The organism is Microbacterium gawkjiense (assembly GCF_031932225.1).
Classification (GTDB): domain Bacteria; phylum Actinomycetota; class Actinomycetes; order Actinomycetales; family Microbacteriaceae; genus Microbacterium; species Microbacterium gawkjiense.
In genome coordinates, this window is the sequence record NZ_JAUZVV010000001.1 from 1013149 (window position 1) to 1069558 (window position 56410).

54 protein-coding genes and 1 pseudogene (2 of these 55 running past the window's edge) are annotated in these 56410 nt (G+C 70.4%); 30 read left to right on the forward strand and 25 right to left on the reverse strand.

What is annotated here, in order from left to right:
* The 6 genes from gyrA to dnaA form a co-directional block, all read right to left on the reverse strand.
* A protein-coding gene (gene gyrA, locus Q9S71_RS04910; RefSeq protein ID WP_253035462.1) for a DNA gyrase subunit A crosses the window boundary here: on the reverse strand, nucleotides 1–1938 show its 5' portion. Its footprint begins 621 nt before the window's first position; the window shows 1938 of its 2559 coding nt (coding positions 1–1938); the start codon lies at nucleotides 1936–1938; its stop codon lies off the left edge, out of view.
* Between the two features lie 51 nt (nucleotides 1939–1989).
* Nucleotides 1990–4032 (reverse strand): DNA topoisomerase (ATP-hydrolyzing) subunit B, encoded by a 2043-nt coding sequence (gene gyrB / locus Q9S71_RS04915; RefSeq protein WP_064002919.1) that lies wholly within the window; start codon nucleotides 4030–4032, stop codon nucleotides 1990–1992.
* Nucleotides 4033–4155: 123 nt separating this feature from the next.
* Nucleotides 4156–4650, reverse strand: a complete 495-nt coding sequence (locus Q9S71_RS04920) for a DciA family protein (protein WP_374209373.1) — start codon at nucleotides 4648–4650, stop codon at nucleotides 4156–4158.
* Nucleotides 4637–5803 (reverse strand): DNA replication/repair protein RecF, encoded by a 1167-nt coding sequence (recF, locus tag Q9S71_RS04925; protein WP_217528894.1) that lies wholly within the window; start codon nucleotides 5801–5803, stop codon nucleotides 4637–4639. The genes Q9S71_RS04920 and recF overlap by 14 nt, the downstream gene beginning before the upstream one ends.
* Before the next feature lie 55 nt (nucleotides 5804–5858).
* Nucleotides 5859–7001, reverse strand: a complete 1143-nt coding sequence (dnaN, locus tag Q9S71_RS04930) for a DNA polymerase III subunit beta (protein WP_217528892.1) — start codon at nucleotides 6999–7001, stop codon at nucleotides 5859–5861.
* A 431-nt stretch (nucleotides 7002–7432) separates the two neighbouring features.
* Complete coding sequence (gene dnaA / locus Q9S71_RS04935) at nucleotides 7433–8857, reverse strand: chromosomal replication initiator protein DnaA (protein ID WP_311860904.1); 1425 nt, start codon at nucleotides 8855–8857, stop codon at nucleotides 7433–7435.
* Nucleotides 8858–9160: 303 nt separating this feature from the next.
* Here dnaA and rpmH point away from each other — a divergent pair, with 303 nt between their 5' ends.
* The 10 genes from rpmH (at nucleotide 9161) to Q9S71_RS04985 (ending at nucleotide 15783) form a co-directional block, all read left to right on the forward strand.
* Complete coding sequence (gene rpmH, locus Q9S71_RS04940; protein WP_064002918.1) at nucleotides 9161–9298, forward strand: 50S ribosomal protein L34; 138 nt, start codon at nucleotides 9161–9163, stop codon at nucleotides 9296–9298.
* Nucleotides 9299–9307: 9 nt separating this feature from the next.
* Complete coding sequence (gene rnpA / locus Q9S71_RS04945; protein ID WP_217528887.1) at nucleotides 9308–9646, forward strand: ribonuclease P protein component; 339 nt, start codon at nucleotides 9308–9310, stop codon at nucleotides 9644–9646.
* On the forward strand, nucleotides 9643–9999 hold the full coding sequence (gene yidD, locus Q9S71_RS04950) for a membrane protein insertion efficiency factor YidD (protein ID WP_082886155.1): 357 nt from the start codon (nucleotides 9643–9645) through the stop codon (nucleotides 9997–9999). Before rnpA ends, yidD begins: the two co-directional genes overlap by 4 nt.
* A gap of 6 nt (nucleotides 10000–10005) precedes the next feature.
* Nucleotides 10006–11100, forward strand: coding sequence for a membrane protein insertase YidC (yidC, locus tag Q9S71_RS04955; RefSeq protein ID WP_253035472.1), 1095 nt, complete (start codon nucleotides 10006–10008; stop codon nucleotides 11098–11100).
* Nucleotides 11101–11120: 20 nt separating this feature from the next.
* Nucleotides 11121–11624, forward strand: a complete 504-nt coding sequence (locus Q9S71_RS04960) for a Jag family protein (RefSeq protein ID WP_064002805.1) — start codon at nucleotides 11121–11123, stop codon at nucleotides 11622–11624.
* Nucleotides 11617–12261, forward strand: coding sequence for a 16S rRNA (guanine(527)-N(7))-methyltransferase RsmG (gene rsmG, locus Q9S71_RS04965; protein ID WP_311860908.1), 645 nt, complete (start codon nucleotides 11617–11619; stop codon nucleotides 12259–12261). Before Q9S71_RS04960 ends, rsmG begins: the two co-directional genes overlap by 8 nt.
* A 179-nt stretch (nucleotides 12262–12440) precedes the next feature.
* Entirely contained in the window at nucleotides 12441–13370 is a 930-nt protein-coding gene (locus tag Q9S71_RS04970) for a ParA family protein (RefSeq protein WP_311860909.1), read from the forward strand.
* On the forward strand, nucleotides 13370–14356 hold the full coding sequence (locus Q9S71_RS04975) for a ParB/RepB/Spo0J family partition protein (protein ID WP_253035468.1): 987 nt from the start codon (nucleotides 13370–13372) through the stop codon (nucleotides 14354–14356). Before Q9S71_RS04970 ends, Q9S71_RS04975 begins: the two co-directional genes overlap by 1 nt.
* A gap of 39 nt (nucleotides 14357–14395) precedes the next feature.
* A complete protein-coding gene (locus Q9S71_RS04980; protein WP_311860910.1) occupies nucleotides 14396–14731 on the forward strand; it encodes a tryptophan synthase subunit alpha in 336 nt (111 codons plus the stop codon).
* A gap of 23 nt (nucleotides 14732–14754) precedes the next feature.
* On the forward strand, nucleotides 14755–15783 hold the full coding sequence (locus Q9S71_RS04985) for a hypothetical protein (RefSeq protein WP_311860911.1): 1029 nt from the start codon (nucleotides 14755–14757) through the stop codon (nucleotides 15781–15783).
* 10 nt (nucleotides 15784–15793) lie between these two features.
* Here the strand turns inward: Q9S71_RS04985 and trxA are convergent, their stop codons facing one another.
* From trxA to Q9S71_RS05005, 4 genes are all read right to left on the reverse strand, one after another.
* Complete coding sequence (gene trxA / locus Q9S71_RS04990) at nucleotides 15794–16117, reverse strand: thioredoxin (RefSeq protein ID WP_064002800.1); 324 nt, start codon at nucleotides 16115–16117, stop codon at nucleotides 15794–15796.
* A 74-nt stretch (nucleotides 16118–16191) separates the two neighbouring features.
* Nucleotides 16192–17184 carry a thioredoxin-disulfide reductase gene (trxB, locus tag Q9S71_RS04995; protein WP_311860912.1) on the reverse strand — a complete coding sequence of 331 codons (993 nt, stop codon included), beginning with the start codon at nucleotides 17182–17184 and terminating at the stop codon, nucleotides 16192–16194.
* Nucleotides 17185–17269: 85 nt separating this feature from the next.
* Nucleotides 17270–18889 (reverse strand): murein biosynthesis integral membrane protein MurJ, encoded by a 1620-nt coding sequence (gene murJ, locus Q9S71_RS05000; protein WP_311860913.1) that lies wholly within the window; start codon nucleotides 18887–18889, stop codon nucleotides 17270–17272.
* Entirely contained in the window at nucleotides 18889–20958 is a 2070-nt protein-coding gene (locus Q9S71_RS05005; RefSeq protein WP_311860914.1) for a DUF6049 family protein, read from the reverse strand. Before Q9S71_RS05005 ends, murJ begins: the two co-directional genes overlap by 1 nt.
* A 107-nt stretch (nucleotides 20959–21065) precedes the next feature.
* On the opposite strand from Q9S71_RS05005, the gene Q9S71_RS05010 reads away from it, so the two are divergent.
* Together Q9S71_RS05010 and Q9S71_RS05015 are read left to right on the forward strand one after the other, a co-directional pair.
* On the forward strand, nucleotides 21066–22589 hold the full coding sequence (locus Q9S71_RS05010) for a DUF7059 domain-containing protein (RefSeq protein ID WP_311860915.1): 1524 nt from the start codon (nucleotides 21066–21068) through the stop codon (nucleotides 22587–22589).
* Between the two features lie 51 nt (nucleotides 22590–22640).
* Nucleotides 22641–24068 (forward strand): CCA tRNA nucleotidyltransferase, encoded by a 1428-nt coding sequence (locus Q9S71_RS05015; RefSeq protein ID WP_311860916.1) that lies wholly within the window; start codon nucleotides 22641–22643, stop codon nucleotides 24066–24068.
* A 15-nt stretch (nucleotides 24069–24083) separates the two neighbouring features.
* Here Q9S71_RS05015 and Q9S71_RS05020 read toward each other — a convergent pair whose 3' ends face one another.
* Entirely contained in the window at nucleotides 24084–24479 is a 396-nt protein-coding gene (locus Q9S71_RS05020; protein WP_311860919.1) for a DUF6992 family protein, read from the reverse strand.
* Nucleotides 24480–24575: 96 nt separating this feature from the next.
* Nucleotides 24576–25223, reverse strand: coding sequence for an FMN-dependent NADH-azoreductase (locus Q9S71_RS05025; RefSeq protein ID WP_311860920.1), 648 nt, complete (start codon nucleotides 25221–25223; stop codon nucleotides 24576–24578).
* Nucleotides 25224–25295: 72 nt separating this feature from the next.
* Here Q9S71_RS05025 and Q9S71_RS05030 point away from each other — a divergent pair, with 72 nt between their 5' ends.
* From Q9S71_RS05030 to Q9S71_RS05070, 9 genes are all read left to right on the forward strand, one after another.
* A complete protein-coding gene (locus tag Q9S71_RS05030; RefSeq protein WP_311860922.1) occupies nucleotides 25296–25625 on the forward strand; it encodes a winged helix-turn-helix transcriptional regulator in 330 nt (109 codons plus the stop codon).
* A 178-nt stretch (nucleotides 25626–25803) separates the two neighbouring features.
* On the forward strand, nucleotides 25804–27117 hold the full coding sequence (locus Q9S71_RS05035) for a GAF domain-containing protein (RefSeq protein ID WP_311860924.1): 1314 nt from the start codon (nucleotides 25804–25806) through the stop codon (nucleotides 27115–27117).
* Between the two features lie 170 nt (nucleotides 27118–27287).
* Nucleotides 27288–28838 (forward strand): acetaldehyde dehydrogenase ExaC, encoded by a 1551-nt coding sequence (exaC, locus tag Q9S71_RS05040; protein ID WP_064002790.1) that lies wholly within the window; start codon nucleotides 27288–27290, stop codon nucleotides 28836–28838.
* Nucleotides 28839–28848: 10 nt separating this feature from the next.
* Nucleotides 28849–29235: a DUF779 domain-containing protein gene (locus Q9S71_RS05045; RefSeq protein ID WP_064002789.1), complete on the forward strand. Its 387-nt coding sequence runs from the start codon at nucleotides 28849–28851 to the stop codon at nucleotides 29233–29235.
* A gap of 66 nt (nucleotides 29236–29301) precedes the next feature.
* Nucleotides 29302–30279, forward strand: a complete 978-nt coding sequence (locus Q9S71_RS05050; protein ID WP_311860925.1) for a glycosyltransferase family 2 protein — start codon at nucleotides 29302–29304, stop codon at nucleotides 30277–30279.
* On the forward strand, nucleotides 30276–31628 hold the full coding sequence (locus Q9S71_RS05055) for a polysialyltransferase family glycosyltransferase (protein ID WP_311860926.1): 1353 nt from the start codon (nucleotides 30276–30278) through the stop codon (nucleotides 31626–31628). Before Q9S71_RS05050 ends, Q9S71_RS05055 begins: the two co-directional genes overlap by 4 nt.
* Before the next feature lies 1 nt (nucleotide 31629).
* On the forward strand, nucleotides 31630–32793 hold the full coding sequence (locus Q9S71_RS05060) for an acylneuraminate cytidylyltransferase (RefSeq protein WP_311860927.1): 1164 nt from the start codon (nucleotides 31630–31632) through the stop codon (nucleotides 32791–32793).
* 104 nt (nucleotides 32794–32897) lie between these two features.
* On the forward strand, nucleotides 32898–33770 hold the full coding sequence (locus Q9S71_RS05065) for an N-acetylneuraminate synthase family protein (protein WP_217528854.1): 873 nt from the start codon (nucleotides 32898–32900) through the stop codon (nucleotides 33768–33770).
* Nucleotides 33767–35107: a DUF6716 putative glycosyltransferase gene (locus Q9S71_RS05070; protein WP_311860929.1), complete on the forward strand. Its 1341-nt coding sequence runs from the start codon at nucleotides 33767–33769 to the stop codon at nucleotides 35105–35107. Before Q9S71_RS05065 ends, Q9S71_RS05070 begins: the two co-directional genes overlap by 4 nt.
* Nucleotides 35108–35406: 299 nt before the next feature.
* On the opposite strand, the gene Q9S71_RS05075 is transcribed toward Q9S71_RS05070, so the two are convergent.
* Nucleotides 35407–36315 carry a LysR family transcriptional regulator gene (locus Q9S71_RS05075; protein WP_311860930.1) on the reverse strand — a complete coding sequence of 303 codons (909 nt, stop codon included), beginning with the start codon at nucleotides 36313–36315 and terminating at the stop codon, nucleotides 35407–35409.
* A gap of 144 nt (nucleotides 36316–36459) precedes the next feature.
* Here Q9S71_RS05075 and Q9S71_RS05080 point away from each other — a divergent pair, with 144 nt between their 5' ends.
* Together Q9S71_RS05080 and Q9S71_RS05085 are read left to right on the forward strand one after the other, a co-directional pair.
* Nucleotides 36460–37842 (forward strand): MFS transporter, encoded by a 1383-nt coding sequence (locus Q9S71_RS05080; RefSeq protein WP_311860931.1) that lies wholly within the window; start codon nucleotides 36460–36462, stop codon nucleotides 37840–37842.
* Nucleotides 37839–38585, forward strand: coding sequence for a 3-hydroxybutyrate dehydrogenase (locus Q9S71_RS05085; RefSeq protein WP_311860932.1), 747 nt, complete (start codon nucleotides 37839–37841; stop codon nucleotides 38583–38585). The genes Q9S71_RS05080 and Q9S71_RS05085 overlap by 4 nt, the downstream gene beginning before the upstream one ends.
* 88 nt (nucleotides 38586–38673) lie before the next feature.
* On the opposite strand, the gene Q9S71_RS05090 is transcribed toward Q9S71_RS05085, so the two are convergent.
* The 3 genes from Q9S71_RS05090 to Q9S71_RS05100 all read right to left on the reverse strand — a co-directional run bounded on the left by Q9S71_RS05090 (nucleotide 38674) and on the right by Q9S71_RS05100 (nucleotide 41316).
* Nucleotides 38674–39792 carry a hypothetical protein gene (locus Q9S71_RS05090; RefSeq protein WP_311860933.1) on the reverse strand — a complete coding sequence of 373 codons (1119 nt, stop codon included), beginning with the start codon at nucleotides 39790–39792 and terminating at the stop codon, nucleotides 38674–38676.
* Nucleotides 39789–40769 carry a hypothetical protein gene (locus tag Q9S71_RS05095; protein ID WP_311860934.1) on the reverse strand — a complete coding sequence of 327 codons (981 nt, stop codon included), beginning with the start codon at nucleotides 40767–40769 and terminating at the stop codon, nucleotides 39789–39791. Before Q9S71_RS05095 ends, Q9S71_RS05090 begins: the two co-directional genes overlap by 4 nt.
* A 91-nt stretch (nucleotides 40770–40860) precedes the next feature.
* Entirely contained in the window at nucleotides 40861–41316 is a 456-nt protein-coding gene (locus tag Q9S71_RS05100) for a VOC family protein (RefSeq protein ID WP_311860935.1), read from the reverse strand.
* Nucleotides 41317–41406: 90 nt separating this feature from the next.
* Between Q9S71_RS05100 and Q9S71_RS05105 the strand changes: the two genes are divergently transcribed.
* The 5 genes from Q9S71_RS05105 (at nucleotide 41407) to rplI (ending at nucleotide 44131) form a co-directional block, all read left to right on the forward strand.
* A complete protein-coding gene (locus tag Q9S71_RS05105) occupies nucleotides 41407–42354 on the forward strand; it encodes a helix-turn-helix transcriptional regulator (protein WP_311860936.1) in 948 nt (315 codons plus the stop codon).
* A gap of 112 nt (nucleotides 42355–42466) precedes the next feature.
* The gene (gene rpsF, locus Q9S71_RS05110) at nucleotides 42467–42832 is read left to right on the forward strand and encodes a 30S ribosomal protein S6 (protein ID WP_269454691.1); all 366 of its coding nucleotides are present in this window, start codon (nucleotides 42467–42469) and stop codon (nucleotides 42830–42832) included.
* Between the two features lie 5 nt (nucleotides 42833–42837).
* Nucleotides 42838–43359, forward strand: a complete 522-nt coding sequence (locus Q9S71_RS05115) for a single-stranded DNA-binding protein (protein ID WP_064002776.1) — start codon at nucleotides 42838–42840, stop codon at nucleotides 43357–43359.
* Nucleotides 43360–43412: 53 nt separating this feature from the next.
* Nucleotides 43413–43667 carry a 30S ribosomal protein S18 gene (gene rpsR / locus Q9S71_RS05120; RefSeq protein WP_005054609.1) on the forward strand — a complete coding sequence of 85 codons (255 nt, stop codon included), beginning with the start codon at nucleotides 43413–43415 and terminating at the stop codon, nucleotides 43665–43667.
* Between the two features lie 11 nt (nucleotides 43668–43678).
* Nucleotides 43679–44131 carry a 50S ribosomal protein L9 gene (rplI, locus tag Q9S71_RS05125; RefSeq protein ID WP_064002775.1) on the forward strand — a complete coding sequence of 151 codons (453 nt, stop codon included), beginning with the start codon at nucleotides 43679–43681 and terminating at the stop codon, nucleotides 44129–44131.
* 230 nt (nucleotides 44132–44361) lie between these two features.
* Here rplI and Q9S71_RS05130 read toward each other — a convergent pair whose 3' ends face one another.
* Entirely contained in the window at nucleotides 44362–46218 is a 1857-nt protein-coding gene (locus Q9S71_RS05130) for an LPXTG cell wall anchor domain-containing protein (protein WP_311860939.1), read from the reverse strand.
* Nucleotides 46219–46315: 97 nt separating this feature from the next.
* Nucleotides 46316–47470, reverse strand: a complete 1155-nt coding sequence (locus Q9S71_RS05135) for a hypothetical protein (protein WP_311860941.1) — start codon at nucleotides 47468–47470, stop codon at nucleotides 46316–46318.
* Nucleotides 47471–47910: 440 nt separating this feature from the next.
* Between Q9S71_RS05135 and dnaB the strand changes: the two genes are divergently transcribed.
* Nucleotides 47911–49281 carry a replicative DNA helicase gene (gene dnaB, locus Q9S71_RS05140; RefSeq protein ID WP_064002773.1) on the forward strand — a complete coding sequence of 457 codons (1371 nt, stop codon included), beginning with the start codon at nucleotides 47911–47913 and terminating at the stop codon, nucleotides 49279–49281.
* A gap of 29 nt (nucleotides 49282–49310) precedes the next feature.
* Here the strand turns inward: dnaB and Q9S71_RS05145 are convergent, their stop codons facing one another.
* The 7 genes and pseudogenes from Q9S71_RS05145 to Q9S71_RS05175 form a co-directional block, all read right to left on the reverse strand.
* Nucleotides 49311–49790 carry a GNAT family N-acetyltransferase gene (locus Q9S71_RS05145; protein WP_311860944.1) on the reverse strand — a complete coding sequence of 160 codons (480 nt, stop codon included), beginning with the start codon at nucleotides 49788–49790 and terminating at the stop codon, nucleotides 49311–49313.
* Nucleotides 49791–49957: 167 nt separating this feature from the next.
* Nucleotides 49958–51394, reverse strand: a pseudogene (locus Q9S71_RS05150) (phytoene desaturase family protein); the annotation flags it as partial.
* Nucleotides 51343–52299, reverse strand: a complete 957-nt coding sequence (locus Q9S71_RS05155) for a UbiA family prenyltransferase (protein ID WP_340681286.1) — start codon at nucleotides 52297–52299, stop codon at nucleotides 51343–51345. The gene Q9S71_RS05155 and the pseudogene Q9S71_RS05150, both read right to left, overlap by 52 nt.
* Nucleotides 52300–52404: 105 nt before the next feature.
* Complete coding sequence (locus Q9S71_RS05160) at nucleotides 52405–52902, reverse strand: gluconokinase (RefSeq protein ID WP_311860947.1); 498 nt, start codon at nucleotides 52900–52902, stop codon at nucleotides 52405–52407.
* Nucleotides 52899–53921 carry an L-idonate 5-dehydrogenase gene (locus tag Q9S71_RS05165; protein ID WP_311860949.1) on the reverse strand — a complete coding sequence of 341 codons (1023 nt, stop codon included), beginning with the start codon at nucleotides 53919–53921 and terminating at the stop codon, nucleotides 52899–52901. The genes Q9S71_RS05160 and Q9S71_RS05165 overlap by 4 nt, the downstream gene beginning before the upstream one ends.
* A 15-nt stretch (nucleotides 53922–53936) precedes the next feature.
* Complete coding sequence (locus Q9S71_RS05170; RefSeq protein WP_311860951.1) at nucleotides 53937–54704, reverse strand: SDR family oxidoreductase; 768 nt, start codon at nucleotides 54702–54704, stop codon at nucleotides 53937–53939.
* Nucleotides 54697–56079, reverse strand: a complete 1383-nt coding sequence (locus Q9S71_RS05175) for a GntP family permease (protein ID WP_311860952.1) — start codon at nucleotides 56077–56079, stop codon at nucleotides 54697–54699. The genes Q9S71_RS05170 and Q9S71_RS05175 overlap by 8 nt, the downstream gene beginning before the upstream one ends.
* A gap of 168 nt (nucleotides 56080–56247) precedes the next feature.
* Between Q9S71_RS05175 and Q9S71_RS05180 the strand changes: the two genes are divergently transcribed.
* Nucleotides 56248–56410, forward strand: partial view of a FadR/GntR family transcriptional regulator gene (locus Q9S71_RS05180; RefSeq protein WP_311860953.1) — the start only. 542 nt of this gene lie beyond the right edge of the window; 163 of the gene's 705 nt are visible here — the first part of the coding sequence; it begins with the start codon at nucleotides 56248–56250; its stop codon lies beyond the right edge, outside the window.

Below are 56410 nucleotides of genomic sequence, written 5' to 3' on the forward strand. Positions count from 1 at the left end.
GTTCGTGTCGTACTCGGTGAGCGCCGTCTTCTTGATCTTGCCGTCGCGCGTCGCGAGGACGAGGTACTCGGCCGCGGCGTAGTCGCGGATGTCGAGGATCTGCGCGACGTCCTCGCCGGGCTGCAGGGCGAGCAGGTTCGCGACGTGCTGCCCCTTCGCATCCCGTCCGCCCTCGGGGAGCTCGTAGCCCTTCGCGCGGTAGACGCGCCCCTTGGTCGTGAAGAACAGGAGCCAGTGGTGCGTCGTCGAGACGAAGAAGTGCTCGACCACGTCGTCGGCGCGCAGCTGCGCACCCTTCACACCCTTGCCGCCGCGGTGCTGCGAGCGGTAGTTGTCGCTGCGTGTGCGCTTGACGTAGCCGTTGCGCGTGACGGTGACGACGATCTCCTCTTCGGGGATCAGGTCCTCCATCGACATGTCGCCGTCGTAGCCGTGCAGGATGTGCGTGCGACGCTCGTCGCCGAACTTCGCGACGATCTCCCCGAGCTCCTCGGCGATGATCCCGCTCTGGCGGTCGCGCGAGACGAGGATGTCGTTCAGGTCCGCGATCTTGAGCTCGAGCTCGGTCGCCTCGTCGACGATCTTCTGGCGCTCGAGGGCGGCCAGGCGGCGCAGCTGCATCGTCAGGATCGCGTCGGCCTGCGCGTCGTCGACGTCGAGGAGCGACTTCAGCCCTTCGCGCGCCTCGTCGACCGTGGGGGAGCGGCGGATGAGGGCGATGACCTCGTCGAGCGCGTCGAGCGCCTTGAGGTAGCCGCGCAGGATGTGCATGCGCTTCTCGGCCTCGCGCAGCCGGTAGCGGGTGCGGCGGACGATGACCTCGAACTGGTGCGCGAGCCAGTAGCTGATGAAGCCGTCGATCGGCAGCGTGCGCGGCACACCGTCGACGATGGCGAGCATGTTCGCGCCGAAGTTCTCCTGCAGCTGCGTGTGCTTGTACAGGTTGTTGAGGACGACCTTCGCGACGGCGTCGCGCTTCAGGACCACGACGAGTCGCTGACCGGTGCGGTCGCTCGTCTCGTCGCGGATGTCGGCGATGCCGCTGAGCTTGCCCTCGCGCACGAGCGAGGTGATCTTGGCGGCGACGTTGTCGGGGTTGACCTGGTACGGGAGTTCCGTGATGACCAGGCAGGTGCGGTTCTGGATCTCCTCGACGTTCACGACGGCGCGCATCGTGATCGAGCCGCGACCCGTGCGGTACGCCTCACGGATGCCCTTCGTGCCGAGGATCTGCGCGCCGGTGGGGAAGTCGGGTCCCGGGATGCGCTCGATCAGCGCATCGAGGAGCTCCTCGCGGGAGGCATCCGGGTTCTGCAGGGCCCACATGACACCGTCGGCCACCTCGCGGAGGTTGTGCGGCGGGATATTGGTGGCCATGCCGACGGCGATACCGACCGAGCCGTTGACCAGGAGGTTCGGGAAGCGCGAGGGCAGGACGACGGGCTCGCGGGTGCGGCCGTCGTAGTTGTCCTCGAAGTCGACGGTGTCCTCGTCGATGTCGCGCACCATCTCGAGGGCGAGCTGGGCCATCTTGGTCTCGGTGTACCGGGGGGCCGCGGCGCCCATGTTGCCGGGGGAGCCGAAGTTGCCCTGACCGTCGGCCAGCGGGTAGCGCAGCGACCACGGCTGCACGAGACGGACGAGTGCGTCGTAGATCGCGCTGTCACCGTGCGGGTGGTACTGACCCATGACCTCGCCGACGACGCGGGCGCACTTCGAGTAGCTCTTGTCGGGACGGTACCCGCCGTCGTACATGCCGTAGATGACGCGGCGGTGCACGGGCTTGAGGCCGTCTTCGACGCGCGGCAGCGCGCGACCCACGATCACGCTCATCGCGTAGTCGAGGTAGCTCCGCTGCATCTCGACCTGGAGGTCGACCTGGTCGATGTTGCCGTGCTGGTAGCCGGCGTTCGGGTCGGGACGCTCTTCGTCAGCCATGTTCTCTCAGTCTTCGTTCGTCGTCGGAGTGCCGGGGCGGATGCGGTGGACTCAGATGTCCAGGAACCGCACGTCCTTGGCGTTGCGCTGGATGAACCCGCGCCGCGCCTCGACGTCTTCGCCCATCAGCACGGAGAAGATCTCATCGGCCGCGGCCGCGTCGTCGATGGTCACCTGACGCAGCGTGCGCGTCTCGGGGTCCATCGTCGTCTCCCACAGCTCCTTGGCGTTCATCTCGCCGAGACCCTTGTAGCGCTGCACGCCGTTGTCCTTCGGGATGCGGCGCCCCGCCGCTGCCCCTTCGCGCAGCAGCGCGTCGCGCTCGGCGTCGCTGTAGACGTACTCGTGCGGCGCGTTGGACCACTTGAGCCGGTACAGCGGCGGCTGCGCGAGGTAGACGTAGCCCGCCTCGACGAGCCCGCGCATGTAGCGGAACAGCAGGGTGAGCAGGAGGGTCGTGATGTGCTGGCCGTCGACGTCGGCATCCGCCATCAGGACGACCTTGTGGTACCGGGCCTTCTCGATGTCGAAGTCCGGCCCGATGCCGGCGCCGAACGCCTGGATCATCGCCTGGATCTCGGCGTTGCCCAGGGCACGGTCGAGCCGCGCCTTCTCGACGTTGAGGATCTTGCCGCGCAGCGACAGGATCGCCTGACGCTCGGGATCGCGGCCGGACACGGCCGAGCCGCCGGCCGAGTCGCCCTCGACGAGGAAGATCTCGCTGATCGACGGGTCCTTGCTCGTGCAGTCCTTGAGTTTCTCGGGCATGGATGCCGACTCGAAGACGCTCTTGCGACGCGCCGTCTCGCGCGCCTTGCGCGCCGCCATGCGCGCGGTCGCCGCTTCGATGGCCTTCGTGATGATGAGCTTCGCCTGCTGCGGGTTGCGGTCGAGCCAGTCCATGAGCTGGTCGCCGACGACCTTCTGCACGAAGGCCTTCGCCTCGGTGTTGCCGAGCTTGGTCTTCGTCTGGCCCTCGAACTGCGGTTCGGAGAGCTTCACCGATATGACGGCGGTCAGGCCCTCACGGATGTCCTCGCCGGCGAGGTTCTCGTCCTTGTCCTTGAGGAGGCCCTTCTCCTTGGCGTAGCGGTTGATGTACATCGTCATCGCCGCACGGAAACCCTCTTCGTGCGTGCCGCCCTCGTGCGTGTTGATCGTGTTCGCGAAGGTGAAGACGTTCTCGGTGTAGCCCGAGGTCCACTGCATCGCGAGCTCGAGCGAGATGTGACGGACCGTGTCCTCCGACTCGATCTCGATGATCTCCTCGTTGATGACCTCGGCCTTGCGGACCTTGTTGAGGTACTCGACGTAGTCGACGAGGCCGCGCTCGTACAGGAAGTCGTCGTGGCGCTGCGTGGTCTCGGAACCGCCCTCGGGCAGATCCACGACGTCGAGGGCCTCGGGTCGCTCGTCGGTCAGGGTGATGCGGAGACCCTTGTTGAGGAACGCCGTCTGCTGGAAGCGGGTGCGAAGCGTGTTGTAGTCGAAGTCGGTGGTCTCGAAGATCGCCGCGTCGGGCCAGAACGTGATGGTGGTGCCGGTCTTGTCGCTCTCCTCGCCCTTGGCGAGCGGGCCTTCGGGCTTGCCGCCGCCCGAGAACGTCTGACGCCAGATGTGTCCCTGACGAGCGATCTCGACCTCGAACCGCGTCGACAGCGCGTTCACGACGGACGATCCGACACCGTGCAGACCACCCGAGACCGCGTACCCGCCGCCGCCGAACTTGCCGCCCGCGTGGAGGACGGTCAGGACGACCTCCACCGTCGACTTGCTGGGGTCGGAGGAGTGCGGGTCGACCGGGATGCCGCGGCCGTTGTCGACGACGCGCAGGCCGCCGTCGGCCAGGATCGTGACGTGGATCGTGTCGCAGTAGCCGGCGAGGGCCTCGTCGACGGAGTTGTCGACGATCTCGTAGACCAGGTGGTGCAGACCGCGCTCACCGGTCGAACCGATGTACATGCCGGGGCGCTTGCGGACGGCCTCGAGGCCCTCGAGGACCTGGATCTCGTCCGCCCCGTACTCCGCGGGGATCCGGGGTGCGGCGGGCGGGTCGAGATCCTCGGGAGTGTTGTCTGGGGTATCTGACGTCATCGGTTTCGCGCGCTCCACATCCATCGTCTGGGCTTGATCCCAGTCTAGTGCCTCACGCCTTCGTCACGCGGCTGAACGCCGCTGTGGCGGCACGAAACCTTTCCGAAGCCTCCGGGACGTCGGTCAACCGTAGGTATCGCGTGGACCCCGCCCTGGAACGGCTCTGGGGCCCCATTTCCAGGAGGGGACGTCCGGCCCCACGAAACGCACGGACTCGACGCCGGCCTCCGGGAACCGCCGGATGAGCTCGGTGACGATCGTCGCGCGCATGAGGTGGAGGTTCTTCGCCCACGCCGTCGAATCGCACTGGACGGTGAGCACACCGTCGCTCAGGGCCACGGGATCCGCGTGACGCGCGGTCTCCTCGCCGGCGACCTCGGCCCACTGGAGCACGAGGTCCTCCTTCGCGAGCTGCGCGTCCCATCCCGACTGCCGGGTGAGGTCGGCCAGCAGGTCGCCGACGCCCTTGGGATCGCGACCCGGCGTGAACGGCTGATTCTCGTCGTCGTCGTTGCGCCGCTTGCGGCGGCGCTTCTTCGCGGCCGACGGCTCGAGTCCGCGCAGCCGGAGGTAGGTCGCGACCGTTTCGGGGATGCCGGCGGCGTCAGACATCGGCATCCGTCACGATCGTGCCCGCCTCGACACGGACGGTCCGGACCCGGAGCGACGCCGGGACGTCGCCCTCGACGGCCGCCGTGACGATGACCTGCTCGAAATCGGCGACAACGCCCGCCAGACGGGCGCGACGGTCGGCGTCGAGCTCGGCGAAGACGTCGTCGAGGATGACGATCGGGTCGCCGAGGCGCAACTGGTCGCGGAGCAGCTGCGCCGACGACAACCGCAGCGACAGCGCCGTCGACCAGGACTCGCCGTGCGAGGCGTACCCCTTCACGGGGAGTCCGCGCAGGCGCAGGAGGAGGTCGTCGCGGTGCGGTCCGACGAGGGTCACCCCGCGCTCGAGTTCCTGGGATCGCTTCGCCGCCAGTCCGGCGCGGAAGGATGCCGCGACCGCGTCGGCCCCGACGGCGGAACCGGTCTTCGCGACGGGTGCGGCGTCGTCCTCCGGGTCTGACCCCTCGACCGTGAGCACCCATTCGAGCTGCGGGTCGTGGTCGGCGCCGGCGATGGCCTCGTACGCGTCGCGCATCGGCTGCGCGAGATCCTCCGCCAGGCGCAGGCGGGCCAGGATGATCTCGGTGCCGAGCGAGATGAGTTTGTCGTCCCAGACGTCGAGCGTCGTGAGCTGCTCCGCCTTCAGTCCCCGAGCCCGCGCCGACTTCAGCAGCGCCGTGCGCTGCTTGAGCACGCGATCGTAGTCGCCGAGCACGCCCGACATGCGGGGCGCGCGCTGCACGAGGAGCTGATCGGCGAACCGGCGTCGCGCGGACGGGTCGCCGCGCACGATCTGCAGGTCCTCGGGGGCGAAGAGCACGACCTGCGCGTAGCGCGGCAGCTCCGAGGTGCGCACCGGCGACCCGTTGACGCGCGCCTTGTTCGAGCCGGACCGGTTCAGCTGCGCTTCGAGTTGGATGCGGCGGTCGCCGTACCCGAGCCGGGCGCGGACGAAGGCGGCATCCGCCCCGTACCGGACCATCGGCGCATCCTGCGACACCCGGTGCGAACCCAGCGTCGCGAAATAGCCGATCGCCTCGGCGAGATTGGTCTTGCCCTGGCCGTTGCGGCCGACGAACACGTTCGGACCGGCGGCCAGACTCACGTCGGCCGCCGCGTAGTTGCGGAAGTCGACGAGACTCAGGTGCTCCACGATCACCAGATCACCCTCCCTCGAGGCTCCGACACGCCTCGATGTGGACGGACGCCGGGGGTCAGCGCAGCAGGAGGTTCGGCTGCAGCAGGTACTTGAAGCTCTCGGGCGTGCCCGAGGTCTGCGGCGTGATGAGGACCGGGCTCAGCTTGTTGGCGTTCTCGCTCGAGGTGAACGTGATGCGCGTGAACTCGCTCTTCACGGCGCCGAGCGCCTCGAGCAGGTACTGCGGGTTGAGTCCGAGGGTCACCTCGTCGCCGGCGAGCGTCGCGTCGACCGACTCGGTGGCGCGGGCCTGCTCGGTGCCCGCGGCATCCATCGATACACCCTCGTCCGAGAACGTGAACCGCAGCGGCGCCGACCGGTCGAGCACGAGCGAGACGCGGCGGACGGCCTCGGCGAGCTCCGCCGTGTTGACGACCGCATAGTGCTCGGTCTGCGCGGGGAAGAGCCGCCGGACCGGGGGGAAGTTGCCCTTGATGAGCAGGGAGGTCACGGTCTTGTTGCCCGCCGTGAACGCGATGATCTCGCGGTCGCCCGAGCCGGAGAACGAGATCTGGATGTCGCCGGAGTGCGCGAAGGTCTTCCCGACCTCGGTCAGCGTGCGCGCGGGGACGAGCGCGGTCGTCGCCTCTTCGCGGGCGACGGCGCCGCTGTCGAAGTTGATCTCGCGCAGCGCGACGCGGTAGCGGTCGGTGGCGACGAGGCTGAGTTCGTTGCCGGTCACCTCGAGCTGCACACCCGTCAGGACCGGGGTGACGTCATCGCGGGAGGCCGCGAAGGCGACCTGCGCGATCGCGGTCGAGAAGTCGTCGCCCGGGACGAGGCCGGAGTCGCCCGAGACCTCGGGGATCGCGGGGTACTCGGCGACGGGCATCGCCGCGAGGGTGAACCGCGCCGAACCGCACGTCAGGAGGATCTCACCGTCGGCATCCTGCGTGATCTGGATCGGTGCGTTCGGCAGACGGCTCGCGATCTCGGACAGCAGTCGGCCGTGGACGAGGATCGTGCCCGGCTCGTCGACCGTCGCCTCGATGCGGGTACGGGCGGATGCCTCGTAGTCGAACGCGGCGAGCGACAGACCGTCGTCGCCGGCTTCGATGAGCACACCCGCGAGGATCGGCTGGGGGTTCCGCTGCGGGAGCAGTTTCACGACGAACGACACGGCTTCGCTGAATACATCGCGGTTGACGTGGAACTTCACTGATGCTCCCTTGACGGCGAGATGGGCCCTCTCATGCTAGTGCCCACGACAGGACGCTCCGGAAGCCGCTCTGCCGAGCTCGCCGCGACGAGCCCGCACCCCGTGGGTGTGATCGGATCGGGCTTCCATTAGATAGTTCTCTGTCTTCTTGTTAACAGCTGTGGAAACTGTGGATAAGTCGGTGGATCCCTGTCGTCGAGCCGGAACCACATCCGTGTAACTTGTGCACGGGCTGCGGAAAGTCGCGTGAGTCCGGCGACGAGGAATCGATGCGTGTCATCCGTTCATCCACAGGCTGTCGCCGTTCGTTCACATCCGACGGCCCGTGGCGCACAGTTATCCACAGGCTTTCCACACTGTGGGAAACGGCATTTTGGTGGTCCGGGCGCGCACGTGTCAAGTACGGCCGCACACCCGGGCGTGTGGGGCCGTCAGCGCGAGGAACGGCCGAGCTGCGAGGTGATCTCGGACACCTGGTTGTAGATCGAGCGACGCTCCTTCATGAGCTCGCTGATCTTCTTGTACGCGTACATCACCGTCGTGTGGTCGCGGTTGCCGAACAGCTGACCGATCTTCGGCAGCGACAGGCTCGTGCGCTCGCGGCACAGATACATGGCGATCTGCCGAGCCGTCGCGACGGACTGCGAACGGCTCGAGCCGTACAGGTCGTCGACCGTGAGGCGGAAGTACTGGGCCGTGGCCGAGATGATGTCGGTCGGCGAGATGACGTTCGCGTCGTCCTGGTCGACGATGTCGCGGAGCACCGTCTGCGCGAGCGAGATGTCGAGGTTCGAGCGGTTCAGGCTCGCGAACGCGGACACCCGGATGAGGGCGCCCTCGAGTTCGCGGATGTTGCTCGACACCTTGGTGGCGATGTACTCCAGCACGTCGTCGGGCACCTGCAGGCGCTCGGACTGCGCTTTCTTGCGCAGGATCGCGATACGCGTCTCGAGGTCGGGGGCCTGCACGTCCGTGATGAGACCCCACTCGAAGCGGCTCCGCATCCGGTCCTCGAACCCGGTGAGGTGACGCGGCGGCACGTCGCTCGTGATCACGACCTGCTTGTCGTGGTCGTGCAGCTGATTGAAGGTGTGGAAGAACGCCTCCTGCGTCTCGGCGCGACCCTGCAGGAACTGGATGTCGTCGATGAGGAGGATGTCGACGTCGCGGTACCGGGCCTGGAACGCCGACGCGCGGTTGTTCACGATCGAGTTGATGAAGTCGTTCGTGAACTCCTCACTCGAGACGTACCGGACCTTGATGCCGGTGTAGAGGTTGATCGCGTAGTCGCCGATCGCGTGCAGGAGGTGGGTCTTCCCCAGTCCCGAGTCCCCGTAGATGAACAGCGGGTTGTACGCCTTGGCCGGCGCCTCGGCGACGGCGACCGCCGCCGCGTGCGCGAACCGGTTGGACTGGCCGATGACGAAGTTGTCGAACGTGTACTTCGGGTTGAGGCGGGTGTCGTTGCGGGATGCCGGTGCCGCCTGCTCCCTGTAGTCCTCGGCGTTCGGCCGGGTCGGTGCCGACGGGGTCGGTGCGAGGGCCGACTGGACCGGGACCGGCGCGGTGAGGTGGGTGTCGCCGAGTTCGGGGTTCACGACCACGCGGAAGGTGCTCGCCGACGGCTCGGCGTCGACCTGCGCGAGGGCCTCCATGATGGGTCCGCGCAGGCGCTTGTTGAACTGGCCGGCGGTGAGGTCGTTCGGGACGTCGAGGTAGAGCGTCCCGCTCATCACCCCCTGGGCGACGGCGAGGTTCACGAAGCCGTGCAGCTGCGGCGTGACGCGGTCGTCGTTCGCCAGCACGTCGAGCACGGCGCTCCAGACGGGGACATCTGGAAGTTCGTGCTCGGACATGACCCTCCCGGGGTGTGGACAATGGTGTGCACGGTACTGTGCACAACCTGTGGATAAGTATCCGGATCACGCTAGTCATCGGCGCTCCGCAAGGCAAAACCCACTGTAGAACCGGCCCGCGTGTCGTCGCCAGCAGCGTTCAGGCGTCGGTGGATAATGGCCGGTCGGCGTCCCGGTTTGGGATCTCAGGAATCTCGACGTATCCTAGGTCGGTTGACTTGTGCCTCTCGGCGCGAGTCCCCCATGTACCTGTGTCCCCGGTCTCGAGCGTTCGGGTGACCCCGCCCATCCGGAGTGATCTTCATGAGCAAGCGCACGTTCCAGCCCAACAACCGCCGCCGCGCCAAGAAGCACGGCTTCCGCGCCCGTATGCGCACCCGCGCCGGCCGCGCCATCCTCTCGGCTCGCCGCTCCAAGGGGCGCACCGAGCTCTCGGCCTGACACCACGCGGTGCTGGCGCGCGGGAACCGCATCACCCGCGGGGCGGACTACCGTTCCGTCGTCCGCGGAGGTTCCCGCTGTCCGGCGGCACACACCGTGACCCACGTGGTCAGCACGTCTGAACAGCGCCCCCCACGCTTCGGCTTCATCGTGAGCAAGCAGGTGGGGGGCGCTGTCGTGCGCAACACGGTGCGTCGTCGGCTCAAGGCGATCTGCGCAGAGGCCCTCCCGGAGGTCCGGCCCGGGGCCGATGTGGTCATCCGCGCGTTGCCCGCTGCGGCATCCGTCGATTTCGCGACCCTGCGCACCGAGGTCATCCGCTGCCTCGAACGGAAGGCGGCCGCATGAGCTCGGCGCCTCTTCCCTCGTACACCCGCGGGACGGCGGTGATGGATGCCGCGACCCTGCCGGCGACGATCACGCTGCTCCCCCGCAACGCGGTGATCGCGCTGCTGCACGGCTACCGGGCGACCGTCTCCCAGCTGTACGGCGACGTGTGCAAGTACTATCCCTCGTGTTCGGCCTATGCGCTGGGCGCCGTGCAGCAGCACGGGGTCCTGAAGGGCTCGGCGCTCGCGGCGGCCCGTCTCGCGAGATGCCACCCGTGGGCCGCGGGCGGCATCGACGACGTCCCCGCTCACACGCACTTCCGGCACGACCTGACTTCGCACGGCTTCGTCGTGCCCCTCAGAAAGGATTGATCCGTGATGGATCTCTTCGCCTCGGCGACCCTCCCGCCGCTCCCGAACCCGACGACACCCGAACCCGGTGATCCTGACTTCTTCAGCATCATCCTGTGGCCGTTCAAGTTCGTCGTCGAGGCGATCCTCGTCTTCTGGCACTGGATCTTCACATCGATCGGACTGGCACCGGATGCCGGCCTGACCTGGGTTTTGTCCATCATCGGGCTCGTCATCGTCGTGCGCGCCGCGCTCATCCCGCTGTTCGTGCGGCAGATCAAGAGCCAGCGCAAGATGATGGAACTCGCGCCCGAGATGCGCAAGATCCAGGAGCGGTACAAGGGCAAGCGCGACCAGCTGTCGCGCGAGGCCATGAGTCGCGAGACCATGGCGATGTACAAGAAGCACGGTACGACGCCGCTGTCGAGCTGTCTGCCACTGCTGGTGCAGATGCCGATCCTCCTCGGCATGTTCTACACGCTCAGCGAGGTGAAGCGTCACGCGGAGTGGGGTGTGGGTGGCACCGGCCTGCTGAACGCGACCCTGACGCGCGAGTTCTACAACGCCGAGCTGTTCGGCGTCGCGCCGCTGCACGTCAACATGATCGACGCGATCAACACGAATCAGACGGCGACCGTCGTGATCCTGGTGATCCTCGTGATCCTCATGATCCTGTCGCAGTTCTTCACGCAGCTGCAGATCATCTCGAAGAACCTCTCCCCCGAGGCCAAGACCGGCCAGGCCTATCAGATGCAGCGGATCATGCTGTACGTCCTGCCGCTGGCCTTCATCTTCTCGGGTGTGTTCTTCCCGCTCGGCGTCGTCATGTACTGGTTCACCTCGAACATCTGGACCATGGTTCAGCAGTTCGTCGTCATCCGGAACCTCCCGACCCCCGGGTCGGAGGCGGCCAAGGCGCGCGAGGAGCGGCTCGCGAAGAAGGGTAAGGCTCTCGACGCGAGCGGCAAGGTCATCCCCCTCGCCAAGTACGAGGCCGAGCAGCAGCGCCTGTTCGAGGAGGCCGAGCGCGCGAAGGCGCAGGCCCCCAAGCGCCAGCAGCCGGTGAGCAAGCAGCGCGCGAAGAAGCAGGCTCAGAAAGGCAAGCAGGACGGCACGTCCTGACGAGGACCGAAGGATCGATCATGACGACCACTGACCAGACCCCCGGCGCTCGCGCTGTGCCGACCGTCGACGAGCTCGAGCAGGAAGGCGACATCGCCGCCGACTTCGTCGAGGGCATCCTCGACATCGCGGACATCGACGGCGACCTGACGCTCGACGTGCGCGCCGGCCGCGCGTACGTGTCCGTCGAGAACGAGCAGCCCGACGCACTCTCGCTCCTGTCCGACCCCGAGACGGTGCAGGCGCTGCAGGAGCTGACCCGCATCGCGGTGCAGACCAAGACCGGTCGGTTCTCGCGCCTCATCCTGGATGTGGGCGGATCCCGCGACGCGCGCCGCGCGCAGCTGCAGAAGCTCGTGGAGCGCGCGCTGGAGCGCCTCGACGACGGTGCCTCGCAGGCATCCCTGCCGCCGATGTCCAGCTACGAGCGCAAGCTCGTGCACGACATCGCGGCGGAGCATGGCCTGGTGTCGGAGTCCTACGGTGAGGGCGCCGATCGCCACACCGTTCTGCGCCGTGGCTGACGTTTCACGTGAAACACCCGAGCACGAACCGGATGCCGCGGTACCCGTCTTCGGCGATCGGATCGATCTCGCTCGTCGCTTCACCGACGCGCTGATCGCGCAGGGAGAGGAGCGCGGTCTCATCGGACCGCTCGAACTCCCCCGCATCTGGACCCGGCACATCCTCAACAGTGCGGTCGCCGCGCCGCTCTTCACGGCCGGGTCGCGCGTCGGTGACATCGGGTCCGGCGCCGGCCTGCCGGGACTCGTGCTCGCGATCGCACGTCCCGACGTCCGTTGGGTGCTCATCGAGCCGATGGAGCGTCGCATCGCGTGGCTGACGGAGCAGACCGACGAGCTCGGGCTCGACAACGTCGAGATCGTCCGCGCACGCGGCGAGGATTGGACCGAGGGTCCGGTGTTGGATGCGGTGACCGCCCGCGCCGTGAGCGCGTTCCGCACCCTCATCCCGATCACTGCGCCGTTGGTGCGGGACGGCGGTGAGCTGATCCTGCTCAAGGGTGCCAATGCGGCGAACGAGATCTCCGCCGCGGAGAAGGCGATCCGGAAGTTCCGGCTGTCGGATGTCCGGGTCGAACCCGTCGGCGACGGTGTCGTCGCGGAGCCGACGCGCGTCATCCGCGCCACCGTGCGCTGACAACGACGGCGATGTTTCACGTGGAACATCGAGTGGGCTGACGGTCGCCAGGGATGTGTGTTTCACGTGAAACGCGGGAAGCGGAAGAGCTCTGTTTCACGTGAAACGACGATCGGCGCCGGAGGCTGACGGAGGCCTCGACTACAGTGGGAACGTCCTCGACACGACAGGAGTAACAGGTGCCGGATTCGGAGAACACCACCTCTCCCGCACCCTTCTCTTTCGACGACAGTCCGATCGCCCGCGAATTGGCGGATCTGACGTCGCGCAGGAAGGTCCTCGCGGAGGTGAAGGTCGAGTTCGACGGCTCCACCCGCGTCTTCACGGTGTCGAACCAGAAGGGCGGCGTGGGGAAGACCACGACGACCGTCAACCTGGCGGCGGGGCTCGCCTCCGTCGGTGCGCGCGTGCTCGTCATCGATCTCGACCCGCAGGGGAACTCGTCGACGGCGCTCGGCATCCCGCACAGCGCCGACGTCGCGAGCATCTACGACGTCCTCATCGATGAGGAGCCGCTCGCGGACGTGATCCAGACGAGCCCGGAGTCGCCGAATCTGCTCTGTGCGCCGTCGACCATCCATCTCGCCGGCGCGGAGATCGAGCTCGTCTCCCAGGTCGCGCGGGAGCATCGTCTGCGGACGGCCCTGGAGACCTATCTGGCGGACAACCACGTCGATTTCGTGTTCATCGATTGCCCGCCGTCGCTCGGGCTCCTCACGATTAACGCTTTCACGGCTGCGACCGAGGTCCTCATCCCGATTCAGTGCGAGTATTACGCGCTCGAGGGGCTGAGCCAGCTGCTGGGGAGTGTCTCGATGATCCAGAAGCACCTGAACCCCGCCCTGCACCTGTCGACCATCCTGCTGACGATGTACGACGGGCGGACCCGACTCGCGCAGCAGGTCGCCGACGAGGTGCGCACGCACTTCCCCGACCGGGTGCTGACCACCGTCATCCCGCGGTCGGTCCGTGTCTCCGAGGCCCCGAGCTTCGGACAGACGGTCATCGCCTACGACGGACAGTCCGCGGGCGCCGTGGCCTACCGCGAGGCGGCGGTCGAGATCGCGCGGCGCGGTCTCGCACAGAACTCAGAAGAAGGAGCCCACTGATGGCCAAGCGAACCGGACTGGGCCGGGGCATCGGAGCCCTCATCCCGACGCAGGACTCGTCGGAGGCACGTCCCGTCGACGTGTTCTTCCCCGGAGCGTCGCTGCCCGCAGCCGACGCCGACGGATCGAACCAGGATGCCGCACCCGCGGAGACTCCGGCGGGGGAGGACGAGCTCGTCGCCGTTCCCGGAACGCGTCTGATCGAGGTCGACCCGAACGAGATCGTCCCCAACCCGCGCCAGCCGCGCACGAACTTCGACGCGGACGACCTCGCCGAGCTCGTGCACAGCGTCCGCGAGTTCGGTGTGCTGCAGCCGGTCGTCGTGCGGCGCAACGAGGACGGCGCGTACGAGCTCATCATGGGCGAGCGCCGCACGCGCGCTGCCCGCGAAGCCGGCCTGACCGCGATCCCGGCGGTCCTGCGGGAGACCGAGGACGAGCACCTGCTGCGAGACGCGCTGCTCGAGAACCTGCACCGTTCGCAGCTGAACCCGCTCGAAGAGGCGTCCGCCTACCAGCAGCTCCTCGAGGACTTCGGGATCACCCAGGAGGAGCTGGCGACGCGTATCGGGCGATCGCGTCCGCAGATCAGCAACACGATCCGGCTGCTCAAGCTCCCCGTGCCCGTGCAGCAGCGCGTCGCGGCCGGCGTGCTCAGCGCCGGCCACGCCCGCGCCATCCTCTCGGTCGACGACGCCGACCACATGCAGCGCCTGGCCGACAAGATCGTGAACGAGGATCTCTCGGTGCGCGCCGCGGAGGCAGCCGCCAAGACGATCGGCAATCGGGTGCGTCCGCTCCCCAAGGCCGGCACGCGCCGTGCGCACCTCGACGACGTCGCGGAGCGGCTGGGGGACCGGCTCAACACGAAGGTGAAGATCTCGCTGACGGCAAGGAAAGGCCAGATCAGCATCGATTTCGCGACGATCCAGGATCTCAACCGCATCCTCGGTGAGCTCGGCGAGACGGAGTTCGGCGGGTCCTGATCGGGGCCGGACGTCGGGAGGCGAGCGTAGGCTGGAGGGGTGAGCGATCGCCCCAACCTCCCCCGACGCGCGAGCCTCGAGGTACTGCGCGCGGAGGCGTCCGACGAGTTGTCGGTGCTGGTCGAGGAGCGACTGCGCGACGGTGAGGACCCCTGGGCCTTCATGGAGGATCTTCCCTCGGTCGACGAGCTGGTCGTGCTCACCCTGCGGGCGGAGACCATCGCGGCCGACGGCGGACAGCGTCCGACCCAGGCGCGGAACTACCGTGTGCTGCGGCAGATCGCCCTGGACTACCCCGCGCTGAGCGCGGCGGTTTGGCGCTTGCTCGGCAGCGAGCCGCACCGGACGTGGAACGTCTCGGTCCGAGCCTCCTGACCGTTCCACGTGAAACGTCGCCGATGGACGAACTGACGATCGCGACGATCGACATCGCCCCGTCTCAGACAGTCGTCACCATCGATGCGGTGCGCGCCGCGCTCCGACAACGGGGGATCCCCGCCGTCGTCGGCGACGAGGACGGCACCGTGGTCGCACGCGTGGCCCTCACGCCCGACGGCCAGCTGGTCATCGCGTCCGACGGCACGGTCACGAGCACCGCCCCGGAGCCGGTGCTGGACTCCATCGCGGCGGAATGGTCGGCCGACGTGCTGCTCGAATCCGACGGCCTCTTCCTCGTCGGGCGCGGGCGGGATGCCGCAGACCCGCCGCCGTCGACGCCACCGGTCCGAGAACTCCCGTTCCGGGTCTACGTGCTGCTGGGCGAGCGTGTGACCGGTCTCACCTCGCTCGCGCAGCAGCTCGAGGCATCCGTCACCGTCGCCGAGGTGGACGGAGCGGCCATCGTCGTGGCGCACGGGCACGTCCGGGACTCCTGGCCGCCGGCGCAGCGCCCCGTGGTCGCGCTCACCCGCACGCGGACGGGCCTCACGGTGGAGGTGTTCAGCGCCGCCGGACTCGCGGCGCTGCCGGAGATGGAGCGGATGCGGGGGCGCGGCATCCCGGATCTGACGCTGTCGTGGCCGGCAGGATGGGTGCCGGTGCTGCCGGAGGAGGGGTGGACGGGGGAGGTGCAGCGGATGCTGCGCACGGCAGCCATCGAGCGGATGTCGGAACTCGTCGACGACCGGCCCGTCCTCGACGAGCTGCGGGTGACACCCGCCGACCTTGAGCGACTTCGCAGCCGCGACAACGATGACGACCTCCCCGGTCACCTCACCCGGGCCCTGCGTCTGCCGGCGGTCGTCGAGGACCTCGTCCGGGGCCGTGCCGACGTCGCGGATCTGCCGGGTGCGCGTCGGAACGAACGCACCGATGAGGGTCGACGCGCGTGGGAACTCGCGTCCCGTCCGTCGTGGTGGTCGCGGCTGTTGCGGCGGAGCGGAAACGACGAAGGACCCGGCGACCGAGGTCGCGCGGGTCCTTCGTGACGTGGGGTGCTCAGCCGATGTAGTCGGCGAGGTCCTGCTCGAGGGCGAACTTCGGCTTCGCGCCGATGATCGTCTTCTCGACCTGGCCCTTGTGGAAGACCTTCATCGCCGGGATCGACGTGATCTGGTACTCCATGGCGAGCTGCGGGTTCTCGTCGACGTTGAGCTTCAGCACCGTGATCTTCTCGGGGTTCTCGGTCTGGATCTCGTCGAGGATGGGGCCGACCATGCGACAGGGTCCGCACCACGCCGCCCAGAAGTCCACCAGAACGGGGCCTTCGGCGTCGATGACGTCCTGCTGCCAGGTGCTCTCACTCGTGGCCTTGGCGGTCATATGTCTGTCTCCTTAGGAATCGACACGTGGGTGTCAGAGGGGAAAACGCAGCGGATGCCGCAATTGTTCCGCGCTCAGGCGGCGTCGGCCTCGGCGTCGGGGCGATCGTCGATGACGGCGGCGTCCTGCGCGGGGGCACCCGCGTCGCCGCGCGCGGCGAGGTAGTGCTCGAGGTCGAGGGCGGCGACCGTGCCGCTGCCGGCCGCGGTGACGGCCTGGCGGTAGGTCGGGTCGATGACGTCGCCGGCGGCGAAGACACCGGGGACGGAGGTCTTCGAGGTGCGGCCGTCGACCCACACGGTGCCGTGCTCGGTGATGTCGAGGACGTTGTGCACGAGGTGCGTACGGGGGTCGTAGCCGATCGCGACGAACACGCCGTCGAGGGCGAGGTCGCGCTCGGACCCGTCGACGGTGTCGCGCAGACGCACGCCGGTCACGGCATCCTCACCCAGGACGTCGATGACCTCGGCGTTCCAGACGAACTCGATCTTCTCGTTGGCCTTGGCGCGGTCCTGCATGATCTTCGAGGCGCGCAGCTCGTCGCGACGGTGGATCACGTAGACCTTCGAGGCGAACTTCGTGAGGAACGTCGCCTCCTCCATCGCGGAGTCGCCGCCGCCGACGACGGCGATGACCTTCTCGCGGAAGAAGAAGCCGTCGCACGTGGCGCAGTACGAGACGCCACGGCCTGACAGGCGGGTCTCGCCCTCGATGCCGATCTTGCGGGGCGCGGAACCGGTGGCGAACACGATCGCCTCGGCCTCGTGCGTCTCGCCGCGGCCGAGCGTGACGGTCTTGATGTCGCCCGAGACGTCGAGCGACACGACGTCGTCGTAGACGACCTCGGCGCCGAACTTCTCGGCCTGCTCCTGCATCTTGGTCATGAGGTCGGGGCCCATGATGCCCTCGGGGAACCCGGGGAAGTTCTCGACCTCGGTCGTGTTCATCAGCTCTCCGCCGGCCTCGACCGAGCTGGCGACGACGAGGGGCGACAGGTTCGCGCGCGCCGCGTAGATCGCCGCGGTGTAGCCCGCCGGACCCGAGCCGATGATGATGACCTTGCGCACGATGAATCCTCTCTTCGTCTGGGCGATGTTCGCGCCCGGACAGTTCAACCCATGGTAGCCGCGTGGCATTCCACGGACCGGGGGCTCACCGGCCCGGCAGGAAGCGGCGGACGGCACGGAACGCGACGCCCAGCTCGGGAGTGCGGAACAGGGCCAGGATGCCGCCGTAGACCAGGAGCGTGGCACCGCCGATGATCGCGGCGCCGACGAAGCCGAGGAGACGTTCGGAGACGGCCCAGCCGTCGACTCCACCGAACACCTGGAACACGCCCCAGCCGGCCGCGGCAGCGGGGATCGCGGCGAGGAGGAAGCGCAGGATGCCGCGGAACGCGTCTCCGAGTCCGAGAGGACCGATCTTGCGCCGCAGCAGCAGGAGCGCGAGGGCGAACTGCACGATGTTGGCGACCGACTGGCCGAGCGCGATGGCGACGGCGAGCCAGGTGAGGGGCAGAAGGCCGGTGCTCACAAGGGCGGAGGCGGCCAGAGCGGTCGCGATGACCAGCACGGCCTGCACGAGCGTGTACACGAACGGCGTGCGCGTGTCCTTCAATGCGTAGAACGTGCGCTGGAGACCGAACTGGAGCGACAGCGGCAGCAGGGCGACGAGATAGGCCCCGAGGACGAAAGCGAAGGCGACCGCCTTCTCGAGCGTCGGGGTGAACAGTCGCGCCAACGGCACCGCGGCCACCGCCATCGCAGCGAGGATCCCGACCATGAAGATCCCGACGGTCCGGGTGAGGGAGGACAGGTCGGCGGTGACGGCATCCGTCCGTCCCTCAGCGACGTGCTCGCTGAGTCTCGTGTAGTACGGCGTTCCGAGCGAGAGCACGATCACGGAGAACGGGAGCATGAACAGCAGCCAGGCGTTCTGCAGCGTCGCCCCGGCCGCCGCGGGACCCGAGGCGGCGCCCACGATGTTGATCTGGAAGGCGCCGGCGATCTGCCCGACGACGACCATGAGGAACGTCCAGCCGGCGAGGCGGCCGATCTGACGGAGGCCGATGCCCCGCCAGCCGAAGTCGGGCCGCACGTGCAATCCCGCTCGCCGCCAGAACAGGAACAGGATGCCGGCCTGCACGACGATCCCGAAGGTCGCGGTGCCGCCCATCAGCGCGATCATGCCCGCCGTCCAGCCCGAGGCCGACTCGTAGGTGCCGAACAGCACGATGAAGACGCCGAAGCCCGCGATCGAGATCAGGTTGTTCACGATCGGCGACCAGGCGAACGGCCCGAAGATGCGGTTCGCGTTGAGGATCTCGCCCACGAGCGCGTACAGCCCGTAGAAGAGCAGCTGCGGCAGACACCAGTAGGCGAGGGCGAGGGTGAGCGTCTTCGCCGCCGGGTCGGTGAACCTCCCCGCGTAGATCTCCACGAGCACGGGCGCCGCCACGACGGCGACGATCGTGACGACCAGCAGGGCGAGGACGCCCAGGGTCAGCAGTTTCGACACGAAGGCGCTGCCGCGGTCGTCGTGCGTCTTCACGGCCTTGACGATCTGCGGGACGATCACGCCGGCGAGGAGCCCCGAGGAGATGAGCGCGAACACCGAGTTCGGCAACTGGTTCGCGATCGCGAACGAGTCCGCCGCCTTCGCGCCGACGGTGCCGACGGCGACCGTGAGCACGATGTTGCGGATGAGTCCCGTGATGCGGGACGCCATGGTGCCGGCGGCGACGGTGGCGCTCGCGCGTCCGAGGCCGGCCATCAGGGGGCCACCGGCATCCGCTTGCGCCGTCGGACCGTCCGGACGACACCGAAGACGAGGAGGGCGGACACGAGGACGATGAGGATGACGAGGGCCACCGACTCCCATTCGGCGCGCACCGACACCTCGACGGTCTCGCTCCGCCCGATCTCGACGCCGGACGGGGTGCGCAGCTGCAGGTCGACGGAGGATTCGCCGCTGCCCACGAGGGCGGAGACGGGGATCGCGACGCGGCTGGTCTGCTGGGCGCCGATCTCGACCTCGGTCGTCGACTCGATCACCAGGCGCGCGTCACCGGGCGAGGCGAGCAGGTCGACACGGGCCGGCCACGGCAGGTCGTTGCGGACGGTGAAGACGAGGGGCGCGGAGGTCCCGGCGAGGGTGATGGGGCCGCCGAGGACGAGGGCGACGCCGTCGGTCCAGGTGGCGATGCGCTCGCGCTGCGCCTGGATCGCGGCATCCCATCCCTCGCGGTCGTCGAGCCACGCGTTTCCGAGCAGCTGCAGCTCGGTCGCCCGCACCGACGAGGTGAGCAGCGTCGGGTCGTCGAGCACACCCGAGATGCGCTGCAGACCGCCCTGCGCGGCGCGGAACCCGTCGATCACCGCGACGCGGTCCTGGTCGGCGGGGACGGAGTCGACGTCGACCGCGGTGGCGGGAGCCGCGAGGAGGCCGTCGAGATCGGTCGCCGTCCAGCCGGGGAGCCCGGTCGCCGCGTCGATCGCGCCGCGCAGGGCGGCCTGGGACCGACCGTTCGAGCGGTCGACCGTGACGAGCAGGGGGTCGGCGAGGTCGCCCACGGCCGCCCGCGCCGTGAACTCCGCCAGGAGCGCGCCGCGGGCGGTGTCGGCATCGGTCGCGGAGGCGTCCTCGAGCAGGCGCGAGAGGCCGGCGTCGTAGAGGAGCAGGTCCGTGTCGGCCGAGACCGCGTGCGCCCCGGCATCCGATCGCACCACCGAGCTCGGCAGGAGCGTGACGGGCGCGTCATCGCCGCCCGTCACGGCACCCAGGGCGGCGACGGTCTCGGCGCCGGCCGTTCCGGTCGCGGGCCAGAAGACGCTGTCGCGGTCGGCGCCGACGTCGAACAGCTCCTCGAGCGTGGGGAGGGTCGGTTCCTCGGGGGTCGGCGTCGGGGTCGGGGTCGCCTCGCCGTCGACCACGGGAGCGCCGAAGTTGGTGGGGTCGAGATAGGCCGCGAACGAGACCGGCCGGAGGGGGGATGCCTCGCCCGCGCCGATCTGCGCGGCGAGATCGGCGTCGCCGTACTGCAGCGCGAACCGGTCGTTCGGGAGCGCGATCAGGTCGTCGAGCCACGCGACCGCGTCGGCCGGCGCCGCGGAGCCCAGGGCGCGGATCGAGGCGGTGATCGCGGGATCCACGGCGAGGATCGCCGGCGTGCCCGTCACGGCATCCACCTGCTCGCGCAGGTCGCCCCCCTCGGCGGTGAGTTCCGACAGTTGTTCGGAGCTGAGGACGCCGGTGGACTGCGGCCCCGCGGTGATGGGCACGACGACACCGATCTGACGAGCCGGTGCGCCGGTGTCGGGGACGACGAGGACGGTCCGCGCGCGGAGACTGTCCTCGCCGGTGCCGTAGACAGCCCGGACCGGGTACACCCCCGGGTCGAGGTCGTCGATGGGGGCATCGCCCGCGTCGATCGTGAGCGCGGCGGATGCCGACTGCTCGGACGCGACCTCGGGCATCGCGATCTCGCCCACGTCGTCGAACGACGCGCCCGTGGAGCCGCTGTCGAGCCAGGACGCGATCGCCGCGGTCGACACGAGGGGATCGGAGCCGATCCCCACGGTCGCCGCGCCGGCGGGGACGGCGTCCGGGCCCGGGTTGTCGGCCGTGAGGGTCAGGGTCAGATCACCGGATGCGGGGACCACTCCGCCCGCGCCCGGCGCGAGGGTGGCGGTGACGGTCTCGTCGGGTGCGTCGTCGACCGCGGCGAAGGCCGCCGGGGCCGGGGCGGCGAGGGCGATCACGGCCGTCGCTGCCGCCGCCGTACGCAGCCACCGGGATCGGCGAGGCGGACGTCGGCCCGGAGCAGGCGAGATGAAGGTCATGAAGAGGTCGATTCCCGTGCGATCGATGACCGCACCATCGGGAGTGATTCTAGGGTCCCCGTCCTGCGGAGCCCCTGATTGGGCCCCGAGGCCGGTTGAATGGGACGGTGAGCGACATCCGGCATCCCGACCCGTCCACGACCGCCGTGCTCCGCGCCGACCTCGCCGCCGCCGGGTACACGGCCGACGCCGTCCGCGCCGCGTGGGGACCGCGTGCCGACGACGCGATCGGCCGCGGCCTGCTCGCGCCCGCCCGGCGCGCGCTCGCGGGCCGCAGCGACGCGCTCCCGGTGCTGTGCCGGACGCTCTTCCTCGGTGATGCCGCCCACGCCGCGGACCTCGACCGCGCGCTGCCGACCGCCGGGGTCGCGGGACTCGTCCGCCTCGGGATCGTGCGGGTCGAGGGCGGCACCGCGACCCCGCTCGTGCTGCTGCGCCCGCAGGACTACACGGATGCCGCCGGCTCGGGGTGGTGGTGGATCGTGAGCGACCTCGACGAGGCGGCGCTGGGCGGCGCGCTGCCGACCGGGCACGTCCTGGGCGTCGGCGGCGCCTCGCTCACGCTCGCCGGTCTGCAACTCGACACCCCCGCGCGGCGCGTACTCGACGTCGGGACGGGATGCGGCATCCAGGCCCTGCGGGCGCGGCGGAGCGCGTCGAGCGTCGTCGCGACCGACGTGTCGGAGCGGGCGCTGCGGTTCACGCTGCTGAACGCCGCGCTCAACGACGTCGACGGGATCGAGGTGCGCCACGGCAGCCTGTTCGAGCCCGTCGCGGGCGAGGAGTTCGACCGCGTCGTCTCGAATCCTCCGTTCGTCATCACGCCGCGCGTCGCCGGGGTGCCCGAGTACGAGTACCGGGATGCCGGTTTCGCGGGCGACGACCTCGTCGCGGCGTTCGTGTCGGGCGTCGGCGAGGTGCTCGCCCCCGGCGGGACGGCGCAGCTGCTCGGCAACTGGGAGTACCGCGAGGGGCAGGACGGTCTCGACCGCGTGCGCGAGTGGGTCGCGGCATCCGCTCACCCGCTCGACGCGTGGATCGTGGAACGCGAGCAGCTCGACCCGCTCGCCTACGCCGAGCTGTGGGTGCGCGACGGCGGCACGGCGCCGGGGAGCCCCGACTACGCCCGGCTCATCGACGCGTGGCTCGCCGACTTCGCCGCGCGCGGGGTGACGGCGGTCGGCTTCGGGTACCTGCTGCTGCGACGGACGCCGATCGGGATGCCGCCCCTCGCCCGCTACGAGCGCGTCACCCAGCCGGTGCCCGGCGCCCTGGGGCCGCACCTGGGGGCCGCGCTCGCGGCGTGGGACCGCCTCGGGCTGCTCGACGACGACGGACTGGCCGAGGCGACCGCGGTCGTCGCGTCGGACGTCACCGAGGCCCGCCACCACCGCCCGGGCGCCGAGGAACCCTCGGTGATCGAGCTGCGTCAGGGCGCTGGGTTCGGGCGCGTGCTGAACGTCGACCCCGCGCTGGCCGCCCTCGTCGGGGCGTGCGACGGCGACCTGCCGCTCGGCGTGCTCATCGACGCGATCGCCGACCTGCTCGAGGTGGATGCCGCCGCGCTCCGCGCCGACCTGCTGCCGCGCGTGCGCGAGCTGGCGTTCACGGGGTTCCTGCGCGTGGTGTGATGCCTTCTCGGTGAGGCGGGAGGGGAGGATGCCGTCGGTAGGCTCGTAGGCATGCTGAACATGGCCGAGGGTCTCGCGCGCCTGGGTGCGCTCGCCGAGGCTCCCGTGTCGGCCACGCTCGCCCGCGCCTTCGCGGAGGCCGGGTTCGAGCTCGCCGTCGTCGGCGGGCCCGTCCGCGACGCGTTGCTCGGCCGCACGGTCAACGACCTCGACTACACGACGAACGCGCGACCCGACGACATCCTGCGCATCGTGAAACCGCTCGCGACGGCGACGTGGGACATCGGCCGCGCCTTCGGCACGATCGGCGCGAAGATCCGGGGCGAGCAGGTCGAGATCACGACCTACCGCGCCGACAGCTACGACGGCGCGACCCGTAAACCCACCGTCGAGTTCGGCGACACCCTCGAGCAGGACCTCGTCCGCCGCGACTTCACGGTCAACGCGATGGCGCTCCGCATCCCGGGACCGTCGCTCGTCGACCCGACCGGCGGCGTCGAGGACCTCGTCGGCGGGTCGCTGCGCACCCCCACCGACCCGGACGTCAGCTTCGGCGACGACCCGCTCCGGATGCTGCGCGCCGCCCGCTTCGCGAGCCAGCTCGGCATGGACGTGCACCCTGCGACCCTCGAGGCGATGAGCCGGCTCGCGCCGAGCCTGTCGATCGTGAGCCCCGAGCGTATCCAGGGGGAGCTCGTGAAGCTCCTGTCGACGGAGGCGCCGGACCGCGGCATCCGTCTGCTCGTCGACACCGGCCTCATGGCGCTCTTCCTGCCCGAGGTCCCGGCCCTGCGGCTCGAGGTCGACGAGCACCACCACCATAAGGACGTCTACGAGCACTCGCTCACGGTGCTCGCGCAGGCGATCGACCTCGAGAAGCAGCGGCATCCGGGTCAGGCGCCCGACGTGACCCTGCGCCTCGCCGCGCTCCTGCACGACATCGGCAAGCCCGCGACCCGCAAGCTCGAGCCGGGTGGCGCGGTCAGCTTCCACCACCACGACGTCAAGGGCGCGCGGATGGCGCGCAAGCGGCTGCAGGCGCTGCGGTTCGACGGTGCGACGACGGATGCCGTGTGTCAGCTCATCGAGCAGCACCTGCGCTTCTTCGGGTACGCCGAGGGCGCGTGGACCGACTCGGCGGTGCGGCGGTACGTCCGCGACGCGGGCGATCAGCTCGAGCGGCTGCACATCCTCACGCGCGCCGACGTGACGACCCGCAACAAGCGCAAGGCGGCGCGGCTGCGAACCGCGTACGACGACATCGAGTCGCGCATCGCGGCGCTCGCCGAGGAGGAGGAGCTCAACGCGATGCGTCCCGAGCTCGACGGCAACCGGATCCAGGAGGTCCTCGGCATCCGTCCCGGTCGCGAGGTCGGCGAGGCGTACCGGTTCCTGCTCGACATCCGCCTCGACGAGGGGGTCATCGGAGCGGATGCCGCCGAGCAGCGCCTGCGCGACTGGTGGGCCGCGCGGAGCTGAGCCCGTGCACGCGGCTCAGCGCAGACGCCGGGCCGCGGTGAGGTCGATGACGAACAGCGCGGCGCCCTGGATGATCACGGCGAGGCCGTGTCCCCGGGCCTCGGCAGGGCTCAGCCGGCCATTGAGGGACGGGGTGCGGACGGCGAGGTGTGCGCCCGTCGCGACGTACCCCACGTCGAGGGCGGTGTTGACGAGAAGGATGCGGCGCAGCATCCGTTTCTTCGGAACGCCGCCCTGTCGTCGGGTGAACTCCGCGAGGGCGACGTCGATCGCCCCCCACATCAGGTTCTGCAGACCGAACGCGCGGGTGCGCGGGAACAGCGCGAGCGCGCCGCCGAGGACGACGGATGCCGTGCCCCACCGCGTCAGGCGGCGGACGACGGTGGCGGCGACGGTCTTCGCGGAGCTCATGGGTTCATCATCGTGCAGCGGGGGAAGCCGCGGGCCGTTCGCCCGTCACGATCTGCGGCCCCCCGCGGCGCGTCGTGACGGACGAACGACGGATGGTCACGCTGCGCGCGAGGCTGCCAGCGCGCGGCCGGCGTCGACCGCGGCCTGCTCGGCACCGGCCTTGAGCTCTGCGGCGGCGTCGGTGAAGGCGTCGAGGGCGGGGTTGACACCGACGAGCGTGAAGGGGCGGTGGACGACGGTGAGGTCGAGTCCCCAGACGTCCTCGAAGACGCGGCGGAGCCAGCCGGTCGAGTGGTCCCAGCCCTCCTTCGGGCTGCCCGGCTCGTAGTTGCCGCCGAGCACTGTCACGAGGGTGGCCGGTTTGCCGTGCAGGGCGGTGCCCTGCGGGTCGATGCGCGGGTCGGTGTAGGCGAGGTCGAACCACGTCTTCACATGCTGCGAGACGCCGTAGTTGTAGAGCGGCACGGTGAACAGCAGTGCGTCCGCGGCGATGAGTTCGTCGGCCAGCTCGGTGCGGAGGGCGATCGCCGCGCGTTGACCCTCGGTGTGCTGGTCGGCGGGGGTGAAGCCCGAGGTCACCGAGTCGCGCCACGCGGTCGCGGGGATCGGGTCGGCGGCGACGTCGCGCCGGACGACGTCGCTCGAGGGGTGGGCGGTACGCCACTCGGCCTCGACGAGGTCGCCGAGCTCACGGCTCGCGGACGTGGCGGGCAGGATGCTGGCATCCAGGCGGAACAGGGTCATGTGCTTCTCCGATCAGAGTCACTATGAAAAAGAAAGCGGCTCCGGGAACGCTAGCACACGTACGATGGAGGCATGGCCGACGGACACGAGGCGCGACAGTGCGACGCCGCCGTCTCGCACGCGTTCTCGGTGCTCGGCAAGCGCTGGAACGGAATGATCCTCGACGTCCTCGGGCAGGGTGAGCTCTCGTTCTCGGGCGTCCGACGCGCCGTCGCCGGGATCAGCGACGCCGTCCTGTCCGACCGCCTGACCGAACTGGCGGATGCCGGACTCATCGCTCGTCACGTCGATGCCGGCCCGCCGGTCGCCGTCTCCTATGCGCTCACCGAGGCCGGCTGCCGCCTCATGCCGATCCTGAGCCAGCTCGGCGAGTGGGCCGACGGCAACCTTCAGCGACGCTGAACTGCACGCGTCGGCGGCTCCCGGCAGTCGTTCGCCTGTCACGATCTGCGGCCGGCGACGGCGTGTCGTGACAGGGGAAAGCGGGGCGATCGCGGTGCGGGGTATCGATGCCCTGTCGCTCTCGGACGGGTCGACCTAGACTGACCGGCACCGCTCCTTCGACGATGATCGGAGCCCCATGAGCTCGCCGTGGTCCGCCCGGGTTGAGGTCGCGCCCGCCACCTCGCGCCTGCTGATCGAGCGCGCGCACGAGGAACTCCTCGCCGGCAACGCCGGGGATCCGCGGCTCGAGGATGTCCGGCCGCTGGTCCGGGAATCGTGGCGCCGGTCGCTGGCCTCGGATGCCGCCGCCGAAGGGCTCCCGCGGCTCGACATGACCGCCGACGAGCTCGAGGCCTACCGGCGGGCGCATCCGCTCGCCGGGGTCATGGAGATGGTGCGATCGCTCCTGCTGCCCGGTTCCGCCGAGGACTCAGGTGTCATCGTCGCGGTCGGGGATGCCTCGGGTCGCCTCCTGTGGGTCGAGGGGGATCGCGGGGTGCGGACGCTCACCGGCGATATGGGATTCGTCGCCGGCGCGGACTGGGCGGAGGCATCCGTCGGCACGTCGGCGCCCGGCACGGCGCTCGCGCTCGACCGGGCGGTGCAGATCCGGCAGGCCGAGCATTTCAACCGCTTCGTGCAGCCGTGGTCGTGCACCGCGGCGCCGGTCCACGACCCCGAGACCCGGCGCCTGCTCGGGGTGATCGACGTGACGGGCGGCAGCGAGGCCGTGACGCCGCAGGCGCAGCTGCTCGTCGACGCGACGGCGCGCGCCATCGAGAGCGAGCTGCTCGTCGGACGGCTGCGCTCCCGCGCCGAGGCGCCCCGGCGCCGAGCCCCCCGCGCCGCGACCGTGCAGCACGCGACCCTGCGAGTGCTGGGGCGCGACCGGGCGCTGCTCGAGACGGAGGGGGATGCCGCGGCATCCGTCGTCGAGCTCAGCGCACGTCACGCGGAGATCCTGCTCATGCTCGCCAGCCACCGGGAAGGCCTGTCAGCCGAGGCGCTCGCCGACCTCGTCTACGGCGAGCCCGCGGTCGAGACCCTGCGTCCCGAGATGGTGCGCCTGCGCAGAGTGCTCGAGAAGCAGGCCCCGCAGCTCGTGCCGCTCTCGCGTCCGTACCGGCTGCCGGCGGAGCTCGAGACCGACGTGCAGCACGTCGTGTCGCTGCTCGACCGCGGGGCGCACCGCGTCGCGCTCGCCGCGTACACCGGGCCGGTGCTGCCGGACTCGGTCGCGCCGGGTGTGGAGGAGCTGCGCACGTCGGTGCGGGCCACCCTGCGCGAGACGATGATCGGCGAGGCCGGTGTCGAAGCGCTGCTCGCCTACGCCGACAGCGCCGACGGGCGGGAGGATGCCGAGGTGCTCCGCCTGTGCCTGCGCATGCTGCCGCCGCGCTCGCCGCGTCGCCCCGGGCTCGTCGCCCGGCTCGAGGCCCTCACCGCCTGACCCGTCGTTCCCCTGTCGCAAACGGCAGGGCGCCGCGGCGTGTTGCGACAGGGGAAGGCGGGGACGGGCAGATGCCGGGGCGCAACCGGATGCAACGTTGCGCGGCGTAGCGTGCCCGGCATCCGATCCGCGGCGCTGACGCCGCATCCATGTCCGTCGAAGGAGACAGCATGACCATCGTCGAAGAGGGCGTCTCGAGCGTCTACGCCGCACCCGGCCAGCGGGGCGCGGTCGCGGAGTACCGGGCGCGCTACGGCCACTACATCGGCGGCGAGTTCGTCGACCCGATCAAGGGCCAGTACTTCGAGAACATCACCCCCGTCACCGGCAAGCCGTTCTGCGAGGTCGGCCGCGGCACCGTCGAGGACATCGACCGCGCGGTCGACGTCGCGTGGAAGGCGTTCGCGTCGTGGAAGAAGACCACGCCCGCCGAGCGCGCCGTCATCCTCAACAAGATCGCCGACCGCATCGAGGAGAACCTCGAGAAGATCGCCGTCGCCGAGACGTGGGAGAACGGCAAGCCGGTCCGCGAGACGCTCGCCGCCGACATCCCGCTCGCCGTCGACCACTTCCGCTACTTCGCGGGCGTCCTCCGCGCACAGGAGGGCACGCTCAGCCAGCTCGACGATGACACCGTGGCGTACCACTTCCACGAGCCGCTGGGTGTGGTCGGCCAGATCATCCCGTGGAACTTCCCGATCCTCATGGCGACGTGGAAGCTCGCCCCCGCCCTGGCGGCCGGTAACTGCGTCGTGCTCAAGCCCGCCGAGCAGACCCCGGCATCCATCCTGTTCCTGTTCGAGATCATCGGCGACCTGCTGCCCGCCGGCGTCGTGAACATCGTCAACGGGTTCGGCATCGAGGCGGGAGCCCCGCTGGCCTCGCACAAGCGCATCCGCAAGATCGCGTTCACCGGCGAGACCACGACCGGGCGCCTCATCATGCAGTACGCGTCGCAGAACCTCATCCCCGTCACCCTTGAGCTCGGAGGCAAGAGCCCGAACCTGTTCTTCGAGGACGTCGCCCGCTCGACCGACGACGCCTACTATGACAAAGCACTCGAAGGGTTCACGCTGTTCGCCCTCAACCAGGGCGAGGTCTGCACGTGTCCGTCGCGCTCGCTCATCCAGCGCTCGATCTACGACTCGTTCCTCGCCGACGGGCTCGAGCGGGTGTCGAAGGTCGTGCAGGGCAACCCGCTCGACCCGGCCACGATGATCGGGGCCCAGGCATCCAACGACCAGCTGGAGAAGATCCTCAGCTACATCGACATCGGCAAGCAGGGCGGCGCGAAGCTGCTCACCGGCGGCGAGCGGGTCGACCTCGGCGGTGACCTGAGCGGCGGCTACTACGTCGCCCCGACGGTGTTCGAGGGCACGAACGACATGCGCATCTTCCAGGAGGAGATCTTCGGCCCGGTGCTGTCGGTGACGAGCTTCGACGACTTCGACGACGCGATCTCGATGGCCAACGACACGCTCTACGGCCTCGGCGCCGGCGTGTGGAGCCGCTCGGGCGACATCGCCTACCGCGCCGGTCGCGCGATCGAGGCGGGCCGGGTGTGGACGAACACGTACCACCAGTACCCCGCCCACGCCGCGTTCGGCGGATACAAGCAGTCCGGCATCGGGCGCGAGAACCACCTGCGCATGCTCGACCACTACCAGCAGACGAAGAACCTCCTCGTGTCGTACGCCGAAGGCGCGATGGGCTTCTTCTGAGCCGACCCCCATGACCGACACCACCTACAGCAGGGTCGCCGTCTCGGACGAGGCGGCGGCCCTGCTGCGCACCCTCACCGCGCAGCACGGTCCGCTGATGTTCCATCAGTCGGGCGGATGCTGCGACGGCAGCAGTCCCATGTGCTACCCCGTGGGCATGTTCCTCACCGGCCCCGGAGACGTGAAGCTCGGCGAGATCGACGCGGGCCTCGACGATCCGATCGAGGTGTACATGTCGGCATCCCAGTTCGAGTACTGGAAGTACACGCACCTCACGATCGACGTCGTTCCGGGACGCGGGGCGGGGTTCTCGGTCGAAGGGCCGACCGGGATGCGGTTCCTCATCCGGTCCCGGATGCTGACCGACGAGGAGCTCGCCGCCTTCGGGCTCTCCTGAGCGCCCGACCACGACCGTTCACCCGGAGGCCACCTTCCGGTCACGCCCGCTTGTTTGGATCGCGGCGTGTCCTCACCGATCGTGACCGTCATCCTGCCGGCGAAAGACGCCGGCCCGTACATCGGCACGACCGTCACGACTCTCGGACGCCAGTTCGAGGACCCGGGCCGCCTGCGCCTCGTGGTCATCGACGACGGCTCGACGGACGACACCCGCGCGCAGGTGCAGCACTTCGCGCGCGACATGCCCCACGTCGAGATCATCTCCAACCCGCAGCCCATTGGCCTCGCGGCCGCGCGCAACCAGGGACTCGACCTCGTCGACACCGACTTCTTCTGCTTCGTCGACGGCGACGACTGGATGCACCCCGAGCGCCTCGAGAGCCTCGTCGAGTCGATGCGCCGGCTGGAATGCGACTTCGTCCGCACCGATCACGTCACCGACACCGACGGGCGTCGACGCCTCATGCGAGCGCCGCACGGCCGCCGCGGACGGGTCGTGTCGCCGCGCGACGCCATCATGCCCGCCGACGAGACGACGATGGTCGACTACCCCTATGCCTGGGCGGGCATGTTCCACCGCCGGGTGCTCGACCGTGGCCTCGCGCACTTCGAGCCGGGCCTGTTCACGGCCGAGGACCGCCCGTGGATCTGGCGCCTGCACCTGCGCGCGGAATCGTTCGCGGTCGTGGACGCCCCCGCGATCCTGTACCGCCGCGGCGTCACCACCTCGCTCACTCAGGTGCTCGACCGTCGCCAGCTCGACTTCCTCCCGGCGTTCGCCGAGGCGATCCGCGTCGTCGAGGAGGACGACGATGCGGACCGCTTCCTCCCGAAGATCGCGACGACGACGATGTCCGTGTGCGCCTACCACCTGTTCCGCGCGCGGGCGATGTCGACCGCCGACCGCACGGCGCTGCGCACCGGCATCCGTGACCTGTTGCGCGCCATCCCGGCCGAGCAGATCGACCCGGCGCTGTCGCGGCTGTCGGACCGCCGTCGCCGCATCCTTGCGCGCCTCGTGCGCGAGGTGCGCACCGCATGACCCAGATCTTCGTCCTCAACTCCGCGTACGGTCTCATGACCGCTGTCGCGGCGATGGATGCCGGGGCGATCCCGGCATCCCCGTCGGGGCGCATCCTCGTCGCCGTCAACGCGGCGATCGTCCCCGAAGCCGCCCCGGGCATCGGGGACGCCGCGCACCTGGCCACCCTCCGCGCGCGGTTCGACCGCGTCGTCGACCTGAACGAGCTGCTCGCCCCCGAACGCCCGCCGCATTGGCGCGTGACCGCGAATGCGGCTCCGGCACTCGAGCGCCTACTGCGCGAGGCCTGGGGGATCGGCGACGCGGACGTCGAGCTGTTCCTGCAGAGCCCGCAGGTCGCGCCGTCGCGGGTGTTCATCGACGTGTTCGCCGGTGCCGACGTGTCGATCGTCGGAGACGGCCTCATGACGTACTCGCCGATCCGCAATCGCTGGCCGCACACCGTCGCGAGCCGGGTCACCGCCGTCGTCTACGCCGACACCGTGCCGGGCGTCGAGCCGCTGCTGTTCCCCGTTGCCGCTCGAGTGCCCGTGCCACCCGCCGCCCTCCGGGCGGTCGTCGACGAGGTCGCCGCCGCGACGGACGACCCCGAGATCGATGCGCTCGTGCAGCTCGATCGCCCGGCCCTCGTGCTCGGGCAGTACCTCTCGGCGCTGAAGCTCATCTCGGCCGACGAAGAGCTGCGGATGCAGTGCGACATGATCGACCGTGCGCTCGAGTGGCGCCCGGGCTCGATCGTGTTCAAGCCGCATCCGTCGTCGGCCCCCGCCCTCATCGACGACCTCGCGGCGCACGCCGCCGCGCGCGGGGTGGGCTTCACCGTTTTCCGCGGCGGCACCCCCGCCGAGGTCCTCGCCGTGCGGCTGCCGTTCGTCGGCGCGGTCGCCGGCTTCTCGACGGCCCTGCCCACGCTGCAGGCGCTGACCGGCCTGCCCATCGGCGCCGTCGGCACCGATCTGCTGCTGCAGCGACTTACCCCGTTCGAGAACGGCAACCGCATCCCGGTCACGATCATCGACGCGCTCACCCGTCCGGACTCGCCCTACCCGGGAGAGCGGATGCAGCTGCTCGTCGATGCCGTCGGGTACGCCATGCAGCCGGTCATCGCCGCGCACCTGCGGCCGCGCGCCGAGGAGTTCCTCGCATCGGCGCCCGCCGCCGAGCGTTCCCGGTACTTCGCCCGCACGCGCCTGACCTCGCTCGCGCTGCCCGGCGGCGGCACGCCCGGCCTGTTCTCGCGTGCGCTCGGGCAGCGCGACGGCGCGAGTCGCATCACAGAGGTGCAGCTCGCGCTCCGCGGCGCGCGGCGCCGGGGGAAGCGGGCCTGGAAGGCCCTGCGAGGAGGATGACGTGACACCGAGCACCGCCCAGACGATCGCGATCATCCCCGCCCGCGGCGGGTCGAAAGGCGTGCCGGGCAAGAACGTCGCCCGCGTCGGCGGCATCCCGCTCGTCGCGCGCGCCGTCCATGCCGCGGTGACCTCCGGCGCGATCGACCTCGTCGTCGTCTCGACCGACGACGCCGCTATCGCCGACGCCGCGCGCGCCGCCGGGGCGCGCGTCGTCGACCGTCCCGCCGACATCTCCGGCGACCAGGCCAGCTCCGAGAGTGCGCTGCTGCACGCCCTCGACACCCTCGCGGCCGAGGGGATCACCCCGCGGGTGACGGCGTTCCTGCAGGCGACGAGCCCCTTCATCCCCGCCGCCGCCCTCGGCGAGGCGGTCGCGCTCGTGCGGGGAGGCCGCGCCGACAGCGTGTTCTCGGCGCGGGAGAGCTACGAGTTCGTCTGGCGGAGGGATGCCGCCGGCGCGGCATCCGCTCTCGGTCACGACGCCGCACACCGACCGCGCCGGCAGGACCGCGACCCGCACTACGTCGAGACGGGCGCGTTCTACGTCTTCACGACCGACGGGTTCCGGGAGGCCCGGCACCGCTTCTTCGGCCGGACCGAGATCGTCGAGGTCCCCGAGGAGTCCGCGATCGAGATCGATGACCCGGCGCAACTGCGCACGGCGCAGACCCTCGCGCACCTGCTCGAGCCCGCCGAACCCCTCGCCGCGCGGGTCGTCGTGACCGACTTCGACGGCGTCCACACCGACGACTCCGCCTGGGTGGATGCCGCCGGCACCGAGCACGTGCGCGTCAGCCGCTCCGACGGCATGGGGGTCGCGCTGCTGCGGCGAGCCGGGGTGCCGGTGCTCATCCTGTCGACCGAGCAGAACGCGGTCGTCCGCGCCCGCGCCGAGAAGCTGCAGGTCGAGGTCATCCACGGCGTCGACGACAAGGCGAGCGTGGTGCGGCAGTGGGCAGCGGAGCGCGGTGTCGACCTCGCCGAGACGGCCTACCTCGGCAACGACGTCAACGACCTGCCGGCGATGGCTCTCGTCGGCTGGCCCGTCGCCGTCGCCGACGCCCGGCCCGAGGTCGTCGCCGCCGCGCGCGTCGTGCTGACGCGCCCCGGCGGCGCCGGAGCGGTGCGCGAACTGGCCGACCGCGTCCTCGCCGCACGCTGACGCACCCACCCGACAGCCAGTCGTCCGGTCTTCGCCACCCGGGATTCATCCGTCATTCACGGTCGGAACCGACGCTGAGGGGAGTAACGATGAAAGGACTCGCCATGACGGTGACCATCGGAAACCACGTACTCGGCGGCGGACACCCCGTGTACGTCATCGCCGAGATCGGCCTCAACCACAATGGCGACGTCGAGCTCGCCAAGCGCCTGATCGACGTCGCCGCCGACGCCGGCGCGAACGCGGTCAAGTTCCAGAAGCGCACCCCCGAGATCGCGACGCCCGCACACATGCGCGACACGCTCCGCGAGACCCCGTGGGGCACGATGACCTACCTCGAGTACCGCTACCGCGTCGAGTTCGACCGCGACCAGTACATCGAGATCGGCGACCACGCCACGATGCGCGGCCTCGACTGGTTCGCCTCGCCGTGGGACGTCCCGAGCGTCGAGTTCCTCGAGGACCTCGGCGTCGTCGCCCACAAGGTCGCCTCGGCGAGCCTCACCGACATCGAGCTGCTCGAGGCGCTGCGCGCCACCGGCAAGCCGGTCATCCTCTCGACGGGCATGTCCACGATCGAGCAGATCGACCGCGCGCTCGAGGTGCTCGGCACCGACCGCACGGTGCTCATGCACGCGACGTCGACCTATCCGATGGAGCCCGAGGAGGCGAACATCAAGATGATCGCCTCGCTCCGCGACCGCTACGCCGGCATCCCCGTCGGGTACTCCGGTCACGAGCGCGGCTTGCAGATCTCCCTCGCCGCCGTCGCCCTCGGCGCGGTCGCCGTCGAGCGCCACATCACCCTCGACCGCACGATGTGGGGCTCCGACCACGCCGCCTCGCTCGAGCCGACCGGTCTCGAGCACCTCGTCCGCGACATCCGCGTCATCGAGACGGCTCTCGGCGACGGGGTGAAGCGCATCTACGAGGGTGAGCTCGCCCCCATGGCGAAGCTGCGCCGCGTCCCGGCATGACCATGCGCGGTGACCGTCCGGGACGCCTGCGCGTCGTCGCGATCGCCGACGCCGACTCCTTCGTGAAGTGGTCGGCGGCGCTCATCGACTCCGCGCCGTCGGTGGACCCCCACCTGCTGCTCGTGAAGACGCCGCTCACGGTGAGCGTGGCGCAGGAGCATGCGGCGTTGGCGGGCACCGGCATCCGTCCCGAGGCGGTCACCCGCCTGGCCTGCGACGACATCGCGGCCTGGCTCGCGAAGGACCGGCCCGACGTCGTCGTCATCGGCGGCCGCGGCCCGTTCGTGCGGCTCGTGATGCGGCAGATCGACCGCGTCGCGCCGCGGCCCGTCGTGGTGTCGGGGCTGCCCGGCATCTCGATCCCCGCCCAGCGCGGCGCCGCGATGTACCGCAAGCACTGCGACCTCATGATCGTGCACTCGCAGCGCGAGCGACGGGCGTTCCGGCACCTGGCCCAGCGCCTCGGCCTCGAGCTGCGCCTGGGGCTCGCGACCCTGCCGTTCGCGCGTCCGACGCGTCCGTCCGGGGGCGGTACCGACCTGGTCTTCGCGGCGCAGGCGATCGTCCCGCGCGAGCCCGCCGACCGGGTCGCCATCGCGGGCATCCTGCGGGCCGCGGCCCTCGCCGACCCGTCGCGGCGTGTCGTCGTGAAACTGCGCTCCCGCCCCGAGCTCGGCGAGACCGAGACGCACTACGAACGCACCGAGCTGACCGAACTGCTGCGGGACCGGCCCGACAACCTCGTCTTCTCGCACGAGCCGATGGCCCAGGCGCTCGCGAACGCCGAGGGACTCGTCACGGTCAGCTCGACGGCGGCGATCGAGGCCATGGCGATGGGGGTCCCCGTCATCGCCCTCGACACGTTCGGCGTCTCGAAGACGCACCTCAACACCGTGTTCAACGGCAGCGGCGTGCAGGGCAGTGCCGAGGACGTGATCGCCCGCCGGTTCCGCCACCCGAACGCGCAGTGGCTTGTCGACAACTACTTCCACGCCCCCGAGCAGTCGACCTGGTGGTCCGACGTCGAGCAGCTCGTCTCGCTGCGCCGGCGCGGCCTGCTGCCGCCGCGGTTCGTCCCGACGGCCCGCGGGGGCGCGCTGCACGAGGCGTGGCAGCGCAAGGCCGTGCTCGGCCGCGAGGACCGCTCGCTCACGGGGGCCGTCGCGCTCGCCGTCGGCGCACCGCTCGTCTGGGGCATCCTCACCGCGCGCAAGGTGCTCGGCCGTCGCGGCGCGGGCAGCTGGTTCGACGACCAGACCGACATCACCGTCACCCCGGCCCGGTACCAGGACCCGATCGTCCGGCCCCGCCGCGCGGCGCTCGTCGCGATCGACTGACGGGGCGCCCGGGCTTCCCCTGTCGCAACACGCCGCGCGGGGCTGCCGTTCGTGACAGGGGAAGTGGGATGCCGCTGCGCCGGGGGGCTTCGCCTGTCGCAACACGCCGCGTGCGGCTGCCGTTCGTGACAGGAAAAGGGGGATGCGGCTGGGCGCCGGGGCTTCCTCTGTCGCAACACGCCGCGCGGGGCTGCCGTTCGTGACAGGGGAAGTGGGATGCCGCTGCGCCGGGGGGCTTCGCCTGTCGCAACACGCCGCGTGCGGCCGCCGTTCGTGACAGGGGAGGAGAACGCCGCACGTCAGCGGCGGCCGGCGAGCATCGCAGCGGCGGCCGCGGTCTCGTCGCGCAGGGCGTCCGCGAGGGCGGCGACCGCCGGGATCCGCAGCGACTCGGGCCGCACGATCATCCAGTACGGCAGCCGCTCGTCGAACTGATCGGGCAGCAGCCGCACGAGGTCGTCGTGCCGGTCGGCGACGAAGCACGGCAGCAGCCCGATCCCCGCCCCCGCCCGCGTCGCCTCGACGTGCACGAACACGTTCGTCGAGCTCAGTCCGTCGCGCATCTCGGGCACGAGGCGCCGCGGCAGGTCGAGGGCGTCGACCTGCAGGATCGCGTCGACGAAGTAGACGAGCGGATGCCGCATGAGCTCGGCGGCGTCGCGCGGCATCCCCTCCCGTTCCAGATAGGCGCGCGAGGCGTACATCCCGAGCGTGTACGCGCCGAGCTGGACGCCCTGCGCGCGCCGGGACTGCGGGGCGCCGACGACGACCTCGATGTCGAGGCCCGGACGGTGCGCGGCGGCCCGCCGGGTCGCGGTGACGATCTCGACGGTCAGGCGCGGGTGCTGCCGGCGCAGCCGCGCGACGGCGGGGGCGGCGATGAAGGCGCTGAACCCGTCCGTCGCCGACATGCGCACGACACCAGCGATCGGGTCGTGGTCCTCGCCGGCGTCGGAGAGCTGCGTCAGCGCGGACTCGATCCGTCCCGCGGTGTCGACCGCTTGGCGGCCGAGCGCCGTGAGCTCCCAGCCCCCGCCCGACTGCGCGACGAGGCGCCCGCCGACCGCGTCCTCGAGCGCGGCGATGCGACGCGCGACCGTCGTGTGGTCGATGCCCAGGGCGTTCGCCGCCGTCGTGTAGCGACCCGACCGGGCGACGGCGAGCAGCACGAGCAGGTCATCGGCGCGGAGGCGACCACGGGCATCCATGTGTGCAATTCTGCACACGACGGGTGCAGGACTGGGCATTGATCCGCATGGCGCGCGATGCGCAGACTGTGGGGCGGACGCCACCGCGTCCCGAGTCAGAGCAGACCACCCCGGATGTCATCGACGACATCGATCGGAGAGACCATGTCAGCCCCCACCCGCGCCGCCGACCCCGCGGCATCCGCCACCCCGTCCGGCCTGCGCCGCGTCGTCGCCGCCTCGATGGCCGGCACCGTCGTCGAGTGGTACGAGTTCTTCCTCTACGCCACCGCCGCGAGCCTCGTGTTCGGCACCTACTTCTTCCCGCAGACCGGATCGTCGCTCGACGGGATCATCGCCGCCTTCGTCACCTACGCCGTCGGCTTCATCGCGCGGCCGCTCGGCGGCGTCGTGTTCGGCCAGATCGGCGACCGCTTCGGTCGCAAGCCCACCCTGCAGGCGACGATCATCATCGTCGGGGTCGCCACCTTCCTGATGGGATGCCTGCCCGGCTTCGTCGAGATCGGCTACTGGGCCCCCGCGCTGCTGGTCGCGCTGCGCTTCCTGCAGGGCTTCGCGGTCGGCGGCGAGTGGGGCGGTGCCGTGCTCCTCGTCGCCGAGCAGAGCCCGAACCGGTCGCGCGCGTTCTGGTCGAGCTGGCCGCAGGCCGCCGTGCCCGTCGGCAACCTGCTCGCGACGCTCGTGCTGCTCATCACCTCGTGGGTGCTGAGCTCCGAGGACTTCCTCGGCTGGGGATGGCGCATCGCCTTCTGGCTGTCGGCCGTCATCGTCCTCGTCGGCTTCTACATCCGCCGTCACGTCGAGGAGGCGCCGATCTTCCTCGAGGCCAAGGCGCAGGTCGAGGCCGAAAAGGCGGTCTCGTACGGCGTCGTCGAGGTGCTGCGTCGCTACCCGGTCGGCGTGCTGCAGGCCATGGGCGTGCGGTTCGCGGAGAACATCGTCTACTACATCGTCGTCAGCTTCTCGATCGTCTACCTGAAGACCGTCCACGAGTACGACACCAGCCAGCTGCTGCTCGCCCTGCTCATCGCGCACGTCGTGCACTTCCTCGTGATTCCGCAGGTGGGGCGCCTCGCCGACCGGTTCGGCCGCCGGCCCGTCGCCCTGACGGGCGCGATCCTCAGCGCGACGTGGGCGTTCTTCGCCTTCCCGCTGTTCGACACCCTGAACCCCGTCCTCATCGTGCTCGCGGTGACCGTCGGACTCACGTTCCACGCGTTCCTGTACGCACCGCAGCCCGCGATCATGGCCGAGCTGTTCCCCACCCGCATGCGGTACTCGGGCGTCTCGCTGGGCGCTCAGGTCACGGCGATCGCGGCCGGCTCGCTCGCCCCGATCCTCGCGACGCAGTGGCTGCGCGACTTCGGCTCGTGGACCCCGGTCTCGATCTACATCGCGATCGCCTGCCTCATCACCGGGACCACGATCGTCCTCATGCGCGAGACGAAGGGCGCCTCCCTGCACGCGATCGACGACGCGGATGCCGCCCGTACAGCCGAACTGCTCCGCGAGAAGGAGCGGGCATGACCGACCTCACCGGCCGGACCGCCCTGGTCACGGGTGGCGCGAGCGGCATCGGCGCGGCGTGCGCCTCGGCGCTCGCCGCCGCCGGTGCTCGGGTGACGGTCGCGGACGTCGACGCCGACGGCGCGCAGCGGGTCGCTGCCGCCGTCGGCGGCGAGGCGTGGGCCGTGGACCTGAGCGACACGGCGGCCCTCGCCGACCTGCGGCTGGACGTCGACATCCTCGTGAACAACGCCGGCATCCAGCACGTCCGCCCCATCGAGCAGTTCGAGCCCGAGCGATTCTCGTTCATGATGCGCCTCATGCTCGAGGCGCCGTTCCTGCTCATCCGCGCGGCGCTGCCCGCCATGTACGAGCGCGGGTTCGGCCGCATCCTGAACATGTCGAGCGTGCACGGACTCGTGGCATCCCCCTACAAGTCGGCCTACGTCGCCGCGAAGCACGGTCTCGAGGGACTGTCGAAGGCGACCGCTCTCGAGGGCGGCGCCCACGGGGTGACGAGCAACTGCATCAACCCCGGGTACGTGCGCTCGCCGTTGGTCGAGAAGCAGATCGCCGATCAGGCGAAGCTCCACGGTATCGGCGAGGACGAGGTGCTGTCGAAGGTGCTGCTCGCCGAGGCCGCGGTCAAGCGTCTCGTCGAGCCGGAGGAGGTCGCCGCCCTCGCGGTGTGGCTGGCGGGGCCGGATGCCGGCATGGTCAGCGGCGCGAGCTACACGATGGACGGCGGCTGGTCCGCGCGCTGACCCCCCGGCCTTCCCCTGTCGCAACACGCCGCGCGCGGCTGCAGGTTGTGACAGGGGAAGGGGGGATGCCGCGGCCCGGCGCGCCGGGTCAGCGGAAGATCGCGTCGAGCAGGCCGCTCTGCATCGCGAAGACGCCGAGGACGAAGAGCCCGCCGATGATGATGGCGGGCCACGAGACGCCGCCCTTCAGGCGTCGGCCCTGCGCGGCGACCCCCGGCGGCGGGCGCAGCGTCCCGAGCGGCGGGGCGAACGGCAGCGAGTCGGCCGTCGCGCCCGGCACGGCCGCGGTCTGCGTGAGCCGGTCGTCGCGCCAGCGCTCCCACTGGGCGAGCTTGTCGAGCAGGGCGCCGACCGCGGAGAACAGCCACGCCCACGTGTTCGGGTCGAGGGTCGACAGGTCGCGCTTCGCGTAGAGGAACAGCCAGTCGTCCACGATCTCGACGTCGAGCTGCGCGGCGTGGTCGATGAAGCGCGCCATGATGTCGGGCGTGAAGAGGTAGAGCGCGTCCTGCTCGTACCCCTGCGGGCAGTAGAGCGCGAAGTGCTCGTCGAAGTCGCCTTCGAGGCTGAGTCGCTGGTCCTTGTCGAACGCCTGCGGCAGGTTCGAGCCGAAGAGCCCGTTGTTGCCGGTCGCGTCGAGCACGATGTGCGGCAGCGGCGTCGCCAGCCGGGTCGCGACGTACCCCCAGCGGTGGGTCGTCTGGTTCTTGCCCGACCCGGTCGTGTAGCGGTAGTTCGCGAACTCCACGAACCGCGGCCGCTCGCCCCGCAGGATGTCGGTCGACTTGCGGGAGTGCCCGTGCGAGAAGATCATGCCCGGCAGGGGCGGAGCGGATGCCTGGGCGTACCAGGTCAGCCCGTTCGCCCGCGCGAACCGCTCGAGTCGGTAGATCCGCTCGTGCGATCCCTTGAACCCGCGGATGATGAGCGCCACGATCCCGACCGCGAAGACCGCGACGACCACGACGAACCCGATCGCGAGCGGGTTGTCGTTCGACCCGCGGAGGAACGCGCCGAACACCGCGATGAACACGTTGACCATGAAGAAGCCGACGAAGAGGAACACCGCGACGGCGATGACGATGCCCCACACGTTGCCGCCCGAGGGCAGCCGCCCGGCGGCGAGCAGGTCCTTCCGATGCGCGGCGACGGCCGCACGGTCGACCGGCTGGGTGAGCGGGGTCGGGTCGAAGGTCGATGTGCTCATCGGTTCACCTCGTCGGAGTCGGACGTCAGGGCGGCGCCCTCGCGGATCTCGAGTGCTTCGAGCCCGGATGCCGCGATCAGGGCGGCGATCAGTTCGCGGGACCCGCCGATCACCGTCGAGTCGAAGTCGACCTCGGACACGAGCACCCAGGCACGATCGTCCGGCCAGACGATGCTCGGGCTGAGCGCCGACGGCTCGAAGCCGTGCTCCTCTGCCGGCCGGTCGCGCCAGGGCACGTCGAGGAACCAGTCCGGTCGGGCGAGCTCGCTGACGCCGCCACGGAAGAGGACATGTCCCCGGCCCGGCAGTTCGAGACGCCGACCCTCGGAGACCTCGCGCGGGAGGATGCCCTCCTGCCAGCTCTCCTTGCGGAACACGTTGTTCCACGCGTCCTTCACGCTCGTGCCGAGCATCTGATTGTGGTGAGCGAGGACGGGGTCGGCCGGATCGCCCATCTGGAAGAACGCGCGTGACGGGCCGGCGCCCATGTGTCCGAGCAGCGCGCCGTGACCCTCCCAGAGCGCGACGACGCCGTCGTCCGGAGTGGTCGTGTGCTGCGCGAGGATCGACGCGAGCGCTGCGAGCAGATCGGAGGCCAGCTCACCTTCTAGCGGCGGGTCGACCCAGCGCCCGTCCGAGGTCGCGATGGTGTTGCCGGTGTTCGTCGCCCGGGTGAGCGCCGCCCACTGCGCCAGCGGATGGAACACCGTGCCGAAGATCCCCGCCGCCTCGCTCCACGTCAGGCGGCGATCCACCAAGCGATCTACCAGCCGAGCCGTCTCGTCCGGGTCGGACGCGTTCCACTCCTCGATCGAGGGCAGCCGTTCACCCGGGAGCTCGGTGATGGATGCCGGGTGGAACACCCGCGCGTACGCCTCGAACCCGCGCGGCACGACGTCGTGCATCGTCCAGGTCCACGGGTCGTCGATGCGCTCGCGCAGCCAGTCGCCGGCCGAGACGTCCGCGGTCCACTCCATGACGGCCACGGTACCGGCCGGCCGCTCCCGGGAGCGGGACGGATGCGGCGGGGCACCGGCATCCGTCCCGTCCGTCGTCAGGCGACCCGGCTCACGCGGTGCGCACGTCGACGACCCAGGTCACGCCGAAGCGGTCGGTGAGCATGCCGAACCCCGCGCTCCACGCCGACGCGGCGAGCGGTTCGACGATGGTCGCGCCCTCGGCGAGGGCGTCCCAGCGTGCGGAGACCTCGTCGAAGGTGTCGCCCTGCAGCGAGACGAAGAAGGTGCGGTCGGTGAGCGTCATCCCGTTCTCGCGGTGCGTCGTGCCCGCAACCGCCTCGGCGCCGGCGGCGGGCCCCGGCACGTCGTACGCCATGAGACGGCATCCGTCCGCCGCGACGAGGATGCCGAAGACGACCGTGTCGGCGCCGGGTGCGTCGGCGGGCATCCCGAGGTCGGCGTAGGTGGTCACCATCGCCTGGCCGTCGAAGACGCGGGCGTAGAACTCGAGGGCCTCCCGTGCGGTGCCGCGGAAGTTGAGGTGGGTCGTGGTGGTGAGGGTCATGATCGTCCTTTGCTGAGTGGCTGTCTGCCTGCAGCGACTCTCCTTCGCGTAGAGGACCGTTCCTGTCCGCTTCTCGACGAGGATGGGGATATGTCGTCGCCCTCGCACCGGATGCTGAACCTGCTGTCGGTCCTGCAGTCCCGGCGCGACTGGGCGGGGCAGGAGCTCGCCGACCGCCTCGGGGTGACCGTGCGCACCGTGCGACGCGACGTCGATCGGCTGCGCGAACTCGGTTACGCGATCACGGCGGTCAAGGGCCCGTACGGCGGGTACCGCCTCGCGCCCGGCGAGGAGCTGCCGCCGCTCCTGTTCGACGACGAGCAGGCGGTGGCGATCGCGGTCGCGTTGCAGTCGGCATCCGGAGTCGACATCGCGGATGCCGCGGCCCGGGCCCTCGCCACGATGCGGCAGGTCATGCCATCGCACCTGCGCCACCGCATCGACGGCATCCGGTTCGAGGCGGACGCGGCGGGCGCGCAAGCGGCGCCTACGGTCGTGGCGGCGGTGAGCGCCGCGGCCCGCGATCACCTCACCCTCCGCATCGAGTACCGCGACGACGGCCGCGCCCGGCGGATCGAGCCGCACGCCGTCGTCGTGCGCGACGGCCGCTGGTACGTCGTCGCGTGGGAGGGGGATGCCGCGGACTGGCGCATCCTGCGGCTCGACCGCGTGCGGGTCCGGCAGGGCGGCGGCGTGCCGTTCGAGCCGCGCGAGATCCCCACGGGCGATGCGCGCACCTATCTCTCCGCGAGGTTCAAGGGTTCCGACGAGCAGGACCGCTGGCCTGTGACCGCCGACCTGATCCTGTCGACGCCCGCGCAGCGGGTCGTGCCGTTCCTCGGCGACGCGGAGCTCGAGGACCTCGGCGACGGCCGCAGTCGCGTGCGTGTCGGATCCTGGTCGTGGGCGGGAGCGCTCGCGTGGGCGCTGCGCTTCGACGTCCCGTTCGAGGTCGTGGGGCCACCGGAGCTCGCCGACGCCGCCGGGACGCTGGGGCGTCGACTGAGCGATTCCGCGGCGGGGCCGGGCATCCGCTAGACTGTTGTGGTTGTCCGTCTGCGCTCATGCGCGGAATCACCGGACACGTGCATCAACCCTCCTGATGCCGGGAAACGCCCGGCATCCGTTCTAGTCCGAAGGAGGTGGGTTAGTGACGCACATCCACCAGTACGAACTCATGGTGATTCTCGACCCCGAGGTCGACGAGCGCCAGGTTGCTCCCAAGCTCGACGGGTTCCTGAAGGTCATCACCGCTGATGGTGGCTCGATCGACAACGTCGACGTGTGGGGCAAGCGCCGTCTCGCCTACGAGATCCAGAAGAAGACCGAGGGCATCTACGCCGTCGTCAACTTCACCGCCACGAGCGAGGCCACGCAGGAGCTCGACCGTCAGCTCAAGCTGAACGAGCAGATCATGCGCACCAAGGTCCTCCGCGCCGAGGAGGCGATCGCTCAGGTCGCCGCCGAGAAGGAGCGCGCTGAGGCCAAGGCCGCCCGCAAGGCAGCGAAGGCCTAAGGCTCATGGCCGGCGAGACCATCATCACGGTCGTGGGTAACCTCACGGCGGACCCCGAGCTGCGCTACACGCAGAACGGCCTGCCCGTCGCGAACTTCACGATCGCATCGACGCCGCGCAGCTTCGACCGTCAAGCCAACGAGTGGAAGGACGGCGAAGCGCTGTTCATGCGCGCGTCGGTCTGGCGCGAGTTCGCTGAGCACGTCGCAGGCTCGCTCACCAAGGGCATGCGGGTCGTCGCGACCGGCCGCCTGAAGCAGCGCTCCTACCAGGACCGCGAAGGCAACAACCGCACGGCGATCGAGCTGGAGGTCGACGAGATCGGCCCCTCGCTCCGCTACGCCACGGCTCAGGTCACCCGCGCCGCCTCCAACGGCGGCGGTAACGGTGGCGGCGGCTTCGGCGGCGGTCAGCAGCAGTCGCGTCCGCAGGTGCAGCAGGACGAGCCCTGGGCCACGCCCGGGTCCTCGGCTCCCGACGCCTGGAGCGCGCCCGGGACGAGCTACGGCGACGACACCCCGTTCTGATTCGAATTGCGGATGCCGCGGGTCGCGGCATCCATCTCTCTTAAGGAAGACACATGGCTGGAAAGGCAACCGGCGATCGCCGTAAGCCGCGGAAGGGCGCGAAGAACGCTGCTCCCGCGAAGGCGATCCGCGTCGGCGTCATCGACTACAAGGACGTCGCGACGCTTCGCAAGTTCATCTCGGAGCGTGGGAAGATCCGCGCCCGTCGTATCACCGGAGTCTCGGTGCAGGAGCAGCGTCTGATCGCCAAGGCGATCAAGAACGCCCGTGAAATGGCGCTCCTGCCCTACGCCGGCGCTGGCCGGTAAGGAGTACCGACATGGCAAAGCTGATTCTCACGAACGAGGTCGCCGGGCTCGGTAGCGCCGGCGACGTCATCGAGGTCAAGAACGGGTACGCCCGCAACTACCTAATCCCCCAGGGCTTCGCTGTGGCCTGGACCCGCGGTGGCGAGAAGCAGGTGGCGTCGATCCGCGCCGCTCGCGAGTCCCGCGCGATCCACGACCACGAAGAGGCCGTGGCGCTCAAGAACACGCTCGAGTCGAACACGGTCAAGCTGACCGTCAAGGCCGGCGCTGAGGGCCGCCTGTTCGGTTCGGTCAAGACCGCCGACGTGGCCGACGCCGTCAAGGCCGCCGGTCTGGGCGACCTCGACAAGCGCAAGATCCACATCACCTCGCCGATCAAGGCCGTGGGCGAGCACGAGGCGACCGTTCGCCTCGGCGACGAGCTCACCGCCGTGATCACCCTGCAGGTGGTCGCCGCCAAGTAATCCTGGCGCGCGGTTCGGATGCCGCGGTCCCTTCCCTCACGGGTCGGGACCGCGGCATCCGTCGTTTCCGGGGGCCGTGCGATGTGTTCGCGGATGCAATGGATCTCGGCCGACACGCCGGTGGTGGGGGTGGGGACCCGGCGTGTCACGCAGGATCCATTGCATCCGCGAGGGGTTGACGGATGCCGCGGGTGGGGGCCCGTGGCATCCGCCCTTCTGGGGGGAGTCGGTCAGACGGTGCGGCGACGCAGCATGAGCAGCGCACCGCCGGCGATCAGGGTGATCGCGGCCAGGGGCAGCCACGGGGTCGCGACGCCTCCCGTCTGAGCCAGCGCCTGCGGCGCCTCGCCACCGCTGGCCCGGGGGACCATCGGGGCGGGGCTGCCGCCGGGGATCTGACCGTCCGTGCCGTCACCGGGGACCGTGGGCTCGACCGGCGTGGTCGGGTCCGTCGGGTTCACCGGCGTGGTCGGGTCCGTCGGGTCGACCGGGGTGGTCGGGCCCGTGGGATCCGTCGGGTCGACCGGGTCCGTGGGATCCGTCGGGTCCGTGGGGTCGACCGGGTCCGTGGGGTCCGTGGGGTCGGTCGGGTCGGTCGGGTCCGTGGGGTCCGTGGGGTCGACCGGGTCCGTGGGGTCCGTCGGGTCGACCGGGTCCGTGGGATCCGTGGGGTCGGTCGGGTCCGTGGGGTCGGTCGGGTCCGTCGGGGTGCCTGGGTCGGTCACCTCGCTGCCGCCGATGACCGAGACGGCGGTGTCACCGATGGTGATCGGGATGCCGATGGGCAGCACGACCTGCGTACCGCTTCCGACGCCGCCCTCACCGGAGGTGACGGGGCCCGTCGACGTGCCGGTTCCCGGCGTCCCGGTGGAGCCGCCGCCGATGACCGAGCTGTCGCCGATCACCGACACCGCGGTGTCGTCGACCGTCACCGGGATGCCGATCGGGGCGACCACCTGGGTGCCCGACCCGACACCGTCGGTGCCGTCCGTGGACGGGCCGCCGGTCGTGCCGGGTGCGGGCGCTGCGGGGGCCGCGGCATCCGTACCCTCCGTCGTGCTGTCACCGATGACCGAGACCGCGCTGTCGCCGACGGTCACGGGGATCGTGATGGGCGCGACGACCTGGGTGCCCGAGCCGATACCGTCCGAACCGCCCGTGGTGGGCGCTCCGGTCGCGCCGTCCGAGACCGGCGCCGCCGGACCCGACGAGCTCTCGCTCGTGCTGTCACCGATGACCGAGACCGCGGCGTCGTCCACGGTCACGGGGACCGTGATGGGGGCCACGACCTGCGTGCCGGAGCCGATGCCGTCGGTGCCGTCGGTCGAGGGCGCGCCGGTGGTTCCGGTGGCCGGTGCGGTGGGCGCGGCGACGTCGGTGCTGTCACTCGTGCTGTCACCGATGACCGAGACCGCGGTGTCGCCGATGGTGACCGGCACCGTGATCGGCGCGACCACCTGCGAGCCCGAGAGGATGCCGTCCGAACCACCCGTGGTCGGCGCTGCGGTCGAACCGCTCGGCGCCGGGGCGGCCGGGGTGGCGGCATCCGTCGACTCGGTGGTGCTGTCGCCGATGACCGAGACCGCGGTGTCGTCCACGGTCACGGGGACTGTGATGGGGGCGACGACCTGGGTGCCCGAGCCGACGCCGTCGGTTCCGTCGGTGGACGGGGCCTCGGCCGGCTCGGCGGGTGCGGGTGCCGGCGCGGCATCCGTCGACTCGGTGGTGCTGTCGCCGACGACCGAGATCGCGGTGTCCTTCACCGTGATCGGGACGTTGACGTCGACCAGCGCCTGCGACCCTGAGGCGGCGCCGCCGGCGCCACTCGTGGACCCGGACGAGGTCTCGCGCGGCTGAGCCGGCTCGGCCTCGTCGTCGGACGAGCTGGACGAGTCGCCGATGACCGAGACGGCGGTGTCGCCGACGGTGATCGGGATGTCGACGTTCAGCAGGGCCTGGGTGCCCGAAAGCAGCCCGTCCTCGCCGGACGTCGTCGGTTCTGCGGCCTGTGCGGCCGCCGCGCCGAAGAGCGTGATGCCCCCGGCCACGAGCGTGCCCAGCAGGACACGCGACAACGTGGAGTTCATTTCATCTCTCCTCAAAGATCGACAGGGAATAGGCGCCGGAGCGCCGGCACGCAGAGCGTGCGGATGCATGCCGCGAGAAAGCGCGGCGCGATCCCCGTCAGTCGGGAGAGACGTCGGTGTCGAAGAAGGGCGCGGGAAGGCCCTGCTCATCGGTCGGGCGACCCCGTCGTGCCCAGGCACGGTGCGCGACGGGGAACCCGAGCGGGAGCAGGGCGAACAGCCCGGCAGGCCCCCCGGAGGATGCGGAAGACAGAGAACCCGACTCGCTCAGCGGCGCCGAGGGCGCGGGTGCAGGGGGGCCTGCGAGATCGAGCGGATGGGGCGCCGCGACAGCCGCGCCGGAGTCGGCGGGAGCCTGCGCGACGGCGCGGGAGAAGAGCTGCGCGACCTGCGTCGGGGTGCCCGACGACGTTTCCGTCGGAGCGATCGCGGGCCGGTTCATGAGCGCACCGGTGGGAGCGTCGACGACCGGCATCGACACGGCCGGCTCGACGACGGGCACGGTGGACGCGGCCGGAACCGGAAGGCCGGGCACAGGGACCGTGGAGGGCACGTCGACGGGGAGGCTCGGAGGCTCGATGTCGGGTGTCACGGCATCCACCACGGGCGGGACGACCTCGACGATCGGCGGGATCACGGGGGAGACGGCGTCGACGACGGGGTCGGTCACCGGGCTGACCGCGTCGACGATGGGCGGGACGACGGCCTCGACGATGGGGGCGACGACCTCGTCCGTGACGGGGGTCACCACCTCGACGACGGGTTCGAGGACAGCGTCGGTGACGGGCTTCACAGCCTCGGTGACGGGCTTGATGACCTTGTCCGTGACGGGCTTGATGACCTTGTCGGTGACCGGCTTGACAACCTTGTCGGTGACCGGCGCGACGACCTTGTCGGTGACCGGCGCGACGACCTTGTCGGTGACCGGCTTGACGACCTTGTCCGTGACGGGCTTCGCGACCTTCTCCACGACCGGCGCGACGACCTTTTCGGCGGTCGGCTTGACCGCCTTCTCGGTCACGGGCTTCGCGACCTTCTCCGTGACGGGGGTCACCACCTTGTCGACGACAGGCTCGGTGACGTCTTCGACGATCTTGGTCACCCCGCTGAGGAGTCCCTCGTCCATGCGGTCGGACGCGCGGGCATCCGGTGCGATCAGGACGGTGACGATCGCGGCCCAGATCACGGCGATCCCGAGCCCGATCGCACAGAGGAGGCCGAGGCGGGTGAACGCGCGTAGCGTCGTCTGCACAGGTCACCTCCACGATGGAAACATCGGGACGCATGCCGAGAAGGCCGCGTCTGCGGGGTGCCTGGACCCCATAAAGTACGCCGTTCCTATGAGTTTGGCAAGAGGTTTCGAGTGTGCGGGAAGACCGCCGGGAAGGCCCGACTTTCTCATTTGACAAACGGGCGATTCTGCACATGGGGTGGGGATAACGCTGAACCTTCAAGCGCCACTTGAGGTCGGTTATCCATCCACAGCCTGTGGGAAGCACAACCCCAGATCAAAACAACATTCGGCGGTGTGGAGCGATGTGTTTCCGCAGGTTCTCCACAGGCACTCTGCACAGGGTGGTCGGCGTTTCCCGCACGTTCTCCACACAGTTATCCACAGGCTGGTTTGCGTGTGTCGGAGCCCCTCCCTAGCGTGTGCGAGGGCCTTCCAGCGGGCCCGGAAGAGGGGCATGGATGTCGATCGCGGATCTGTCGGACGACCGAATCGGCGGCTCCCGCGGCCCCGAGCGGACTCCGCCGCACGACATGCTCGCGGAGCAGAGCACCCTCGGCGGAATGCTGCTCTCGGGTGACGCGGTCGCCGACGTCATCGAGGCGCTCCGCGGAACCGACTTCTACGTCCCGAAGCACGAGCTGATCTTCGAGGCCGTCCTCTCCCTCTACTCGCACGGCGAGCCGACCGATGTCGTCGCGGTCACCGACGAGCTCATCAAAACAGGCGATCTGCAGCGTGCCGGCGGGGCGGACTACCTGCACTCGCTGACGTCCATCGTCCCGACGGCGGCGAACGCCGCCTACTACGCGTCGATCGTCCGCGAGCGGGCGCTGCTGCGTCGGCTCGTCGAGGCCGGCACCCGCATCGTGCAGATGGGCTACAACGGGCAGGGCGAGGCGCTCGACCTCGTCAACAACGCCCAGGCCGAGATCTACTCGGTCACCGGTGCCGAGCAGTCCGAGGACTACGTCCCCCTGCAGGTCGCTGTCGACGCCGCCGTCGAGGAGATCGAGGCCGCTCGCGGTCGCGACGGTCAGATGACCGGCATCCCGACCGGGTTCGCCGGGCTCGACCAGCTCACCAACGGTCTGCACGGCGGACAGATGATCGTCGTCGCGGCGCGTCCCGCAATGGGTAAGTCGACGCTCGCGCTCGACTTCGCCCGCGCCGCCGCCATCAAGCACAACCGCCCGACCGTGTTCTTCTCGCTCGAGATGGGGCGCAGCGAGATCGCGATGCGCCTCATGAGCGCCGAGGGCTCGGTGCCGCTGCAGAGCATGCGTAAGGGCATGCTCGACAGCCGCGACTGGACGACGATCGCCTCGACCCGCGGCCGCATCAACGACGCGCCCCTCTACATCGACGACAGCCCGAACATGACGCTCGTCGAGATCCGCGCGAAGTGCCGCAAGCTCAAGCAGCGCGTCGGGCTCGAGATGGTCGTCATCGACTACCTGCAGCTCATGACGAGCGGTAAGCGCGTCGAGTCGCGTCAGCAGGAGGTCTCGGAGTTCTCGCGTGCGCTGAAGCTCCTCGCGAAGGAGTTGCAGGTCCCGGTCATCGCCCTGTCGCAGCTGAACCGTGGTCCCGAGCAGCGTGCCGACAAGAAGCCCGCGATCAGCGACCTGCGTGAGTCGGGCTCGATCGAGCAGGATGCCGACATGGTGATCCTCCTGCACCGCGAGGCCGCCTACGAGAAGGACAGCCCCCGCGCCGGCGAAGCCGACCTCATCGTCGCGAAGCACCGTAACGGCCCGACCGACACCGTCGTCGTCGCCTTCCAGGGACACTTCTCGCGCTTCACCGACATGGCCGTCGGGATGGACTGAGGGCCGGGTCGTCCCCCGTCCTGCTCGGATCAGCGCGGCATCCGTCGTTCCAGGATCAGGTCGCGCGGCTCGCTGAAACCGAGTCGCCGGTAGAGCGCCTCGCCGTCCGCCGTCGCAGCGAGGCGCACGACGTGGACGGCCGTCTCGGCGTCGAACCACTGCAGCAGCGCTTCCACGCAGGTGCGGGCGAGCCCGCAGCGGCGGAACGCGGGGAACGTCACGACGTTCGCGATCTCGCCCCGCAGTCCGCTCGGGTTGCGGGGCGATGGCGCGTGGTCGTCGACCGTGCCCACGGCGCACGCGACGACGCCGTCGCCGGGGACCTCGGCGATGATCGCGGCGCACCGCATCGGCTCGGCGAGACGGGCGCGGTACCAGGCCGCGGCATCCGCTCGCCAGGACTCGTCGCCCGTGTCCGCACCCATGTCGCGCATCATCTGCGCGCGCAGGTCGACGAGCGCGGGAACGTCGGCGGCGCGGGCAGGGCGGATCACAGCGTCGGTCGTCACACGCCGATGCTACGGGCGAGCGTTCCGGGGACGCGTTCGGTCGCTCCCGCGCGCGGCGGGCGACGAATCGCGTCCCCGGAGCCGCCGCGGCCCGCGCCCCAGGGGGCGCATCCGGTCGCTCACCGCCCGCGCACGCGACGAACCGCGTCCCCGGAACCCGACTCCGATCAGACCGGATGCCGCTGCAACAGCTTCGCGGCGACCATCATCGCTCCGCCGAGCACGGCGGGGATCCCGCCGCCCGGGTGGACCGAGGCGCCGACGCGCCACAGCCAGGGTGTCCGCGGGTCGTGGTGCGCGGGGCGGTGCAGCGGGCCGCTCATCCACAGCGGTCGCGCGGCGCCGTACAGCGCGCCGTGGCGCTCGCCGAACGTGCCGAAGTAGCGCGGGTCGAGGACCGCGGCATCCGTCATCGTGTCGGTCAGCAGTTCATCGAGACCCAGCGTCCGCGAGATCCGTTCGACCTCGCGGCGCACGAACGGATGCTCGAGGCTGTACCCCGACCCGTCGGCCGGAGCGGTCAGCAGCAGCGCGAGCGTGCCGCGGTCGTTCGGGTAGATCTCGCCCGCCCGGTACAGGTTCACGAACGCCATCGTGTCGGCGGGCTCGTCGCCCGCGGCGAGGCTGCGGAACAGCGCGTCGGGCTTGGTCGGGAGGATGACGCTGTGCGCCGCGATCTGCTCGGGCAGCGGCTCGCGCAGCGCCCCGTAGATCGCGACAGCCGAGCACGACAGCGCGCGCGCCCGTCGCGGTCGCCGGCCGAGCAGCGCCTCGACGCGGTCGGCGTCGAGGGCGCTCACGACGACGTCGGCGGCGAACGATCCGCTGGCCGTCGTGACGCGGCCGCGCTCGAGGCGCGTCACGGTCTCGCCGGTGCGGATGTCGACACCGGCGGCATCCGCCATCCGTTCCAGCGCGAGCGGGATCTCGAACACGCCGCCGCGCGGAACCCACACGCCGGATGCCGCCATGATCGCCGGCATGCTCGCGTAGAGCGCGGGCGTCTGCGACGGCGACACCCCGGCGTTGAGGGTGTGGATCGCGATGATCTCGCGCAGCCCGTCGGGCATCCATGTGAGGCTGTCGAGGTAGGCCCGGGTGCTGAGCCGCGGGCCGTAGACGGCGAGCAGCCGGCGCAGGGCCGGCAGCGACCGCCGCTCGAGCGGGTCGGCGACGAGCAGCGCGGTCACGTCGTCGGCGAGCGGCGCGTGCAGGTCGCTGAACCGCTTCCACGCGGGGTACCAGCGGTGCTCCGGCGGCACGGGGAGGGTGACCTCCTCGCCGTCGTAGTAGTACCGGCCGACCTCGGGCAGCCGTTCGAGCTGGAGGGCTCCCGCGTCGGTGCCGAGGCGGCGGCACAACTCCTCCCACACACCGGGGAAGGTCACGAGCGACGGCCCCGAGTCGATGCGCTCGCCGTCGACCTCGAGCCTGCGGCTCTTGCCGCCGACCCGGTCCGCCGCCTCGAGCAGAGTCACCTCGTGACCGGCACGGGCGAGAAGAGCGGATGCCGCCAGCCCCCCGAGTCCGGCACCGACCACCACGATGCGACTCATCCGTACGCCTCGAAGAACATCTTCGTCAGCTGCAACCCGCTCGCCACCGACCCGGCGACGTACGGGAAGGCGATCGAGACCGGGTAGAGGCGGCGACCGGTCGCGGGAGTGGGGCGCACCAGCATCCACACGACGAGGACACCGGCGATGACGGCGTTGAGCGCGGCGACCGGGATGCTGACGAACGCGAACAGCACGCTCGACACGAGCCACCAGAAGCCGCTCCACAGCGCCGTGCCGCGCGGCCCGAGGAGGACGGCGGTCGTCCGGATGCCGGCCTCGCGGTCCTCGTCGATGTCCTGGACGGCGTCGTAGGCGTGCTTCGCGATGCTCCACACCAGCAGCCCGGCCACGGCGGGCCACAGCGGCGACGCGCCGAGCGCGACGGGGACGATCAGCAGCGGGAGTCCGTAGGCCGCGTTGCTGAGCGAGTCGAGGAACGGTCGCTGCTTGAACCGCAGCGGCGGCGCGGAGTAGAACACGAACACCGCCGTGTAGAGCAGGATCAGCGCGTTCGCGGCGAGCGGGTAGGCGATCAGGAACCACGCGAGGAACGGCACGTTCGTGATCGCGACGGCCCAGACGATCGTCCGCACCTCGCGCGGCTCGATCCGGGCGCCCTCGATCGACCCCTTGCGCGGGTTCAGGGCGTCGGTCTCCTGGTCGAAGATGTCGTTCACGCCGTAGATCAGCAGGTTGAACGGCAGCGTCAGCCAGACGAGGAGCGGGATCGCTGCGGAATCCAGCAGCGCGCCGGTGAGCCACATCCCGAGCACGCCGGTGCCGATCGTGTTGATCCAGAGCACGGGGCGTGAGATGTGGACGAGGCGCCCGAGGGTTGTCCGCCAGGTGACGGGCCGGGTCGGCGCAGGGTGGTCGATGGCGGTTCTCCTCGGATGCGGCGGCGCGGACGGCCGTCTTCCGCGATTGTATGCGGGGCGATCGACCGGCATCCCGCCCTTGCGCTCGGCGCCGCGCTCGGGTCGCGGCGCGGCGCTCGCCTGTCGCAACGTGCGGACGCGCGCGGCGTGTTGTGACAGGGGAGCGCGGGCGGAGCCTCAGTCGGCCTGGTCGAGCGCGATGCGCGCGCGGCGCGCCACATCGAGGATGCGGCCGACGTTCTCGACCGCGACGCCCGGCTCGTCCTCGCCGAGGTGTTCGAGGGTCGCGAGCTGCGAGGCGAGGAGCGCCGGCGGCATGAAGTGCTGCCGCGACCGCATCCGACGATCCAGCTCCTCGGGTGAGACGACCAGCTCGACGAAGCGGACGTCGGGGGCCGCGGCTCGGATCCGGTCGCGGTAGCGGCGTGCCAGCGCGGAGCACGCGACGACCAGGCCGGGTGCGTCGGCGAGGGTCTGTCCGACGATGTCGAGCCAGGGGGCGCGATCGTGGTCGTCGAGGGGGTGGCCGGCCTCCATCTTCGCCACGTTCGCTGCCGGGTGTAGATCGTCGGCGTCGACGAAGTCCACGCCGAGATCCACGGCGAGGGCGGCTCCGACGGCGGTCTTGCCCGACCCGCTCGGTCCCATGACGACGATGCGGGGTGCGGTCCTCACGATGCCACCTTCGCAGAGTTCATCGCGACGACGACCTTGCTGCTGTCGGCGGGTCGGCGGGCCGTCTCGAAGGCCTCGACCGCGTCGCCCGGAGCGAACTCGTGGGTGATGACGGACTCGATCTCCGGGCGGCGGCCCAGCACATCGATCGCACGGTCGATCTCGTCGAGGAAACGGAAGGCACCGGTGAGGGTCGCCTCCTTGGAGATCAGCGGGGCGATGTTCACGCCGACCGGCTGGTTCGGCAGCATCCCGATCTGCACGACGGTGCCACGGCGGCGGACGGCGGCGATCGCCGACGAGACGGCGGGCGCGGCACCGGAGCACTCGAGGACGACGTCGTAGGCGTCGGAGGGGATCTCATCCTCGCCCACGCGCCAGACGCCGTCGGCGCCGAGCGCGCGGGCCCGGTCCAGCGGCCCGGGCAGCAGGTCGGTGATCTCGACACGTGCTGCGCCGGCCTCCTGCGCGGCGACGACGGCAAGCAGTCCGATGGGACCGGCGCCGCAGACGAGCACGCGCGCTCCGTCGAGGGAGCCCGCCCGACCCGCACCGTGCAGGGCGACGGCCAGGGGCTCGGCGAGGGCGGCGCGACGCACGGGCAGCTCCGCGGGCAGAGTCCGGATCATGCCGGCATCCACCAGCAGGTACTCGCTCATCGCGCCCTGCGTGTGCGGGGTGGTCGCGGCACTGCCGAGGTAACTGCCGCCGGGGCGCAGATGGGGCTCGACCGGAGTCGACCCTTCGGGACCGAAGCGGGCGGGATGCACCGTCACCGGCGTGCCGGGCGCGAAGCGCCCGTCGGGGTCGAGGTCGACCCACCCCGACAGCTCGTGCCCGGGAACGAGGGGCTCGGTGACGACGAACGCTCCGTTCGCTCCCTCGCCGTAGTAGTGCAGGTCCGACCCGCAGATCCCCACGTACCCGACGCGGATTCGCACCTCGCCCGCGCCGGGGATCGGCACCGGCTGCGCGGTCACAGTGAGGTCGAGCTTTCCGTTGATGACGACGGCATCCATGTCTTGCTCCTCTTGTCAGACGACGGCGGTCATGCCGCCGTCGACGAACAGGTTCTGTCCGTTCACGAAGTCGCTCGCTGCCGAGGCGAGGAACACGAGCGGGCCGCGCAGTTCCGCGACATCGCCCCAGCGACCGGCCGGGGTGCGCTGGGTGACCCAGTCCGAGAAGTCCGCGTCGGCGACGAGCGCCGCGTTCATCTCGGTGGCGAAGTAGCCGGGCGAGAGCGTGTTGACCTGGATGCCGTGGCGCGCCAGATCCGCCGCCATCCCCCGACTGAGCTGGGCGATGCCGCCCTTGCTCGCCGCGTACGGCGCGATCGTCTGGCGCCCGAGCAGCGACTGCACCGAGGCGATGTTGATGATCTTTCCCGAGCCCCGCGCGATCATGCCGGGAGCGACGAAGCGCGACACGTAGAACGCGCTCGACAGATTGCTCGAGATCACCGCATCCCAGTCCGCGACGGGGAACTCCGCGAAGGGTGCCCGCCGCTGGATCCCGGCGTTGTTCACGAGGATGTCGGGGGTGCCGACCCGCTCGATGAGCTCACCGATCGCGGCCTCGACAGCCGCGGCATCCGTCACGTCGAACAGGGTCGTCTCGGGACGGATGCCGGTGCGCCCGGCGATCGCGTTGGCGCTGCGCTCCGTCGCCTCGGCGTCGCGGCCGTGGACGATGACGCGTGCCCCGGCATCCGCCAAGCCGAAGGCCAGGCTCTGCCCGAGCCCCCGCGACGAGCCCGTCACGAGGGCCAGGCGGCCGGTCAGGTCGAAGACGTCAGACAAGGGACACCAGACCGAAGATGCCGAGCACGATGAGGAAGCCGACGAGCGACTCGATGGCCTGCTGCACCGTCCAGGTCTTGAGCGTGGTCTTGACGTCCATACCCATGAGGCGGCCGACGAGCCAGAAGCCCGAGTCGTTCACGTGCCCGGCGAAGACGGAGCCCGCCGCGGTGGCGAGGACGATACAGGCGACCTGCAGCGGGTTGAAGCCGCCCGACACGACGGCCGGTGCGACGAGCCCCGCCGCGGTGACGAGGGCGACGGTCGCCGACCCCTGCGCCACGCGGAGGAGAACGGCGATGATGTAGGCGGCGAAGATGACCGGGACGCCGATCGAGGCCAGCGAGTCCGAGAGCGCGTCGCCGATGCCCGACGCCCGCAGGACGCCGCCGAACATGCCGCCGGCGCCGGTGATGAGCACGACCGAGCAGATCGGTCCGAGAGCGGACTCGACGATCTTGTCCAGCGCGCTGCCTCCGACGCCGCGGCGGGTGCCGAGGACGAACAGGGCGACGAGGACGGCGATGAGCAGCGCGACCTGGCTCGTGCCGATGAGGCCGAGCACCTGCACCCAGACGGCGGTGCCGTCGACGGCTCCCGACGAGACGAGCGCGGCGGACCCGGTGTTCAGGAGGATCAGGACGAGCGGGATGGCGATGACGCCGATGACGGTGCCGGCCTTGGGCGGGTTCGTGGGCTCGACGTCCTCGCCGAACAGGCGCGGGATGGCGAGCGGGATGCGGCGGTCGATGAAGCGCGCCCAGAGGTAACCGCTGAGGTACCACGTCGGGATCGCCACGACGAGACCGATGAGAAGCACGAGCCCGAGGTTGGCGCCATAGGTCTCGCTTGCCGTGATGGGACCGGGGTGCGGTGGGACGAAGACGTGCATGACCGAGAACGCGGCGGCGGCCGAGATGCCGTAGAGCAGCATGTGCTTGCCGCCGATGCGGCGGGCGACGGCGAAGATGATCGGCAGCATGACGACGAGCCCGGCGTCGAAGAACATCGGGAAGCCCATGAGGAGCGACGCGACGCTCAGGGCGATGGCAGCGCGCTTCTCACCGAAGACGGAGACCATCTTCTCGGCCAGCACGCGGGCACCGCCCGAGCTCTCGATGAGGGCGCCGAGCATCGCTCCGAAGCCGACGAGGAGCGCGACCGTGCCCACGGTCGAACTGAAGCTGTCGATCAGCACCTTTCCGATGCTGCCGACCGGGATGCCGGTGGCCAGTGCCGTCAGCAGCGAGACCAGCACGAGCACGATGAACGCGTGCAGGCGGACCTTGATGATGAGCAGCAGGATCAGGGCGACCGCTCCGGCCGCGATCAGAAGCAGGGGCCCTGCTCCGAGTGTTTGCGTCCACTCGTCCATGGGTGTGTTCTCCAGTGAATCGTCCCGACGCCGGGGCCTTTCCCGGCAGCGAGCCCACGGTGTCACATAAGTAGTACCTTTCGCAAGCGATTGGTAGTACTTTTCGGATGCCGCGACTGTTCCCCCGGTAACCGCGGGGTAACGTGAGGGTCGCAACGAAGGACACCGATGCCCACGCCCGTCACCACCGCGTCCCACGCCCACATCGTCGAGACCCTCGGTCGCCGCATCGTCGGCGGCGAGCTCGCACCGGGGACGGGTCTGACCCTCGCCGGGCTCGAGGAGTCGTTCGCGGCGTCGCGGACCGTCGTGCGCGAGGCGGTGCGCGTCC

What these genes read in the sequence shown, in the direction of transcription:
- Q9S71_RS04960 (WP_064002805.1), top strand. Translation starts at nt 11,121, where the DNA reads ATGACGACCACTGACCAGACCCCCGGCGCTCGCGCTGTGCCGACCGTC.
- Q9S71_RS05015 (WP_311860916.1), top strand. Translation starts at nt 22,641, where the DNA reads ATGCTGAACATGGCCGAGGGTCTCGCGCGCCTGGGTGCGCTCGCCGAG.
- rpsR (WP_005054609.1), top strand. Translation starts at nt 43,413, where the DNA reads ATGGCTGGAAAGGCAACCGGCGATCGCCGTAAGCCGCGGAAGGGCGCG.
- yidC (WP_253035472.1), top strand. Translation starts at nt 10,006, where the DNA reads ATGGATCTCTTCGCCTCGGCGACCCTCCCGCCGCTCCCGAACCCGACG.
- Q9S71_RS05045 (WP_064002789.1), top strand. Translation starts at nt 28,849, where the DNA reads ATGACCGACACCACCTACAGCAGGGTCGCCGTCTCGGACGAGGCGGCG.
- Q9S71_RS05075 (WP_311860930.1), bottom strand. Translation starts at nt 36,315, where the DNA reads ATGGATGCCCGTGGTCGCCTCCGCGCCGATGACCTGCTCGTGCTGCTC.
- Q9S71_RS05080 (WP_311860931.1), top strand. Translation starts at nt 36,460, where the DNA reads ATGTCAGCCCCCACCCGCGCCGCCGACCCCGCGGCATCCGCCACCCCG.
- Q9S71_RS05005 (WP_311860914.1), bottom strand. Translation starts at nt 20,958, where the DNA reads ATGACCTTCATCTCGCCTGCTCCGGGCCGACGTCCGCCTCGCCGATCC.
- Q9S71_RS04985 (WP_311860911.1), top strand. Translation starts at nt 14,755, where the DNA reads ATGGACGAACTGACGATCGCGACGATCGACATCGCCCCGTCTCAGACA.
- rplI (WP_064002775.1), top strand. Translation starts at nt 43,679, where the DNA reads ATGGCAAAGCTGATTCTCACGAACGAGGTCGCCGGGCTCGGTAGCGCC.
- gyrB (WP_064002919.1), bottom strand. Translation starts at nt 4,032, where the DNA reads ATGACGTCAGATACCCCAGACAACACTCCCGAGGATCTCGACCCGCCC.
- Q9S71_RS05090 (WP_311860933.1), bottom strand. Translation starts at nt 39,792, where the DNA reads ATGAGCACATCGACCTTCGACCCGACCCCGCTCACCCAGCCGGTCGAC.
- Q9S71_RS04975 (WP_253035468.1), top strand. Translation starts at nt 13,370, where the DNA reads ATGGCCAAGCGAACCGGACTGGGCCGGGGCATCGGAGCCCTCATCCCG.
- Q9S71_RS05055 (WP_311860926.1), top strand. Translation starts at nt 30,276, where the DNA reads ATGACCCAGATCTTCGTCCTCAACTCCGCGTACGGTCTCATGACCGCT.
- Q9S71_RS05165 (WP_311860949.1), bottom strand. Translation starts at nt 53,921, where the DNA reads ATGGATGCCGTCGTCATCAACGGAAAGCTCGACCTCACTGTGACCGCG.
- Q9S71_RS05095 (WP_311860934.1), bottom strand. Translation starts at nt 40,769, where the DNA reads ATGGAGTGGACCGCGGACGTCTCGGCCGGCGACTGGCTGCGCGAGCGC.
- Q9S71_RS05175 (WP_311860952.1), bottom strand. Translation starts at nt 56,079, where the DNA reads ATGGACGAGTGGACGCAAACACTCGGAGCAGGGCCCCTGCTTCTGATC.
- trxA (WP_064002800.1), bottom strand. Translation starts at nt 16,117, where the DNA reads ATGACCGCCAAGGCCACGAGTGAGAGCACCTGGCAGCAGGACGTCATC.
- rpmH (WP_064002918.1), top strand. Translation starts at nt 9,161, where the DNA reads ATGAGCAAGCGCACGTTCCAGCCCAACAACCGCCGCCGCGCCAAGAAG.
- Q9S71_RS05035 (WP_311860924.1), top strand. Translation starts at nt 25,804, where the DNA reads ATGAGCTCGCCGTGGTCCGCCCGGGTTGAGGTCGCGCCCGCCACCTCG.
- Q9S71_RS05070 (WP_311860929.1), top strand. Translation starts at nt 33,767, where the DNA reads ATGACCATGCGCGGTGACCGTCCGGGACGCCTGCGCGTCGTCGCGATC.
- exaC (WP_064002790.1), top strand. Translation starts at nt 27,288, where the DNA reads ATGACCATCGTCGAAGAGGGCGTCTCGAGCGTCTACGCCGCACCCGGC.
- Q9S71_RS04920 (WP_374209373.1), bottom strand. Translation starts at nt 4,650, where the DNA reads ATGCCGATGTCTGACGCCGCCGGCATCCCCGAAACGGTCGCGACCTAC.
- dnaB (WP_064002773.1), top strand. Translation starts at nt 47,911, where the DNA reads ATGTCGATCGCGGATCTGTCGGACGACCGAATCGGCGGCTCCCGCGGC.
- Q9S71_RS05115 (WP_064002776.1), top strand. Translation starts at nt 42,838, where the DNA reads ATGGCCGGCGAGACCATCATCACGGTCGTGGGTAACCTCACGGCGGAC.
- Q9S71_RS05100 (WP_311860935.1), bottom strand. Translation starts at nt 41,316, where the DNA reads ATGACCCTCACCACCACGACCCACCTCAACTTCCGCGGCACCGCACGG.
- dnaA (WP_311860904.1), bottom strand. Translation starts at nt 8,857, where the DNA reads ATGTCCGAGCACGAACTTCCAGATGTCCCCGTCTGGAGCGCCGTGCTC.
- Q9S71_RS05105 (WP_311860936.1), top strand. Translation starts at nt 41,407, where the DNA reads ATGTCGTCGCCCTCGCACCGGATGCTGAACCTGCTGTCGGTCCTGCAG.
- Q9S71_RS05065 (WP_217528854.1), top strand. Translation starts at nt 32,898, where the DNA reads ATGACGGTGACCATCGGAAACCACGTACTCGGCGGCGGACACCCCGTG.
- murJ (WP_311860913.1), bottom strand. Translation starts at nt 18,889, where the DNA reads ATGGCCGGCCTCGGACGCGCGAGCGCCACCGTCGCCGCCGGCACCATG.
- Q9S71_RS05020 (WP_311860919.1), bottom strand. Translation starts at nt 24,479, where the DNA reads ATGAGCTCCGCGAAGACCGTCGCCGCCACCGTCGTCCGCCGCCTGACG.
- Q9S71_RS05030 (WP_311860922.1), top strand. Translation starts at nt 25,296, where the DNA reads ATGGCCGACGGACACGAGGCGCGACAGTGCGACGCCGCCGTCTCGCAC.
- Q9S71_RS05155 (WP_340681286.1), bottom strand. Translation starts at nt 52,299, where the DNA reads ATGCCGGTCGATCGCCCCGCATACAATCGCGGAAGACGGCCGTCCGCG.
- Q9S71_RS05025 (WP_311860920.1), bottom strand. Translation starts at nt 25,223, where the DNA reads ATGACCCTGTTCCGCCTGGATGCCAGCATCCTGCCCGCCACGTCCGCG.
- Q9S71_RS05130 (WP_311860939.1), bottom strand. Translation starts at nt 46,218, where the DNA reads ATGAACTCCACGTTGTCGCGTGTCCTGCTGGGCACGCTCGTGGCCGGG.
- yidD (WP_082886155.1), top strand. Translation starts at nt 9,643, where the DNA reads ATGAGCTCGGCGCCTCTTCCCTCGTACACCCGCGGGACGGCGGTGATG.
- Q9S71_RS05085 (WP_311860932.1), top strand. Translation starts at nt 37,839, where the DNA reads ATGACCGACCTCACCGGCCGGACCGCCCTGGTCACGGGTGGCGCGAGC.